The sequence below is a fragment of the Ruegeria sp. CE9 genome (assembly GCF_056537425.1).
The window spans coordinates 338,473-395,841 of the sequence record NZ_JBQFRO010000003.1 but is presented as its reverse complement, the minus strand read 5'-3'; the positions used below and the strand labels follow the sequence as shown (position 1 = coordinate 395,841).

Sequence of the window (57,369 nt, the reverse complement as noted above, 5' to 3'; positions counted from 1 at the left end):
TGTGGTTGGCGAAGGTCGAGCAGCCCATGTAGTGGTAGATCGGGGTGCCGTCGAGCATCGAGAACCGGGTGGTTCCGTCCGGCATCAGGCCCTGGCCTTGGGTGTTGCGGATCGCAGTGCACAGGTTTGTTTTGCCTGACAGGCAGGCGTGGCATTCGCGGCATTCGGGGGTATAAAGCGGGATCACGTGATCGCCGGGCTTCAGGGTGGTGACGCCTTCGCCCACCTCAACCACAACACCTGCGCCCTCGTGGCCCAGAATGCAGGGAAAGATCCCTTCGGGGTCGGCGCCCGAGCGGGTGAACTCGTCGGTGTGACACAAGCCCGTCGCCTTGATCTCGACCAGCACCTCACCGGCCTTTGGCCCCTCGAGGTTTACTTCCATTATTTCCAGGGGTTTGCCTGCCTCAAGAGCAACGGCGGCGCGCGTGCGCATCATGGTTCATCCTTTCAAGAAAAAATGCCCGGGTGTTAGGGAGCTGCCCGGGCAAGTCGGAGGAGGTATGTGCCGCTGTTACACAGGCAAGGGGCTATTTGGGGAGTTTTTGAATTCGACAGTGGTAAAGATCAGCTCGGTATCGCCGATGTTGGTCAGGTCGTGCAGCATGAATTCACCTTCGGCGAAATTGAAATGCATGACGTCGCCGGCCGCGTAATCGGCATCTTTTGTTACGCCGGTCGCATAGTGCGACCGAGATTTTCCCGCGTTAATCGCGACCCAAAAGTAGTTCAGCACATGGCGGTGAAAGCCCGCGCGCTCGCCCGGTTTCAGGGCCAGGCGCCACACGCGCACGTCGTCTGTTTCCGAAATCAGATCCTGACCCACGCGACCATTCATCTTGTTTTCATGGATTTCGGTTTGCAGAGATTGATCCCAATCGACCCCGGGTGTGATCTGATCGTTGCTGGTAAGAGTTGTCATGCCACTTTACTCCTCAATCAAGTTTGCAGGGACGGGACCACACCGCCGTCCACGCCCAAAACGATGCCGCTGACAAAGTCGGAGATGTCCGAGGAAAGATAGAGAACGGCCTTGGCCACATCCTCGGGTGTGCCAAGACGACCCGCAGGCAACTGGCTGTCTTCCAGGAACGCAGTAACTGCCCCGTCGCGGTCTTCGCGCGGCACACCATAGTGATCGGCCAACGTATCCAGGAAGCCGCCCGGCACGTCCCAAAGTTCAGTCCGAATATGGGCAGGCGCCACGATGTTTGAGCGGATGCCTTTGCGGGTATAATCCCGTGCCAGGATCTTCGAGATCATGTTGATCGCAGCCTTCGACACCGAATAATCCGGCAGCAGCGGATGCGGCTTGATCCCGGCCTCGGACCCGCAGTGAACCAAAACGCCCTTGCCTTGCTTTTCCATCACCGGAAGAACGGCGCGCGCCATCCGGATGTATCCCATCACGTTCAGATCAAAGGTCTGCTGCCACTGCTCATCCGTGACCGAAAGAAAATCGTCCCGCCCGGGAGCGGCACCCGCATTGTTGAACAGGATGTCGATCCGGCCGAACGTTTCGAGGGCTGTTTTAACAACCTGCTCAGCCGAGCCCGGCTGCATCAGATCGACATCGACGCCGACGACCTGGCTGAGATCGCCCAGTTCGGCCAGATTGGCCGTGTTGCGCGCGGCACCGACAACTTTTGTGCCCGCGTCAAGATAGTGTTTTACGGTCTCCAGCCCGATGCCGGAGCTGGCGCCGGTGACGATCGCCACTTTGCCATTCAGATCCTGTGTCATGAAGGAACCTCTGGTGATTTGATTTCGTGTACTTGATGTGTTCAGGGGATGATGCGTTCAGCGCGCAGTCGATCGAACACGTCGATGAAGCTTTGGGCTGTGTCCTGGAACTGATCGAACCCGAGCGCCCGGCATTTCGCCATCGAGTGTACGCATTCCATCGGGCGGCCCAGATCCAGGTCGCTGTGCCAGGCTGATGCCAACTTGCTCAGGGGGTTGCGCTGAAGGTTGTGCTCTTCGACCAGGGCGTCCCATGCAGGCCCGCTGTCTTTCATCTGTTCTTCCAACGAGTTGTATTCGCCGGGGTACTCCGCCACCTCAATGTCAAAATAATCCGCGATAGTCTGCCAAAGCTGTTCCCAACGGAAGACATCGCCATTGACCGCATTGAACGCTTCGTTGCGGGCATTGGGTTCGGTCGAGGCCCAGACGATCTGTTTCGCCAGAATGCGCGCATCGGTGATGTCGTTCAGGCCGCGATAGGCCGTCGAGGAACCGGGGAAGCGGAACGGCTGCCCTGTCGCCTTGCAGATGGATGCATGGGTGGCCAGTGTCGCGCCAATGTTCATCAGATTTCCAACGGCGTAACCGATGATAGTGTGCGAGCGGTGCACGGACCAGCCAAAGCCAAACTTGTCGCTGTACTCCATCACAACGTCTTCCAGTTCGTAATAGAAGTTCTTCTTTTCCAGCCGGGGTGCGCATTCGCGGAACGGTGTGATCGGGGTGACTTTGCCATAGTCCTCGAACGGACCAAGGTAGTGTTTGGTGCCGGTCACCACAGCAACATGCTCCACGCATCCCTTGTCCTTGAAAGCATCCAAGACGGTTCGCAGCATATTGCTGTTCAGGCGGATGTTGTCGTCTTCGTCTTTGCCCAATGTCCATGAGCAGTAGTATATGTGCGTCGGCGAAAGCTCGGACAGGGCCGCAACAGCGTTGTCATGATCCATCAGATCAACCGCGTGGCTGTTGATGTAGGACACACCCTGCGGCGGACGGCGCGAGACACCGTGGATTTCCCAACCCCCTTGTGCGTGCAAGTGTTCGGACACATTCAGCCCGACAATGCCGGTCGCCCCGACAATGAGTGCGCGTTTTGCGTACATGCCATTCCTCCTCCGTTATCCGTCGCTGGACGGCCTCAGCAGGACGGTGACATGCCGCATTACCTTCTCCCAGAGCCGTTATGGCAAACTTAATTTGAATTTTTTTCACAGGTGGATCGGTTATGATGATATTAGGAAAGCAAAGCCGAATTCAGAGGACCAAAGGCAATGATCAACCGTGGTGGCGAGATGGAAATCTTTGTTCGCGTAGTCGAACATGGCAGCTTCTCGGCAACTGCACGTGCGTTGCGTTTGACTCCATCGGCGATCTCGAAACTGATCTCTCGGCTTGAGCAACGGTTGGGCGTGTCGCTTATTCTGCGCTCGACCCGTGGATTGCAGCTTACACCTGAAGGAGAAGTGTTCTTTGATCGCGCCCAACGGATTGTCAGCGAGATCGAGCAATCCGAACGCGCGGTGTCCTCAGCGTCTGAAGAGGCGCGCGGTACCTTGCGGGTCAATTCCAACATCCCCTTTGCACAGCACTATCTGCTGCCAATCGTTCCGGGGTTTCTTGAGGCTTATCCCGGCATCACGCTGGATCTGGTGCAGACCGACATGCCGGTTGACCTGATTTACGAACGCGCCGACGTTGCTATTCGCACCGGCCATCTTTCAGACAGCGCGTTGAAGGCGCGCAAGCTTCTGGAAACACCGCGACATGTCGTTGTTTCGCAAAGCTATCTGGACCGGTTCGGCAAACCCAGGCATCCCACCGATCTGGAACGGCACAATTGTTTGAACTTCAACATCAAGCGCAGCCTGGATATCTGGCCCTTTGATGGGCAGAAACACGGTGAATCCGAACGTTTGGATCAAGCAGTTAAGGGTAACTTACGCGTCAGCGACGGTGAAACCATGCGCCGGATGGCATTAGAGGGTGTCGGCATCGCCCGCCTGTCTGAGTTTCACATCGGAGCAGATATTGCCAGCGGCGCGTTGATCCCCATCCTTGACGATTTCAACCCTGGCGACACCGAACCGGTGCAGGCGTTGTTTGTGGACCACGCGCATATGGCGAACCGTATCCGCGTGTTCATTGATTACGTGACCACGGCACTTGCCGAAGGCTCCCAGTGAACGTCATCAATATGGCGCGGTTTGACCCGGATGTGATCCGGGATCGGTAATGGCGCATTTTCGCAATGCAAGTGCTCGCAGATCATCATGGAAAAAGGGGTGTTTCCAATGTTTTTCATGTCGTGCAGCAGATAGTCTCCCTCTTGGAACTGCACATGACGCACCTCACCGGCCTCAAAACTGAATTCAGCCTCATTGCCCAGATGGTCACATGATGAAGCAAGCCCCGAGGTCAAAGCGACGCGAAAGTAGTCCAGAACGTGACAGTGAAACCCCAGTCGCTCACCCGGGTCGAGATCGAGACGCCAGACACGCACACGCGCGTTCTCGGACAGGACAAATCGACCAACGCAGCCATTGCGGATGTTGCGTAGCAGTTCGGCCTGGCGCTCCTCCGGCAAATCGGCCGGAGGGGTGAGTCTGACGGTGTTGGATGTTCTAACCTGCATTATGGACCTATCCTTTTGCCGCGTTCTTGCGGCTATAGAGTCCGACCATCACGATGATCACGACGCCGTATGCGATCTGCTTGGCGGCCTCGGGGGCCTGCATAATCGACAGCATCGATGACATCAGCGTGATCAGCAACACACCGGCAACAGTCCCGGCATAGCGTCCAACACCGCCGAACAGGCTGGTACCGCCCAGAACGACCGCTGCAATGCCCGGCAGCAGGTAGGGATCCCCAATCCGCTGATACGACTGACCAGCATACCCTGCTAACATCATGCCAGCCAGGGCGCTCATCAAACCGGCAAAGACAAAGGCTAATATGGTGACACGCTTGGTATTGATCGCAGACAGATAGGCCGCAGGCTCGGAGGTGCCAACCAGATAGATGTTGCGGCCAAACACCGTGCGTTTAAGCAAAAAGATGGTCAGGACAGATACCGCAATCCAGACCAGAACCACCACGGGCAACCCGGCAATCCGCCCCTGTCCAAGCGCGCTCATGATCGGGGACGGCTGGCTTGCCAGCGCATAAAATCCGCTGAAATAGACCAACAACCCAAGCAGGATGTTATTGGTAGCCAGTGTCCAGATCATGGATGGAATGCGCATAACCGCAACACCAAACCCGTTCACAAGGCCCACCAAGGCACCAACACCCAGACCCGCCAACAGCCCCAGCTCACTAATTCCGGCCTCAGGGTTTGCACCCACAACGGCCGTCGAGATTGTCGCTGCCGCGGTCATGATCCAGGGCACCGACAGGTCAATCTGCCCCAGCAGGATTACCATCATTGCACCCGCAGCCACGATCCCCAAAAAGGCGCCGTTCTGCATCTGCTGAGCCAGGTAATAGGGCGACAGGAACTGTGGGAAGAACAGGCCTCCGACCACGATCAAGAGGATGATGGCCGCAAAAACCGAACGCGTTGGCCCATCAAACGGAAGTTTTCGCGCAATAAAGGGTTTGTCTTGTGCCACGCTGTTCATTGGAACACCTCCATGCGGTTGGTGATTTTCAGAAGGCGCGTGGCGCCGAACGAAACGGCAATCAACAAAACGGTACCTTCGAACAAGGGCTGCGCAAGGGGCTGCAAGCCGATGAAAAAGATCAGGCTGCCGATGGTGCGCAGAACCAAAGCACCGGCGATTGAACCCACGACGCTGCCAACACCGCCTGTCAGCATGGTGCCACCGATGACAACAGCGGCGATTGAGTTCAGCGTATAAGTAAGCCCGATCGAGGGGTCGCCCGACAAGGTCTGAAAGCCGATAAACAGACCACCCAACGCGGCGAAAACCCCGCCCAACGTGTAGGCCGCGATCTTGGCTCGAGCCACGTTCAACCCCGAGGCTTCGGCCGCCGCCTAAGATGAACCGACCGCGATGATCGAGCGTCCGATGGGGTGACGCCGGATCGGATACCAGATCGCCACGGCACCCGTCATGACCAGTACGGCCGAGGGCACGATGCCGAACGCATCCATGGTGAACGCGTCGCTCAACCCGATTGAGATATCGCCACCGGGAATCGGACGCACCAACAAGGCCAGCCCAGTAAAGATCGCACCGGTTGCTAGTGTCGCGATGATTGCCTGCAACTTGCCGATGAACACTACCAGACCATTCATCAGGCCGCATAAGGCGCCCGCCAGAATGACAATAACCACTCCAAAGGCCACTTCGGTTGGCGAGCCGTTGACGAGGTGCGAAGCGATGCAGTTGGTCAGCGCCATTATAGGACCGATGGACAGGTCGATACCCTTGGACAGAACCACGATGGTCTGCCCGACCGCGAGCAATGCCAATGCGGCACATTGGTTTGACCAGGTAGTGAATACACCCAATGTCGCGCCGCGGGGGTGCACGCTAAGAAAGATTGCCATTAGCACGGCAAATACGCCCCACGCAAACAGAGTTCGCCCATGCGTCTTCAAGAATGCGGAATTCATGACGCTGCCCTTTCTTGCTGCCGGTCACCCATGTTGAGCGCACTGGACAGGATATTTTGTTCGGTAAGTTGATCGCCGCTTAGTTCTGAATTGATCCGACCGTCGTACATGATCAGTGCGCGGTCACAGAGGCCGATCAACTCGTCATAGTCGGTGGTGTACAGAAGGATCGACAAGCCATCGTTGGCCAGATCACGCAGCAGGCGATAGATTTCTTGCTTGGTGCCCACGTCGATCCCGCGTGTGGGGTCGATCAGCAGCAACAGCTTGGGCCGGGTGGCCAGCCATTTGGCGATGACTACTTTTTGCTGATTGCCACCGGACAAAGTGGAAACCGCCAGATCAGCACTGCTCACTTTGATTTGCAGCGTTTCGATCATCTCCTCGATCTTGGCCTGTTCCGCCTTGCCGCTGACAATGCCGAGTGGGCTGAAACGGTCGAGAATAGGTGCAGTCAAGTTATTCGCGATGGACTGCGGCAGGAATAGACCGCCGGTCTTGCGATCTTCGGGCACCAAGGCGACGCGGAACGCATCGTCAAGACCATCACGGGGGGCCAATGGCACCTCTGTATTGTCGCCGATCCGGATGTCACCATCCACGCCGCGTAGCACCCCGGCCAACGCCTGAAGCACCTCTTGCTGGCCCTGACCGTCCAGCCCGCCCAGACCCACGATCTCACCGGGGCTAACCGCCAGATCAACACCTTTGAGCTTGCCGTTCCAAGTCAGGCTGCGCGTTTCAAGGTAAGGGGGATGAGCTTGCCCGGCGGGTGCCTTTTCGGGGAAGACCTGTGACAACGGTTTGCCAATCATCATCTGAACGATCTCTTCGTCGGTCCGACTGCCCGTTGCAAAAGTGTCTACATGCTCACCGTTGCGAAACACCGAGCAGGTGTCGGCCAGCGCCTCAACCTCGTGCATGCGGTGTGAAATGAACAGGATCAGCGTTCCTTCATCGCGCAGCCTGCGCAGCAGCTCCATCACCGGCTCAACGTCAGCGGCGGTCAAGGCGGATGTCGCCTCGTCCAGAATAAGAACCTTGGGTTTGCGTATCACCGCCTTGGCGATTTCCACGATCTGACGTTTTGACAACGGCAGATCAGCAACTTTGCTACGCACGTCGATATCCAGACCGACGCCCATCTCTTGCAAAACATCCCGCGCCATCTGGGCTTGCTTGGGACGGTCAATCAGGCCGAAACGATTGGTTGGTGGTTCCGCGAGACAAATATTGGCTGCGACATTCAGGTCAGGAACAATCGACAACTCCTGAAAGATGCAGACCATACCATGACGGGCGGCTTCGGCCGACCCATTCATGCTCAGAGGCTGGCCTTCGAGCATGATCTGCCCCTCGGTGGGTTGCACAACACCGACCAGAGATTTCATCAGCGTAGACTTGCCCGCGCCGTTCTCGCCCAAAATGGCGTGGATCGAGCCTTTGGAGGCTTCAAAATGTACGTTTTTCAGGGCGAAAATTCCCCCATAGCGCTTGCTGATGCCATCAAGCGTCAAAAATGCGGGTGTTTCACGCATTACCTTCCCTCCCGTTCAGCCAGCCCCGAGATCATATCTCGGCGCTGAACCGAAATTAGCTGTCGTTCTCGAACGACTGCGATCGCAGCTCGTCCGGGGTAAAGACCATGTCCTCCCCACAAGTTGCGTAGCCTGTGACAGTTTCGAACGTATCGGGTTCATCAGGGTAATAGTGCGTGCCAGCGACCATATCCGCTGTTTCGACGTTCGGGATCGGCAGGTTTGCCATAGACGGGAACGACTCGCCTTGCAGCAGCGCCACTGCAGCGCGTACAGCCAACGGCCCCATGCCCGGAGAAACTGAAACGGAGATGCCAGGGATTTCATTCCCGGCCATTGCTTTCACGTATCCGTTCTCAGCGTCTCCACCAACGGGCACTGCTGGATGATCAGCGGCGGCCATCGCATTGGTCACACCGCGGCAGCCGTGCTGACAAATGACGCCATCAAACTGCCCATGCACAGCAAAGGCATCCGCAGTTACACGCTGAACGGTCCCCGTATCCCAGTTGCCGACAACTTCGACCACTTCGATATCAGGATAGTCCGCCAGAACCTGCTCAACACCGGTATGACGGTCGCGGTCGGTCGAGTTGCCCTGGATGCCCCGAATTTCCAAGATGCGGCCAGATTTCTCGGGCATTTGGTTCAGCACAGACTTGGCTTTGATTATCTCGAAATCCACCCAGTCTGGTGTAATGCGCAGGATCGAGTCGTTGTCGACCGGGTTGTCGAACGAGACCAGAACGGTGCCCGCGCGGTTTGCGCGGCGTACAACGGCATCAAAAGCAGTTGGGTTCACGGCAATAAAGACGATTGCATCATAGCCAGCCTGGATAAAGTTATCGACAGCGGCAATCTGGGTCGCCACGTCAGGGCCAGTGGAGACAACGCGCAGTTCGCTGATCGTTTCCTTGTTTTCCGGACGTTCGGACCAGGCTCGAACGCTCTGGATCATCTGTTCGCGCCACGGAATACCCGTATGGCCATTAACCAGGGCAACACGGTATGGACCGTCCTTGGCCTCGTACTGAATGATCTTTTCGTTGCTGGGCGCCGGGATGTAGCAGTTGGGCATAAAGGTCTCTGCCCCGGCGGATGAAAGGGTCAGGCCCGCTACCAATGCGGTTGCGCTGGCCTGCTTGAGTAGTTTTCCGATTTTGGACACTTGGATCCTCCCAGTTTGTCGAACGCGGACGTTAGCTCCTCAACCAACTGAACCGCGATGAGGACTACCCTGTTTCGAAAGACCTTGATCCAGTAGGGAGTAAAATGGCGTTTCGGCTGTGAAAAATTTTCACATATTGCAAGTTCACTAACAGTCTCAGTAGTGACCAAAGAAAATCGGGCCGCCAAAGTTGGCAGCCCGCATTTCTAAGGTCAGGATGTATCTAAACGTATCGGTGATTTAGCTTAGCTGACCATTTCCGGTCGGCTTTTCTCTCCAGCGCTTTGTTTAGGTGCGTATGGTGGATAGTCACTGTACCCCTCTGCACTGCCCCCATAAAGCGTCAGCCGGGCATCAGCGTCAAACTCGGCCAACGGCCAACCGTTCTTGAACCGCTGCACAAGATCCGGGTTTGTGACATAGGGCGTGCCAAAGGCAACCATGTCTACATGTCCTTTTTCCAGCAGTTCTTCGGCGCTTTCCAGGCTCAGTTTACCCGCCACCATGATCGGGCGTGGATATCGGGCACGCACTTCAATGCGGAAGCTCTCGGGCACAGTTTCATAGCGCGAGATGTGCTCGGAGAAGTGTACGTAGGCCAGGCCCATTGGGGCCAGTTTCTCAAGCAGCTTCAGCGTGATCTCGACGATTTCCGGGTCGGGATCGGCAAAGCCTTCGATCACATAAGGCGACAGGCGAACCGCTACACGATGGGCGCCAATTGCGTCGCTCACGGCAGTCAGAACCTCCAGCACAAACCGCATGCGGTTATCTTGGCTACCACCATATATGTCGTCACGCTGGTTGCTCGCCAAGCGCAGGAAGCCGTCAAGCAGATACCCATGCGCCGCGTGGATTTCGACCCCGTCAAAACCTGCTTCAATCGCGTTATGCGCAGTCTGGACATAATCGGCAATTGTCGCCTTGATATCTTCAACAGTCATTTCGCGGGGTGTTTCGGTTTCGATCATGTCAAACGTGCCTTCGGGCGTGGGTCCGAAAACCTTGTCGGGGTCTTTTATTGCCGATGCCGAAACGGGTGTTTCGCCCGAGATGACCGAATGGCTGCGACGCCCGACATGCCACAGCTGCACAAAGATCGAACTACCCGCGTCGTGCACAGCTTTGGTCGTCTTTTTCCAGCCCTCAATATGCTCGGGAGTATAGATCCCTGGGGTCATCGAATAGCCGCGACCAACAGCTGAGATTGGAGTGCCTTCAGTGACAATTAGACCAGCATTCGCTCTCTGGCTGTAATAAGCTGCCATCGTGTCGTTGGGCACGTCCCCCGGTTGGGACGTGCGCGAACGTGTCATAGGTGCCATCGCAATTCGGTTGTCCAGCTCAAGCTCTCCCAACGTATAGGGAGAGAAAATCTTGCGTGTCATCAGAGTTTTCCTCAGCATTTGAATACTGAGACAGGTAGGAAGTCCCAACTTTGTCATCTACAGCAAAAGCAGCAAAGCAGTCTTGAAATTTTGGCACAGGTAGGCTGATAGATAAGCGGGATCGGTTTTAGGGAGCGGGTCAGATCATAGTCAAAATAGCGTCGACAAAGAAATTCTAAATGCGGTGCTGCTGTCTATTCCCTGGCCCTTCCTGTGGCTCTCGAACAAACCTTAGGGAAGGCTTAAGTGTCCACGAAATACCTGGCGCCAACACCCGCTTTCAGATCGCGAACATCGACATTCGCGCAACCTGCGGAATAAGTTGGTTTGGGTTTGGAGCGAGCGCGGCATCGAACCACTTATTTAGTGACTGGGCGTCATCCTCGGTCCAAACCGGTCATTGGCGAACTTGACGAGATGCTGCTGATGCAGCCCGTATTGCGGACACTTGCTGTCTGTACAAAGCAATTGAGCGCGTTGTGATTGGCAGTGCGGACGCATGTGACGTTGAGATCGGGATTTATTTGTGGAGTTCCCGTTTTTCTGCAAAACCGTCGCAATGCAAATCGGCTCTCTATCGCCTGACGTGCATTGAGTACAAAACAAAATGTTACCCTGTGACTTCTATCTTTTGCGGTTCGCAAGCATGTTAAATTCGTCCATCATACGCTCCCCGGTCGATCACGGCAGCGATGACAGTGAAACTATCAGCATCCCGCGCGGCAGCAAGAGCGGCCCTCAGCTCCGCGTCGGACCGAACAGTATGGCCCACACCGCCAAAGGCCTCTGCTAAGCACGCGAAGTCGTGCTTCGCGAAATCCACGCCTGCGTTTTCCAGCTGCCGCCCGCGCTGTTTAATCTCAATAAGGGCAAGGCTCGCGTCCACAAAGACCACGAAAATCGTTTTCAGACCAAGTTCTGCCGCCGTCGACAACTCCCCTGCCACCATTAGCATTCCGGCATCACCGGAGAATGAAACAACCTTGCGATCTGGTTCGATCAGCGAAGCGCCCATAGCAAGCGGGACAGCACAACCCATTGTGCAGAAGGCAGACGATTGCAGCAGGCTTTTCGGGGCGTAGCAGCTCCACTTCTGCGAAAGAAGAATGCGGTGCGCACCGGAATCGACTGTGGCTACGGTTTCCTTTGGCAGCACTTCGCGGCAAGTCTCGATTACCGTTCCCGGCCCCCAAACCTCCGTCTCGGCAAATGTTGAGATCAAGCTCTCACGAACCGAGTGGACCTTGCCGTCCGACCAACGGGATTTTGCCGCGACCCCAATCGAGAGAGCGTCCAACGTGTGCCCGACATGCGAGACGAACTGAAGGCTCGATTGGTGCATATAGTGAGTATTCGGCTCCGCCGAAATATCGATAACATTGACTGTCTCTGTGTCCCAGACATCGCGCCAAGCGACCCGCATTTCAATCGGGTCGTAGCCAGCACAGATGATCAGATCGGCCTCCTGCACGAACGGTAGCAGGACTGCATCGTTCTTGGGTGACAGGCCCGCACCACCCATGCAAAGGGAATGATCTTCAGGGACAATCCCTTTCGCTTTGTAGGTCGTGATGAGCGGCACGTTCTGCGTTTCGCAAAAACGCAGGATAGCGGCACTTGCGTTGTCTTTGAGCGCGTCCAGACCCGCGATCATGACTGGTCGCTTGGAAATCGACAGCCAGGATCGGGCCAGAGTCAGATCGTCATTCGCAGGAACAACGGCACTCACTTTCGTGCGGCGGCGCTTCTCAACGGGGCCAGGACGCGCGTCGGCTACAGAAATCGGTATATCGATATGGACAGGGCCATCGCGGCCATCAGTTGCGATAGCAACCGCTTTGTCCGCAATCGTATCTGCCCCTTCTGTGTTCAGCATAATGCTGGCCTTGGTGATCGGGCGGAATACCGCTTGGTGGTCAAGAACCTGATGTGTGTAGGTGAGGGCCTCAGTCGCATCGACACACCCTGTCAGGACGATAAGTGGCACACGATCTTGCTGTGCGTTGGCGACGACATTCACACCATTTAACGCGCCCGGGCCAACCGTTGCCACGAGAATACCTGGTGCCCCGTTCATGTGATGCGCCCCTTCAGCCATAAAGCCGGCGCTATTTTCATGTTTGCAGAGAACGAATTCGATACCAGCTTTTTCAAGCGCATCGACAATCGTCAGCACCTCTCCACCGGGCATGCCGAAAGCGTGCCGGCAGCCAGCATCATAGAGCCGCCGCGCGAGAAGGTCGGCGGCCCGCAGATCCTTGTCAGTTTTCATGGGGGCTCCTATTCTGCCGCGTAACGCGGCATGTCGGCAAGGCGCGAATACCCGTCCCGCGTCTGTGGTGTTTTGATACCAAGAATGCTCCCGGCAACTTGGGTTCGAAGGATCTGTGCGGTCCCGCCACCGATGGTGAACATGCGCACATCGCGATACATCCGTTCCAGAGGTTCACGATCACTGTAGCCACGTGCGCCGAACATCTGCAGCGCGTCGTTGACCACCTTAATAGCCATCTCGGACGCAAAGAGCTTGGCGCGGGCGGCCATCATCATGTCAGGATACCGACTGCCGTTTGGACCACGTGATCGCGCCGCTTCGTGGAGAAGCAGCCGGGCTGCATGAACTTGCGTGTCCATATCGGCGAGCATCCATTGAAGTCCCTGGAATTCTGCGAGTGGGCGCCCGAACTGTTCGCGTTGGAGGAGATAGCGTTTGGCCCGTTCGAGCGCCCCTGCCGCGACACCCATGGCAATGGTACCGGCACCGACGCGCTGCGAATTGTAGGCATTCATCAGCTCGGCAAAACCGTGCTTGAGGCCCGAAGGTGGTTTGACCAGCCATTTCTCGTCGATCTCGACATTCTCGAACCGCAATTCTGCTTCGGGCATACCGCAAAGGCCCATCGTGTATTCGTGGCCAACCACGGTAAATCCGTTTGGCATATTGCCCGAGATTGGATCGGCAAACAGAATGAAACCGCCAATCCCCTGTTCGTAGCCCGCTTCACTAAGCACGCGCGCAAATACCAAGTGGAGCTTCGAGACCCCGCCTCCCGTGATCCAGTGCTTAGTCCCGTTGAGGATGTATGTGTTACCTTGTTTCCGGGCGGTGGTTTGCATGTCAGTCGCGGCACTTCCTGCGTGAGGTTCTGTGATGCAGATCGCGGGCTTGTCCCCTGCCAACACATATTGGGCACAAAAAGCCTTTTGATCGTCGTTGCCGTACCCCATTACCGCGCTGATGCCGCCCATGTTGCCTTCGACAACGATGCGGGCCGTCAGGGTGCAGGCTTTCGCGATTTCTTCCACCACCAAGGCAACATCCAGAAAACTCCCGCCATGCCCGCCATACTTCTTTGGAATGGTCATACCCATGATACCAGCATCGGCCAGCTCACCAACGTTCTGCCAGCAATATGCACGCGACTTGTCCCATTCCGCGGCGCGTTTCTCAAATCCTGGGGCCAGTTCTTTTGCAACGTTCACAAGCGGATGCGTCATGGCGTGTCCCTCGTTTCTGTTTTCACCAGAATACGCTTGCAGAAATACAGCTCAATCTAATAAGATTTTATATCAAATACAGTTTTTCTTAAGTTATGCAGACGCGCTCTCTCAGAACTCTCATGCGGATCTCCAAGATCGGCTCCTTTGCAAAGGCGGCCGAGCAATTAAACATGACATTGTCCGCAGTTTCGATGCAGATGAAGGCACTCGAGACGGAGCTTGGCGTTGACCTTTTTGACCGCACCGTGCGACCGCCGCGACTTACGCTAATCGGTCGAACCATCGTCGAGGCCTCAATCCCGATCCTGCAGCATGAAGATGACCTTCTTGAAATCTGCCGACCGACAGACACGCTGGTCGGACACTTCCGACTTGGATTTGTCACAACTGCTGCCGTTCGCCTGCTGCCGGATTTCCTGAACAACGCAAAACATGAAGCACCGCAAGCGACCTTCTCGTTTGAAACCGGTCTGTCCAAGGCGCTACAGGAGAAGGTCGTTAGTGGACAGCTTGATGCCGCACTTGTCACGGATGCCGAAGGTGTTCCCGACGCGCTCACGGAACTGGTCCTTCGAGAAGAGCCCTTTGTTTTCGCGGCCAATGAGAGATTGCTGAAAGACGGGCTCGCAGGTTTGTTGAGTGCGCGGCCCTTCTTTCACTTTATGCCTGATACCGGGATCGGAAAGCTCATTGCTGGCGAGATGCTTAAGCACAAAAGGCCAAGGGGTTCCGAAACGATTGTCCTCGATAATCTTGAAGCGATCATGGAATGTGTCTCAGCGGGTTTGGGTTTTACGCTCCTGCCTGCCCCCGACGTGATGCGATATCGATCTGCTGACGTCAAAAGCATCCATCTTCCTCAAACGTCAGCGAGAAAACTCGTTCTTGCAACCGCGCGCGAGGGCGCGCTGTCTGGCAGGGAGACGGTACTCGCGGGGCTGTTCTCAGCCGGCAAGGCTCATGCTTAGCGTGTAAGTATAAACTTTTCCAACGCTCGAGGCATCGCGCAATCTATGCGATTGTGACTGTGCGACACTAAAAAATATACCTTAGCACCATAGCTGCAACGGGCCATTTTGAGATTCAGGAGATCAATTCCCATCAGCGCTTTGAGACAGTTCAACACTACGGCTATGAGTAGCCCACACAGTCCTTTGCAGTAGAGGGAACACCCCATTCTCAAGGGACATCAACTCCTGCAGTCCCGCTTCCGTAGTCCCGTTTGGGGACGTAACCTCCTTTCGAAGGTCGGCGGGAGAAAGCGGACTGGATCGCAGAAGATCGCCACTCCCGGAGATCATTCCACTTGCCAATTTTGCTGCAACTTCTGGTGCCAAACCCAATTCTCTTCCTGCTTCTGTCAACGCTTCTGTCATCGCGAACACATAGGCCGGACCGCTTCCGGAAATCGCTGTCACAGCGTGAAGCAAGTCTTCATCATCGAGGACCAGGGTTTCTCCAACTGCCTGCATCAGTTGTATTGCAAGTTCCATATGACTGGCCGTCGTGCAGACATTGCCGACAAGAGCGGTGATGCCAGAACCAACCGATGCAGGTGTATTTGGCATTGTGCGTACAATTGGCGTCTGCGGACCCAGCAACTCTTCATAGGTCGAAATCAAAGTGCCAGCAGCGACCGATACGAAAAGAGTTTGCCCGGACCCAAATGAATTCAGATCCGACAAAGCAGAGGTCATGACCTGGGGCTTTGTCGCAATTACCGCAACAGCAGGCGGCTCATCTGGTTGTTGGTTGAGTCGCAGGCCGCGCCGCGTAAGGCGCTGCAGCCAGTCTGATGGACGCGGGTCCAGGACGATGATCTGTTCGGGCTCCAACCCGGCATTGAGCCAGCCGTTCAACAATGCGGAGCCCATCTTACCGCATCCCAATAGCAACAAGCCACGATCACCGACCTCTAATCGGCTCTGACCTTCTGGGCCCACGACATGTTCCATACAATCAGCTCGCAACCTTAAGGGTGCTTCGTTGCACAAGTTCTTTGTAGAGCTCGCGCAATCGGCGGGTCATCGGACCAGCACCTTCATGCTCCCCGATCTGTTTTCCATCTATGGACGCAACGGGCGTTTGCGCTCCGAAAGTGCCCGTCAGAAAGGCCTCGTCAGCTCCGTATGCTTCATAAAGCGAATAGTTCTTCTCGAATACCGAGATGTCGTTTGCTCGGCACAGGTCTATGACCTTCTGACGGGTCACCCCGTTCATGCAGTAGTCACCAGTAGAGGTCCAAACTTCACCACGGCGAACGATGAAGAAATTGCACGCATTCGTCGTGTTCACAAATCCATGTGGGTCCAGCATCAGGGCTTCATCAGCGCCAGCCTGTTCCGCCTGCAAACATGCGATGACGCAGTTCAGCTTTGAATGACTGTTGTACTTGGCGTCCTGACTCATCGGCAGACCGCGCACCTGAGGCACTGTGGCCAGGCGAATACCCTGGCTCATCAGGCTGTCCACTGGCTTCGAGTGTTCCAAAATCGCAACCACAGTGGGCCCAGATCGAGACAACCTCGGGTGCTGAAACGGCTTGTCCTTTGGCCCGCGAGTCACCATGAACCGGCAATGCGCGTCCGTTGTCATGCCATTGGCTTTGGCCGTGTCATTCAGTGCTTGCAGGACTTCGTCCTTCGTCATGCCAACGTCAATGGAGACGGCTTTGCAGCTATTGAAGAACCGATCCATGTGTTCGTCAAAAAACGCCCAAGTACCGTTGTAGAGGCGCAACCCCTCCCACATACCATCGCCCACCATGAAACCGGAGTCGTAGACAGACACCATCGCTTCGCTACGCGGGACGATCTTGCCGTTAAGAAAGATCTTGATGTCTCGATTGCGCGCGTCTTCCTGCGCGTCATGTGTGGAATGGCTTAGAGTTTGCTCGCTCATGTCATGACTCTTGCGTGGGCGTTGCGTTTAAGAGGCGCAGAGGAGACGACGACCGCCGCCTCCGTTGTGTGTTTAGTTGATTAACCCGGCTTCACGGAAATAGCGCTCTGCGCCCGGATGCATTGGTGCGGACAAACCGTTCACCACCATTTCCTCTTTCTTGAGGTTGGCAAAGGCCGGGTGGAACGATTTGAAGGCATCAAAGTTGTCAAAGACTGCCTTCACCATCACATAGACGGTTTCTTCCGGTACGTTCGAGGATGTCACGAATGTGGACGGAAGGCCAAAGGATTGAACGTCACCATCCACACCGCGATACAGACCGCCCGGGATGGTCACATTGCCGTAGTAGGGCTTGCTTTCGACCAGCGCCTGAACGGCATCACCCTCGACAGGAATGATGTTGATGTCGCACGTTGTGGCTGCTTCCAGCACATTGGCAACTGGATTGCCAGCAACCATCAGAAAGGCCTCGATGGTATTATCGCATAGCGCTGCTGATTGTTCGGCCGACTTGAGCTCGGTCACTAAACCAAAGTGATCCATGTCCCAGCCCATCGCGTCTACAAGGACTTCAGCTGTGCCACGCGTGCCAGAGCCAGGATTACCCAAGTTGATGGTCCGACCGCCTAGGTCGTCCAGAGACTCAATGCCGGTGTCTTTGCGTGCGGCGATGATGACCGTATCGGGGTGCAGCGAGAAAAGACTGCGGAGCTCGCCATCCGGGCCATCCTCTTCGAAAAGGCTCGTCCCGTTCAGTGCGTGGAACTGCCAGTCGGACTGAACAATACCCATTTCCAACTCGCCCTCGCGCATGGTGCGCAGGTTGTAAACTGAACCGCCCGTACTTTCGACCGAGCATCGAATGCCATGTTCCTTGCGTTTCTGATTGACCAACCGACAGATACCACCGCCGACGGCGTAGTAAATGCCGGTTACACCGCCAGTGCCGATCGTCAGAAACTCTTCCGCTTTAGCCGGTGCACCAGCCAACAGCGCGGCTGCACTGAATGCTGCGAACCCGTTTTGGATTCTCTTTTTCAGGATGTCGTTCGACAACATGAATAACTCCCTTTTCACCTGTTGCGTCACCGCGGTTGCAAACCGAGTGATCATCTTTTGCCGATGGAGTGGGCAATCGCAGCCAAGGTTCGGAGCTTTTCGAATCCCCACCTGCCACAACGGTACAGCATGATTTCCAAATTGTCGACAATATATAATATTGTCGACAATTTAGATGTAGCCGGCTACCTTGAGACTGGTCTGCAGCAGTCAATCATTGAACCGAAATTGGAAGTTTAGCTGCAATCATTTTTCTGGCTATCCTGGCCTAACGACGTAATCTCGCCTTCCATCAATTGGGAGTTCCATCAACAGGATCGAAATGACACAGCAAGAATCCTCATCAGAGAAATCCGGCGACACATTGAAAGACAGAACGCTGGAGCGACTCCAGAAACTTATCTTGACCGGAGATCTGGAGCCTGGGGCAAAACTGCTTGAAACTCAGGTTGCTGCTCAGCTGGATGTCAGCCGCGCCACATTGCGCGAAGCGATGGTTCAATTGAGCGAGATCGGCCTTCTTGTTTACATCCCGTTCCGGGGAACTTTCCTTCGCACGTTGGATCCAATTGATCTGGACGAAATCTATTCGTTTCGAACGGGGCTTGAGAAGATGGCGTTTCAGTTCTGCTGGGACAAACGAGATCTGATTAACCTCGCCGACCTGCAAATGCGTAACAATAGGCTATGCGATTGCATCTCGGATAATGATCCCTACGGCGCAATCATGGCAGAAATGCACCTTCACTCATGGTGCTATGAACTTTCGGGACACACCCTTCTGCTGCAAAGCTGGGAGCGCCTGAAACCCAACCTCCAATTCTACTTCGCCATGCATCAGAAGGCGCATGGGCGGGGCGGGCCACTTCGGGAGTCCCATGACAAATACATTGAGCTCGCCAATGGTGAGAGTTTGGATGACATGCTCGCTCACCTTGAAGATCACATGCGGCAAGGCTTGAAAAACACAATGAAGTTTCTGAATGAGCGAAATGCTGCATAGGTCGCATCTGCGCTTGCGCTTCTAAAATTGACTCCAGTCGCGAACAGGTTAGGCAAATATGAACGCTTGGATCGAGCCCTTTTCACTTGATGGGCAACATGTTGCAGTTGAACCGCTTGAAAGAAAGCACAGTGATGACCTCACCCGGCCGCGGCCGATGGGGATCTTCATCGTCTCTGGTATACAATGGTCCCCACACCAGAGGGTGTACCGGAAGAGATCAAGCGCCGCCTGAGCTTGCGCGAAGCGGGTACAATGTTCCCATTCGCGGTCATACAGAAATCGACTGGTCATGCTGTTGGCATGACCACCTATATGAACATCAGCGCCCCAAATCCCCGCACTTCGTTGGCCCGATCAATGGTCTTACTCAACAATGCCTTGCGCGTGCTCAGGAGGGCCCGAACCCCATGTGCCTCCCGGCTCTTCATGTGAACAGGACTAAACCAACCTGTCCGCAAGATTTGGGCAATGCCACGTGCGTCGTTGCGATCCGTCTTGTTACGCATCGCTGACAGCGCGGCACTTACCTGGCGCGCCTCCATGCAAACGACGTCGAAACCTTCTGCCTTCAATCCGTAGAACAAGTGCTGGCTCAAAGTGCCAGACTCAAACCCGATGCGCTCGATTGAAACGGGAAGCGCGGCCAGATAGCCCGCGATCTCCTCTATTTCGCAAGGCAGGTCTCGCTCGTGCATAACCGCACCCTTGCCATCAACGACACAAATCGCGCACGACCGCAGTGACACATCCAAACCTGCAAAATACTCCATTCGAAATCTCCCATTTTCACAGTTTCCCTGTGAGCCTATCGGGAGCTCGATCTCAGTTCACGGTCAGCCCAATTACGCATGCTTTGGGCCGTTCCCAAACTTTTCGATTTAGATGTAGAATTTTGAGATATTCCCTGCCAAGTCGACGTTAAGTCGTCGAAGCACGCAATCAGCACGCCGCCCTACATAGCCTCCAACGTGTGGGTGAGGCCGTTTCGGATGTGATCTTCCAACAGTTTCTTGGCCGTGTCGGCGTCTCTGGCTAGCGCAGCATCGAACATGCCCTTGTGCTCCTTGACCGCCTCTTCGCCGCGATATGTCAGCACGAGCATCTGATACCGCAGATACTTGTCGTAGATGATCGAGTGTAGAGACAGAAGATTCCTGGAGTTGCAGGCCGCGATCATCGCTTGGTGAAACTCCCAATCATATCGCTTCCAGGTTTCTTTTTCAGACTCGTCGCCCTTAAGAAGCTGCTGTTCCATCAGGTGCAGTTTGTGATGTGCGGCAACCAGGTTACCTTCCCAATCGGTGTCGCCGTTCGCGATGGACAACTCCAACGCGTGGCATTCCAACAGGACGCGCAGCTCTGATATCTCGGTCAGGTCTTCTCGGGAAACTGGCGTAACCAGGAATCCCCGTTGCTCGGGGGCTTCGACAAATCCGTCGCTGGCAAGCCTGTTCAGAGTTTCACGAAGTGTCGAAAGGCTTGCCGAATAGCGTTCCTTCAAGGCGTCCAGCTTCAGTTTGGCACCGGGCTGCAACTCACCGAAGATGATATCCCGCTTGATGCGCTGATAGGTGCTAGCGCCTATTGTAGACGGCTGCTTCGCCATGCATTTCACCCGATATTTTTGGTTTCCTCGTTCAATTAGCATTTTCCAGAGACATCAGCAATCCAAACCGATGTATGGTAAAAATAAAAATATCATACATTATTGCGGAATCGCGAAAAGCCCAATACGGTCGTAACCAAGCGGAGCAGTTTCGCTCGATTGAAAAAAAAATGGGTCCCGGAGAGCACCGGAACCACCGGAAGGAAGCAAAGTGTCAAAGAACTTTCGCGTTGCCATCGTTGGCATTGGTCTTGTTGGACGCCGCCACGCAGATGCAATCCGAGCGTTGCGTCATGTCGACCTGGTCGCAGTTGTTGACCCCAGTGACGAAGGCCGTGCCTATGCCGTTGAGCATGGTGTGGCGTTTTACGAAACGCTCGATGATATGTTCGCCCATCAGTCACCGGACGGGGCGGTGCTTGCGACCCCAACGACACTGCATGTCGAGCAAGGCCTTGCCTGTATTCGCAACGGTTGCCCTGTTCTTGTTGAAAAACCAATCGCCGTCGGGGCCATTGCGGCGTTGGAACTTGTCCAAGAGGCCGAGAAAGCAAACGTGCCGCTCATGGTTGGGCACCATCGGCGGCACAACCCTCTGATCAAGTCGGCGAAAGAAGCCATTGCAGAAGGCAGGATCGGGGATGTCCGTGCAGTCCATGCGAATTGCTGGTTCTACAAACCCGACGGGTATTTTGATGCTGCGCCCTGGCGAAAGAAACCGGGTGCAGGCCCTATTTCAGTTAATCTGGTCCATGACGTTGATCTGCTGCGGCATCTGGCTGGCGAGGTTGTAACCGTCCAAGCTCAGTCGGCGGAATCGCAACGCGGATTTGATAATGAAGATGTTGCCGGGGCGTTATTGACGTTCGAGGGTGGGGCGATCGGGACCATAAGCGTATCCGACAGTATCGTCGCCCCCTGGAGCTGGGAGATGACGTCTCAGGAATATCCGATCTATCCGTCAACAACGGAAAGCAGCTATATGATCGGTGGTTCGCATGGGTCATTGTCCGTCCCCGATCTTCGACTGTGGAGCTATCAGGGACAGCAAAGGGATTGGTGGACCCCGATCTCGTCGACAGCGTTGAAGAAGGGGGCGTCGGACCCATTGGTCAACCAACTCCGGCACTTTGTCGAAGTGGCTCGGCACGAAGCAGACCCGATAGTGTCCGGTTGGGAGGGTTTGAGGGCGCTGCAAGTTATTGAAGCCATTCAAAATTCCTGCCGAACCGGAGAGACGGTCAGGATAAATAGCCTGCAACGAACTCTACCGGCAAAAGCCACAGTTGTATGAAATATCAGATATTTTGCAAAAAATCTTGCAAAATGTCCAAAATAGGTCAAAACTTGGAATCGTCAAAAAGAAGCATCAATGATGTCTCAGGGAGGAAAAAAGTGACTTTCAAACTTACACGCCGGGCTGCTGTATCAGCCCTGGTTGCAACCGGTGTTCTGTTCAGCGCAACAAGTGGTGCGCTTGCAGACGACAAAGTGCAACTTCGCCTCGCAACGTCGGGGTCGGAAACTGATCAACGTTCGGTCGCAATGGCTGAGGTTTTCGCGCCGATGGTCGCTGATTTCGCAAGCTACGAGCCCAGCTATAATGGAACCATCTTCGCCCAAGGCACCGAGTTGGACGCCATCAGCCGGGGTAACCTGGAAATGTCGATCACCTCGGCGCAGGAACTGGCACAGTTCTTCCCCGAGTTTTCGATCTTTACCGCAGGCTATGTCCATCAGGACGCCGCGCATCAGGTGGCGGTCTTCAACGATCCCTTGATGGATGCCTTCAAGCAAAAGGCCGAAGAAGAATTGGGCGTCAAACTGCTGTCGGTCATGTATCTGGGCCGTCGTCAGGTGAACCTGCGCCAGCCCAAGGATGAACTGACCGTCAGCACTCCGGCTGATCTGGAGGGTGTGAACCTGCGGATGCCGGGCACAGATGCGTGGCAATTCCTTGGCAAAGCGCTGGGTGCCGCTCCGACACCAATGGCGTTCTCAGAGGTTTACACAGCTCTGTCGACCGGTGCCGTTGACGGTCAGGACAACCCGTTGCCGACTGTGGTCGATGCCAAATTCTACGAAGTGACCAATCAGATCGTCCTGACATCGCATCTTGTTGACCTGAACTATATCGCCATCGGCAAAGAGGTTTGGGACGGTCTGACACCGGAACAGCAAGCCAAGGTTCAGGAAGCTGCCGACGCAGCGGCTGAAGCTGGTCGTCAGAAGCAGCTTCAGAAAGAAGAGGACCTTGTCAGCTTCCTGAAAGAGCAGGGCATGGAGGTCTACGAGCCCGACCTCGCGGCGTTCCGCGATCAGGTACAGTCGATGTATCTGGAAAGCGAGTTCGCCGGGTCATGGCCGGACGGTGTTCTGGAGCAGATCAACGCTCTGGGCAACTAAGCTCATCTACACAAGGGAGGGAGAACCACAATGAAAGGCTTCATAAAGGGGTTCTCCCGGCTGACCGAAGCGATTGCCGGTGGTATGCTGGCGGCAATCTTCCTAATCTTCCTTCTGCAAATTCTTCTGCGGTACTTTTTTACCCCCGCCGGTTGGACGCTTGAACTGATCGGCATCCTCTGGGTCTGGGTGATCTTTTTTAGCTGCGCGTTCATCGTGCGCGAGAGAGATCACGTAAAGTTCGACATCATCTACCTTTCGGTGCCGGTGCGCGTTCGCCAGGTCTTTGCGATGCTGGCAGCCGCGGCAATTGTGGTCGGGATGCTCTACAGTTTCCTGCCAACGTGGGACTACATCGACTGGATGAAAATCCGCAAAACATCGACCGTGCGCAATCCGTTCTCGGGTGAGAAGATACCGCTGCGCACTGTGTTCTCAATTTATGCGGTGTTCATGCTGGTCGTGGCCGCACGGTATGGCTGGCTGTTCTTCGACATCATGCGGAACGGCCCGCCCAAAACCGAACTTGAAATGGTCGTGGGATTTAACGTGGTCGACGATCACCCCCGGGTCGACGGTGAAGACGACGAGGACGCAGACAAATGAGTTTTGAACTTCTTTCCTGCCTGCTCGCTCTTTTTCTTCTGGCAGGCATAGGGACACCTATCGGCTATTCCATCCTCTTGGCCTCATTGGTGTACCTTGGTACCGCCGGATTGGACGTCGCTCTCGCAGGCGAGAAGATCCTGCAAGGGTTCTACAAAAGCACGATCCTGCTTGCGGTTCCTTTGTTCATCGTCGCCGCGAACATCATGAATGCGGGGTCGATCACCGACCGCTTGCTGAACTTCTGCGTCGCTGCTGTCGGTCGTTTCAAAGGCGGCCTCGGGCACGTCAATGTGGTGGCGTCGCTGATCTTTTCCGGTATGTCCGGCTCGGCTGTCGCGGATGCGGCAGGGATCGGCAAGATCATCATTGAGATGATGACCAAGGATGGCCGCTATAGCCGAGGCTATGCGGCGGCGATCACGGCGGCCTCGGCGACGATCGGCCCGATCATTCCGCCCTCGATCCCGATGGTTCTGTATGCGCTGGTTTCAAAGGCGTCTATCGGGTCGCTGTTTTTGGCAGGCATTTTGCCGGGTCTGATCATGGGTGTCGTCCTGATGGCGATGAACTATTATCTGGCCGGAAAGCGGAACTTTGCCTTGGAAGAACCAGTTCCGCTGCGCGAGTTGCCTGCTAAAACCGCCAACGCGTTCCCAGCACTGCTGATGCCCGCAATCCTTCTGTACGGCATATATGGTGGCGTCACTACTCCGACTGAGGCTGCAGCCGTGGCTGCATTCTACGCCCTGCTTCTGGCAGCGTTGTTCTACCGCGCACTGACCTTCCGTGGCCTTTATCAAGTGTTCGTCGACAGCGCGCGCTCTTCCGCCGCCGTCGGGGTTGTCATTGGCGGCGCGTTCATTCTGAACTTCATCGTCATTCAGGAGCAAATTCCTCAGTCGATCTCGGCACTGCTGGAGGGTTCTGATGTAAGCCCGATTGTGTTTCTGATCCTCGTAAACCTGCTGATCCTCGCCTTGGGATGCGTGTTGGACGCGACAACGATCATTTTGGTGATTGTGCCCCTGTTCATTCCAACCTGCGAGGCGCTTGGGATTGATCTGGTGCATTTCGGAGTGCTGGTCGTGGTGAACTCGATGATCGGTTTGATCACGCCACCCTATGGGATCCTTCTCTTTGTGATCAACGCCGTGACGGACATTCCGCTGCGCGAAATCATCTCGGAAATCTGGGCTTTCCTCGCGGTGCTCATATTCGCTTTGGTGATCATGATGCTGATGCCGGATCTGGTCCTGTGGTTGCCGCGTATGTTTGGATATCAGGGATAATGTGCCTCTCGGTTTCGACAACGTCGATCCCCGGTGATCTGGCCGAAAAACTGAGTGCAATCGCCGACGCGGGGTTCGGAGGTGTCGAGTTACACGAACCGGATTTGACCGCTTTTGATGGGCCGCCATCGCAAATTCGGAACATTGCATCAGATCTCGGCCTTAAGATTTGCCTGCTGCAGCCCTTCCATAACCTTGAAGGCCAGTCCGGCGGTGGACGGGAGCGCGCCTTTGATCGGCTGAAACGCAAACTCGACCTGATGAACGAGTTGGAAACGGAGTTGCTGCTCATTGGGTCCGCGTTCGAGGTCGATGCTGCTGCGACCGAAGAACGGGTAATCGCAGATCTTGGCGAAGCGGCCCAGATCGCGAAAGAGATGGGGTTGCGTCTGGCCTATATGGGCTTGCCATGGTCGGATCTTATTCACTCGGATGAACAGGCGTTAGGCGTCGTTGAAGCCATCGACAGCCCTCATTTGGGGCTGGCCTTGAATTCCTTCTTCTCGCTTGCCGACGGGTCCAAACCCGCCCGCCTTCGGGATATTCCCGGAGAGCGGCTGTTCCATGTGCAACTGTCCGATGCACCCCGGCTTGAGATGGATATACGTCGGCTCAAACGGCACTTTGGGCTTCTGCCAGGGCTTGGGTCGCTGAACCTTGAGGGCTTCGTGCGGGTGTTGTCCCGCGCCGGATACAAGGGGCCTTGGTCCATTGCGCGCGTCAACGAAGCAGCTCCTCAACCCGGTGGCCGCACACTGGCCCGAGACAGCTACAGGTCGCTGGTGAACCTTTTGGACGAAGTGTCGCGGACCGAGCCGGGAGCGGATTTCGGCATCCCGGACCTGCCGGAACGCGTCTATGCGTCAGGCTTCGAATTCGTCGAATTTACAGCTGATGAGGAAAGCGGCGCGCAGCTGGCAGACATGCTTTCAGCAATGTGCTTTCGAATGGAGCGAAAGCACGTCACCAAGTCCGTCGAGCTGTGGCGGCAGGGCGCGATCAACATCGTTGTGAACACTGAAAAGGAAGGTTTTGCCCATTCGGCGTTCCTGGGTCACGGCCCCTCGGTTTGTGACATGGGGTTGCGTGTCAAAGATGCGGATCAGACGGTTCAGCGAGCGACCGCGTTGGGCGCGCCGAATTTCTCACAGCCGGTGGGGACAGGGGAATTGGATATCCCGGCCATTCGGGGCGTTGGTGGCAACGTCGTTCATTTTATCGATGAAAAATCCGATCTGCATCGGGTGTGGGACATCGAGTTCGAGCCGGTCGTGAAAACCAAAGCGACCCAGCCTTCCGGTTTGCGCCGTATCGACCATCTGGCACAGACGATGCGCCATGATGAGATGCAAAGCTGGCTGCTTTATTACATTTCGACCTTTGAGATGGCAAAATCCCCTATCGTGAACGTCGCCGACCCGTCCGGCGTCGTGCAAAGCCAAGCCATCGAAAGCCCCGAAGGCGAAGTGCGTCTGAACCTGAACGGGGCTGTTGGGCGCCGAACACTGGCGGCGTCATTCCTTGAAGATGGTTTCGGAGCGGGCGTTCAGCACATCGCCTTTCAGTCAGACGACATATTTGAAACCTCAGCCCAGTTGCGCAAGTTCGGCTTTCCCAGCCTGACGATCCCGGAAAACTACTACGCTGATCTGCAAGCGACTTTCGGATTGGATGACGATCTGATCGCCAAAATGCGCCGTGGCAACATCCTTTACGACCGGGCAGCGGGTGCCGAGTATTTTCAGATATACAGCCGCCCGATCTTTAACGGCTTCTTCTTCGAAATTGTTGAACGCCGCATGGGCTATGCCGGTTACGGTGCGCGTAACGCGCCCATTCGCCTTGCTGCGCAAAGCAAAACACAGTCGGTGAAAGAGGTGCGAACGCAATGACCGCGCAGATGACGAGCGATGAGCGCGCGGTTCGCCAATGGTGGCGTACCTCCATCATCGACATGAAACCCGGACAGATCGCTTTTCGCGGCAACGCCATAGAGGACCTGATCGGGAACGTTTCTTTCCCGCAGATGATATGGCTGATGGTGCGGGGCGATCTGCCCAGCGACGCGCAAGCGCGCCTGTTCGAGGCCGCCTTGGTCGCAGGCGTGGATCACGGCCCACAGGCCCCTTCGATCGCGGCCGCGCGTATGGCCGCCACCTGCGGGGTCGGTCTCAATAATGCGATGGCGACTGCGGTGAACATGCTGGGCGATGTGCATGGCGGGGCAGGAGAGCAGTGTGCAGAGCTATACTATGATATCGCGGTTCGCATGGATTGCGGAGCATCGTTGACCGACGCTGTGAGGGACGGTCTGGATAGCTGGCGCGAGACCTATGGCAAGATCGTCTCGGGCTTTGGTCACAGGTTCCACAAGCCCGTCGACCCACGCGCACCCCGGCTGATGCAACTTGTTCGAGATGCGGCGGCAGAAGGCACAGTTTCTGGCCGGTTTGCCGATATCGGAGAAGAGGTGCAGGCTGAACTCGGCCGCCAACGCGGCGGTCGTCCAATTGCCATGAATATCGACGGCGCGACGGCTGTGATCTTCTGCGAACTTGGCTTTCCTGCGCCCTTGTCGCGAGGGCTGTTCTGCCTGTCCCGCTCAGTCGGAATACTCGCCCACGCCTGGGAGCAGATGGGGCAGGGCGGTCGGAACAAAGGGCCCATGCCCCCGAATTATTTACCCCTCTACAAAGACAGGAATGATGACACGTGAGACATCGAAATCCTTCCGGGTCGGCCTTATCGGCTGTGGTCGTATCAGCGATATCTATCTAAAAACACTATCCAAATTTTCGAGCGTCGAGGTCGTGGCTTGTGCAAGTCTTGATCCTTCGGAAAGCCGCGCCAAAGCGGATCAATACGGTGTCGCCAAGGCCTGCACTCCAGATGAAGTGTTTGACGATCCGACGATTGACTGCATTCTGAACCTGACAATTCCGGCGGCGCATGCGGAAATCAGTTTGCGCGCGTTAGAGGCGGGCAAGCACGTCTATTCCGAGAAGCCGCTGGTTATGAATCGAACGGATGGTAAGGCGATCCTGCACATGGCCTCTGAAAAGGGGCTACTGGTCGGTTGCGCTCCTGACACATTTCTGGGCGGTCGCTGGCAGACCGTTCGGCGCTTGATCGACGAGGGTGCCATTGGCAAACCGACAGGGGTTTTTGCCCATGTCGGGACCCACGGGACGGAGCGCCACCATCCCAACCCGGATTTCTACTACCAGGCCGGTGGCGGGCCCTTGCTGGATCTTGGCCCCTATTACCTGACCGCCATGATTTTTTGCCTTGGGCAAATTGACCGGGTCGCCGGAATGGCTCGGCGCACGTTCGACAAAAGGATGATCGAAAACGGTCCTCGCAACGGCGAATGGATGGATGTCGAGGTCGACACGCACTCCCTAAGCCTGTTGCAGTTCTCATCCGGTGCCATCGGGTCGATGACCATGAGCTTTGATGTCTGGGATAGCGAAACTCCGCGGTTCGAGATCTACGGTGAGAACGGAACCATCAGCATCCCTGACCCTGACCCGGTTCATGGGGCCAATATCTTTCAGGGGGATGTCTGGCTGAAAACGCGAGATACCTCGCGCTGGTCTCATCAGCCTCGTCCAACCGGTCGTGAAGGCTGGCAGGTGGTCGAAAACAAACACGGGTTCAATGAGGACAGCCGCGGGCTCGGCCTTTTGGATTTGGCTCTGGCGGCACAAGAAGGACGCCAACCCCGTGCAAGTGGAGCGCTTGCCTACCATGTTTTCGAGGTCATGGACGCAATCGAGCGGGCGCCGAAATTCGGTGCCTACCAGACGATAGAAAGCCGTTGCGAGGCGCCGGTGCCTCTGCCGTTCAATTTCTTACAGGATGAGAGGAAGGAGTTGGTCCATGCCGATTGAGACACTCGACTTTGCCCAGCCATTCTTTCGTGTCCAGCACATCGCCAATGAAGACAGAATATCTGTCGAGGGTCGCGCCATCGTCCTTAACCTTGGGGGGCGAAATCTCTCTGTCGAGGATCAGACCGTTGCACCGCTTTCTTCCGTGATCGTGCAAGACAGCACGGTTGGCGGCGTGGAACGCGCAGTTATTGTCTACGGTTTCGATGCGCATGCCGATGAAAACGAGCTGTTCGCATGGGTGAAAGATACTTGGCCATCTGCTTTTGATGTTCGCCAAGAGGAGCGTCTGCGCGGTGTAAGCCACTACATGTCGCCAAAGGTCTTCGTGGGCAATGTTGGGCTGACCATGTACCACTCGGGCTTGGTTCCGCTGAATGTCGGATTGCATAAGGATCATCCGTTCTGCCCGGTGCCGGGGTTTCGCGAGGTGCATACGCAAATCGTTGGCTTTGGCAAAATGCAGCAATGTCGAGAACGGGACGTTGAGACGCTTTATCTCGAAGAATTCATGGCGCCGGGCACGACACACAAACCGATGTATGACGCTGAAGGCAACTATCCCTGGCATCAGTACGAGACGATTACCCCCAGCATTTTCATGGCGGTGGAAATGCTGCCGGAAGGCGCACGGGTCCCGGATATGGAGGTTCAGAATGGCTGAGAGACTTTTACCCGAAGACCTGAACTTTGACGGACCTTTCCCCCGGTTGTCTCGCCGTTTGCGGCTGGGCGTTGTTGGCGGCGGACGTATCTCTGTCACGCAGGCAACGGCCGCGCGGATGACCGACCGGTTGGAGGTCGTCGCAGGAGCGCTCAGTTCTGACGCCGCGCGAAGCAAGGCGCGGGGGGCCGAGTGGTATCTGCCAGCAGACAGATGCTATGCGTCATTCGACGAGATGGCACAGGCCGAGGCGGCGCGCCCGGACGGCGTAGATGCCGTAATGATCACCACCCCGAACCACGTTCATTTCGATGCGGCCAAAGCGTTTCTAGAAGCAGGCATTGATGTGCTGTGTGACAAGCCCCTGACCAACGAAGTCGCCGAAGCCGAGAGGCTTGAGGAGATTACCGCACGCACGGGTCAGGTCTTTGTTGTCGGCTATGCGATGTCGTGTTTTCCAGTAATCCGTCAGGCCAAACAAATCGTGGCGGAAGGCGGCATCGGTAAAATCAACCAAATCCACGTCGAGTTCATGCAAGACTGGATGACGCCCGATGATGTTGCTGATGCGCCCCATGTCAAATGGCGGCTGGACCCAAAGATTTCTGGTCCGACCAGCTGTGTCGGCGATATCGGAACCCATGCAGCGCATCTCACCAGTTTTGTCTCGGGCCTGCCCTTGACCAACCTACGGGCCGAGTTTCATGTCTGCGGCGCGCCAAAGCCTTTGGAAGACACAGCATTCATGTTCACCCGCTATCAAAATGAGGTTCCGGGCACCCTCATGGCGACGCGCCTTGCCCCCGGAAATCGGGGAGGGTTGCGGTTACGTATATTCGGGAGCGAAGGAGGCCTCGAGTGGGACCTAGAGAATTCGGAACAGCTGAAGTTCAATCGGTTTGGTGAGCCAGATCGTATCATCAGCCGAGGTCACGGGCACGGTATTGGCCCCGGCGCGGAACGTCTGATCCGGACCGCGCGGGGCTTCCCCGAAGGGATTATCGAAGCCTGGGCCAATCTCTATGCGGAATTTGCCATGGCCATCGCCGCTCGTCGGGATGGCGTTACCGTTCCGGCCGATTGGCTGACCTATCCCAGTGTCAATCAAGGCGCAGACGGTGTCCGATTCATTGATGCCTCCGTGCGCTCTCACCAGTCTGGAGGTGACTGGGTCACTCTCTAAGGCTCCGCCATCACGATTGAAAAACACGCCCGGGCCGTTGCCTGGGCGCTTTCATTTCCGGCTAACTATTAAAAGTTGATATTTTTAAAAATATCAGATATTTTTATCTACGTGTGATGAAATAGAGATTCGCAGACACGTGGAGCTGTCGTTCATGGTGAAACCCGAAGAGGCTGGCGCAAGCCCCTCTCTCTATTCCTTGGCGCATCTGACGCTGATCGGCTGTACGCCGCCCGAGCTGGTCTATATCGCCGCGCGGGCCGGTTACGATGCCGTCAGCCCCCGCTTCATTCCGATGCATGTGCCCGGTGAATTCACTCAATCCCCAATCGATAAGGCTCAGGTGCAGGCCACCAAAACGGCTCTCACTACCACCGGCTTGAAAGTCCTCGATGTCGAGCTTGCGCGCATCACCGAAGATGTCGATCCGCGCAGTTTTGAGCCTTCTCTTGAGATCGGTGGGGAATTGGGCGCTAAACGCATGATCATGAGCGCGTGGACCAACACCCGCGACGATCGTGACTTTCTGATCGACGTCTATTCTGAGACCTGCGAACTGGCCGCGCCCTACGGGCTAACAGTGGACTTGGAATTCCCAAGCTTCTCTCGCTTGCGCACTCTGGATGAGGCCCTGGATATTGTCCGCGCCTCTGATCAACCGAATGGCGGTATTCTGGTCGATACGCTTTATCTGCACCTCAGTCGCGTTGATCTCGGAGAGCTTTTGCACGTCCCCTCTGACCTGTTCCACTTCCTGCATATCTCTGATTGCCTGCCCGGCATCGCCGATACGCGTGAAGGCATGATCCAACTGGCCCGCGATGCGCGGCTCTATCCCGGCGAAGGCTGGATTGACTTCACCGGCATCATCGAACGGATGCCGCCCGTCGACTATTCCATCGAACTGCCCAACCAAAGTCGCGTTGCCGAGTTGGGGTATGAAGAACACGCGCGTCGCTGTCTCAGCCACGCCAAGCGAACATTCGGCGAGGCGCGGTCACAGCGCCGTATGCCCGATGCAGCAATTCCAAAACACCAAGAGGATTATCATGGGCAAAGAGCTCACTGAAAACGACCGCAATATGGCGGCCGATATGCTGGCACGCGCCCGCGCTGCCATGGCCGAGATCGAAGATTGGGATCAGGACAGACTGGACCGCCTGTCTCAGGCCATTGCGTGGTACGCAGGAAACGAGAAAACCTTCACGCGTCTGGCCCAGCAAGGCGTGGACGAAAGCGGTATCGGAGATCGTGCGGGACGTCCGGCAAAGCGGTTCAAGATTCACATGGTGCTGCGTGATGTCTTGCGCATGCCATCGACCGGTATCGTCGAGGTGGATGAGGAAAAAGGACTGGTGAAATATGCCAAGCCTGCTGGCGTCATCGCATCCCTGATCCCGATGACCAATCCTGCGATGACACCACCGGTGACCGGTGTTTCCGCCGCAAACGCCCGGAATGCAGTCATCTTCAGCCCGCATCCACGCACCGCTCACACGACTTATGAAATGGTCGAGGTCATGCGTGCAGCCTGCCGTGCCGCCGGTGCGCCCGAAGATCTGTTTCAATCAATTCGCAAACCGTCGATCCCGCTCACCCAGCATCTCATGGAAATCTGTGATCTGACGCTGGCGACGGGTGGCAAGCCCATGGTCAAAGCGGCCTACAGTTCGGGTCGTCCGGCTTACGGCGTTGGCGCGGGTAATTCTTCCATCGTCATTGATGAGACCGCAGATCTGGACATCGCCGCGCAGAATACGCGTATTTCAAAGACTTCTGATTTTGGGTCCGGTTGCTCCGCCGACGGCAACATTATCATCCAGCGCTCGGTTTACGACGATATGGTCAATGCTCTTGAAGCCGAAGGCGGGTACCTGTGCTCGGACGATGAGAAGGCCATGCTCGAAGCGGCCATGTGGGACGAAAAGGGCATCCGCACCTTCCCGACCATTGCCTGTCCGCCGCAGCAAACGGCCAAGGTCGCCGGATTTAGCATCCCCGAAGATCGCAAGTTTCTGATGGTTGAAAACCAGGGACAAATCGGGCCGCAGCACAAGTTCTCCAAGGAGAAACTGACCACGCTGATGGCGCTTTATCACTTCGACACGTTCGATGACGCGCTGGAAACGGTCAGCCAGATCTACAGCACCGGAGGCAAGGGTCATTCCTGTGGGATCTATAGCCATAACGACGATCATATCGATCGGCTTGCGCGTCTGGCTCCGGTCAGCCGCATGATGGTTCGACAGCCTCAATCCAAGGCCAACGCGGGTGCCTGGACCAATGGCATGCCAATGACCAGCAGCCTGGGCTGCGGCATCTGGGGCGGCAACATCACCAACGAAAACGTCACCATGAAACATATGATGAATTACACTTGGGTCAGCCGTCCGATCCCCGAGGATCGTCCCTCGGAACCGGAGCTGTTCGGTGAATTCTACGGGCAGGAGGTCGCGTGATGGACGGAGCGAAACTGGACGGCAAAACCGTTGCCGAACATATCGTTGACTTTCTCGAACGCCGTGAGGTCAAGCACGTTTTCGGCCTGTGCGGGCACACGAACATTGCGGTTCTGGCTGCGCTGGCGGAAAGTCCCATCGATTTCGTCACAGTACGACACGAACAAATCGCCAGCCACGCGGCGGATGCATATGCCCGCGTGACTGGCAAGGCCTCGGTGGTCTTGTCTCACCTCTCCCCAGGTTTGACAAACTGCGCCACTGGGGTCGCCAACGCGGCGCTGGACTGTATCCCCATGGTCGTGATCGCAGGTGACATTCCCACGCATTACTACGGCAAGCATCCGCATCAGGAGGTGAACCTGCACGCTGACGCTGCCCAGTGGGAGATCTATCGCCCCTTTGTCAAACGTGCATGGCGGGTGGACCGGGCAGACTTGATGGCCGAAATCCTGGAGAAAGCATTCCATCTTGCCGAAAGCGGCCAGCCCGGACCGGTGTTGGTCAACGTGCCCATGGATATCTTCTCTGAGGTGATCCCCTCGGACAGTTTCGACCGTATCCGCGACAACACGCGCGCGCTCAAGAAACCGTCGATTGACGACGAGACCGCGCGTGAAATCATTGAAGCACTGGCGCAGGCCGTAAACCCGGTTGCTTATGTCGGCGGGGGTATCCTTCTGGCCCAAGCTAGTGAGGAATTGCGCGAATTCGTCGAACATATGGGGCTGCCCGTTGCGCATTCACTGATGGGCAAAGGCGCTCTGCGGGATGACCACCCGCTTGTGCTGGGAATGACCGGGTTCTGGGGCACCGAATTGGTCAACCAATCTTGCCTGAACGCGGACTATATCTTTGCTGTCGGTACAAGGTTCAAAGAGGCCGATTGCTCCAGTTGGTATCCCGGCTACACGTTCAATATTCCCGGTTCCAAGGTCATTCATATCGACATCGAACCGCAGGAGATCGGCCGGAATTATCCCACCGAGATCGGGGTCGTTGCGGATGCCAAGGCCGCGTTGCGCGTCCTCAACCGGGTTGCCCGTGAGATGTATCCGGGCGGTTTCAAACGCCCCGCGCTTGAACAGAAAATTGCTGAATTCCGGACCAACTTTAAAGAGCGCAACGTGGAAATGGCGACTTCATCGGCCTTTCCGATGATGCCCGAGCGTATCCTGGCAGATACCCGCAAGGCACTGCCTGAGGATGCCATCATCACCACGGACGTTGGGTGGAACAAGAATGGTGTCGGACAGCAATTCGATATCCTGACACCCGGTTCAATACTGACGCCGGGCGGGTTCGCGACGATGGGTTTTGGCCCTCCGGGCGCGATCGGCGCGAAACTGGCAGCCCCGGATCGCGTGGTGCTTAGCCTCGTTGGCGATGGCGGGTTTGGTCAAAACCCGTCAATGCTGGCGACAGCGGTCGAGCTTAATCTGGGCATCATCTGGCTGGTTATGAACAACAACGCCTTCGGAACGATCGCCGGCCTTCAAAAAGCGCACTATGGTCTGACCTATGGAACCACGTTCCCCGGATCAGCCGCAGCACCCGCAAACGGACCGGGCTATGCCGACATAGCGCGAGCCTACGGCGCGGAAGGGCACAGACTCAGCGCTGCCGACGAACTGTTGCCCGCATTGGAAGCGGCAATCGCCAGTGGCAAGCCAACCGTGCTCGATGTGCCAATGATCAACAACCCAACACCAACGACCGGACACTGGAACATCTTGGACATATACTCGCCGGACAAAGAGGCATCTCACGTCGCGACTTGACGAAACTGGGCGCGTTCAGACGCGCCCAGTTTATTGTGTCAATGCACATCCATGCTCGAGCAAATACCCGTCTTAGTGTTGCAAAGGTTGCCATGGCAAACCGAAGGTTAGTCACGGTCCGACATCAATTGGCTTTGGCTGAAAGAAAGACAGAAAGAAAACCTGAGGCAAACCTCTTCATTGAACATGTCTATCCAAATTCTGCGGAAAACCATCGTATTTTTTTGCTTATCCGGCGCACATGCTCTGGATCACGACATGTAATGTTATGCCAGTTGGGCAAGGTTGCGTGACCGGCAGGCAAAGGTTCTGGGCGCGATTGACGGAGCATGATCCAAGTACTGCGATCTAATTGGCGACAAACTGGGACTCGAACTCGAGATTTTCGTGCCGTAAAAAGACAGATGGGAGGTGTTTCCTCGCCACCGGTCAAAAACAAAAAATTGCTGGATTTTAGTTCATGGTGCCAAATCAATAAGCTTAAATAGCGAGCGCCACGTCAAATCGGCATTCACCAGTGCTTTGGCACAGTATGTTGCAGGAGGTGGTAAGTGTCAGCCTGGTTGTTTATTCCTTGTTCGATAAAAGATCTTCGAGAATGTCATATGGCGCGGTGTCCCTAAACTGTTTCACGAGTTCAGCGTCGTTTGAATGATCCCGCTCGCAAGTTTTTAGTAGCTGCCATAGATGAAGAAGAAGAACGCTTGTCGCTCCCACGGCCGCAATATTGAAGGCGATTTCCCACACTGTCATTTCGATATTCCCACAATTGATAAGTTACCTTTCCGCAACCTTAGATCCAACCATAACACTTGACGAAAACCGGAACCTGTGGCTCCGAGCCCAAACTGCAACTGAAAGATCATGTCTCAGGATGACCTGGAAGACCTGTTGAACTCAATCAGCCGGCCGACGCTGGAAGAAGAAGCATTTTTTCGGCAAACATCGCGCTCTTGGTATCGGTGTCGGGCTCGATGAGCATGGGAAAATAGTCTATGCGAATAAGCTCGTATTCATCGACTTCGATGCATCCTCGTTGAGCCCTGAAAGGTCTTGTCAGAAGAACTTTGGTTGAGCGGGGCAGGGGTGTCGCGTAGCTTTTGTCCAGGACCAGCTCTGCCTCATTCAAGTACTTCAAAACCAGCCTAGAGATCATCCGCCTTGCGGTGATGCTTTACATCCGTTTCCCACTCTCGCTTCGGAATGTTGAAGATATGCTGCACGAGTTAGGCAACGACGTGAGCTGCGAAACTGTCCGATATTGGTGGAACAGGTTTACCCCGGTGTTTGCTGCTGAGATCAGACGCAAGCGTGTTCAGCAATTGAGAGCATACTCCAAATGGAAGTGGCACGTGGACGAGGTTTTCGTGAAGGTCAATGGCAAACGGCATTATCTTTGGCGGGCCGCTGATCACGAAGGTGAGGTGCTGGAAGCCGTTGTCACCAAACGCCGAAACAAAGCTGCAGCACTGAAATTCCTCAAGAAATTGATGAAGCGGCGCGGTTGCGCCGAAGAGATCGTCACAGATCACTTCGCTTCTTACAAGTCTGCGATCAGAGAAATTAGCGCGCTCGAAAAACAAAGGACGAGAAGGTGGCTAAACAACTGCGTCGAGAATACGCACCTACCGTTTCGACGACGCGAACGCGCGATGCAGCGTTTCAGGCGCATGCGAAGTTTGCAGAAATTCGCATGCGTCCATTCCTCTGTCTACAACCAGTTCAATCAGGAAAGATCGCTAGCCAGTCGTGACACCTTTAAGTTGACCCGCGCCGTCGTTTTTAGCGAGTGGCGTCAACTTTGTTCGGGATAGGTTCGCGGTTTCCGCAGCAAACCGAGACGTGTTCGAATTAGTCTGACAGCACTCTCTGTCAGGTGCTTGTCGACGTATTCCGTTTCTTTTCCGGCCAGAACTCATCCACCACGACATAAGCAACGATCACGAAAATCGCAGCACTGGCGACTTGCAGAACGCGCGTGATGCTTTTGACGTCGGCCTCATCCGAAAACGGAGAAATCGATCCACCATAGACAATCAGCATCGTCGTCAGGGCCGAGCCGGCCGCCGCAGCGAGCGAAGCCTGAGATTTTCCGAGTGCTCCAAGCGTTATGCAAAAGAAAAAGCACAGCAGAATTGGCGTCAGAATAATCGGGGCAATGACGTTGATTTCGTAGCAAACGATCGACACTGCCGCACCCAGTAGGTTTGCCGTCAGCATAGCCTTGGCCACGGTTTTGCCCGCTGCAGGCATCGCCGCCAGCTGCTGGCTGAGAAGTGCCACAAAGAACAGAACCAGCAACGCCGATGCGCCGGACACGAAAAACGCCAAAGCAAAGGGAACCGTGACAAGTGACATTCTGACAATCCGGCGGTGCGGGTCAAAGTCTGGTGGCGATGCTGCTTTTTTCTCGGCAGCTGTCAGGGGTGCGGCTGGTATCACCACAAACATCAGTGTCGAAACGAACCCTGCAAACAGCAGGTTCAGTGGTATCCAGAATACTAGCACCAAGGCCAAATCCTGCGATTGCAGCGCAAGGTTCGGGATCATCAATGCCCCCATCAGGGCGATGACTCCGGGCAGAACACCTGCGCCGGATACCGACCAAATGAACGACAGGATAATCCCAATGGCCACCAGAATGAGGAAAACCACAGGATAGGGCGCGAAGGTAGATGACAGCAGGAAGGAAATGAACATCAACCCAATCGAGAACACAAACAGCTTCGCGAAGGCTGCCAGTGGTAATGCGGCTGGGGCCTGAAGAAACAGGGCCGTGAACACTGCTCCGACAACGGCCAGAGGCCACCCCAGAAACAGCCCTAGCCCGAAAACGCCAGTTACACCCAGCGCAAGCCTGTGTACTGCGCGCCGATCCTCAGTACGCATAGGACAGAATCGAAACCACGCGAATGTAGGCGCGGCCTACCGCGTTCAGCAGAGAACTGTCGCTGAGGTACATGATCACGTCGGCTTGCCCGTTGAGCTGAAAGCGCAGATCATCCTCGGTGCTTCCGGCCTCGTAACCCGGCAGCACGATACGGACCGGGAAACGCTCGGGTTCGCGCAGAAATCCTTTGGTGCTTGGTGGGCTGGCCAATTGGCCGGGTGTGTCGCCGCCGCTTAGGGAAACAGCTGCGCTAAAGCTTTCGATGACGCCAGGAACAATTTTGCCGGGATGCATGTCCAGCACCACATCCACAGGAGACCCAACCGACGCCCGGCCCAGGTTGTTTTCGGTGAAATACGCCTCGATCCAGACATCCGTCGCATCCAAGAAGGTCAGCAGGTCCTGCCCGGACCGGGCATAAGTTCCGGGTGCGATCAGCAGGTTAGAGATCACGCCCGTTGCCGGGGCGCGCAGTTCCGTCCATTCAAGGTTAAGCTCTGCATCCGCCAATGCTGCCAACGCGCGTTGAATCTTCGGGTTTTCAATTCCCTCGTCGCCCAGCCTCTGCTTGGCTTTTTCCAGATCTGCTTTGGCGTTTTCAAAATTTGCCTCGGATTCCGCCAGTTGACCCCGCGCGTCATCTGCTTTTGAGACGGCAATCAGCCCTTTCTTTTCAAGCGCAAAAACGCGTTCTGTCTGTATGCGCATGGTGTCCAGATCACTCTGCGCCCGTGCCAGTTTGGCCTGTGCCGCGCTGACCTCTGCTGACGAAGCGCCAACCTCTTGTGTTGCTGCTTCCAGGTCCGCTTCGGCTTTGTCGCGGTCAATTTCGTATGGCCTGGGGTCGATCCGAACCAGTACATCACCGGCCGAGACGACCTGACCATTTTCGACCAAAACCTCGATCACCGTTCCGGTGACTTGCGGGACGATCTGGGTTGCCACGGCCTTGACCCTGGCATTTCCCGTAAATGGTGTTTTTCGATCAGCAACCAGATACCAGACGAGAAGAACCAAAATGACTGCCAGAGTAGTCCATATTGTTTTCCTCATTGCGCCGCTCCGTCCTCAGCGTCATTGCCTCCCGGCGTGGCATCGATCCAAACCTTGAACAGTTCGTAGAAAACGGCAAACAGAACCGGTCCCATGAAAATGCCGATCAATCCATAGGCCATCATACCGCCGAGAACGCCGATCAAGATCACCAGCATTGGCGTTTCGAGGCCTTTTGAGATGAAGACGGGCCGCAGGAAGCTGTCCATTATCGTTGTGGGAATGGCTAGAATGGTGAATGCCAGGGCCGCACCGCCTGACATCGAACTCCATGCGTAGATAATGACCGGTAACAGAACCAATCCCGGCCCGATCTGGATGATCGAGAGGATCAGGCAGATGAATGCCAGTGTCGCAGCAGATGAAATCCCGAACAGTGCCAGCAATATCCAGACAACCACGGCTTGAATGGCCGCTACACCGATGACACCTTTGGTCACATTCCGGATCGTCGCACCTGCCAGCATCACGAATTCGCCGCCTCGCGGCGCGAATACACGGTTGGCAAAGCGCTGAAGACCTTGCACTAGCGTCGGGCCGGGGCTGAACAAGCCCCCCATGATCAACACCGAAAGGGCAAGACCCAATAACCCGATTCCGATGCCCAGAACCTTTCCGAATAACGACTTGGTGATCTCAAGAATCTGCGCCCCGTATTTTGCAAGCGCACCATCCAGATTCCTTTCAAACAATCCCCATACTTCGGCAATTCTTTCTCCGACCAAGGGCAAGTCCTTGATGCGGTCCGGGGCAGGTGGAATTTCCAATTCGCCGCTGTCAGCCTGTTCGGCAAACTCGGACCCAAGTTCAGCAGCCCCCGACACTGCAGTGGCAATTGGCCCCAAGGTCAGCACAAGGCCCAGCAAAACTAAGATCGTTGCGGCAAGCGACTTTCGCCCGCCCAGCTTGGATTGAAGCCAATCGAATACCGGATAAAGCGCCACACAAAGGATTGTGGCCCAGATCACCACACTTGCCAGGGGGGCGACCATTACCAATGCGCTGTAAAGGAATAACCCGAGAAAGAGCAAACGTATTGCGAGGTCGACGATCTTGGCGTCCTGTGTCTTTTCCATTCCATCCCTCCGTTACTTTATTAACAATACACTCAAAAATCCTAATATGAATATATTTTGTGTATTCCGGGCTTTGGTCTTCGTTTGGACCCTTGCGTCGTCTTGGACGGTGATCAGCCTAGTCATTTAGAACTCAACCTTATGGCGATCTCGCTGCACGTGAGTGCTTTGGTGTTTTCGTCGGTGACTATTCGTCGCCCTGAGACAGGATCGTGTTTGCGATTGTGGTCGCTGCGGCCACAAAGATACCCAGACCCACGATGATGTAGACCATCGTAAAGATCTTCCCCGCTGCAGTCTGAGGGGAAAAATCACCAAACCCTACGGTCGAGATTGTCACGACAGAAAAATAGATGGAATCCAGCCAGCTCCAGCCTTCAACATAGTGGTAGAAAACGGATGCCCAGAGGATCATTCCGAGCGTGAAAGCGAGCAGGCTTTTGACCCGGCCGTCCCGAAAGGCGACACCCATGCCCCGTGTAATTCTTTTCAGTGAGTTCATTGATTCCTCATATATATTAGAAATCGTATATATCATTAGTTTGATGATATGAGAAACCGGGACGGGTTGGCCGTCAGAACCGTCAGAAAGATCACGGTAAAATGACTGTTCGTTTTCAAAAATCCCAAAAGGACGGGTGTTTCCGGTTTTTGGTACTGTGCTGCCCGGCATCACGACAGGGCAACTGTTCACACCGGCCGAAGTTGATTACTGTTTGATTAAGTCACTGGAAATTGGCAGCTTATCTTTCAGGCGCACCCAGTGCTCAGGACATCCGCAGAGCCGCGTATTCAAGTGTCGCAATTGGAATTGGCCTGGCCACACAGTGTTTCGAAACCAAAGGAGTAGAACGTGCGTTTGATTTTCAAAGGCGTTTTGACTTGCTGCGCGATCGCGTTTGTTGCTGTTTTGGCGGCTTGGCTGTTCCTGTCCTCGGCTTTGTTTTCTTCGCTTAGGACCGGTTTCGTTGAAAACCTGATCTCTGAAAAAATTGGTCAGGATGTCTTGATTGAGGGCGAGGTGCGTTTGGGTCTTGGTCGGAAACTGCAGGTCTCGGCGGCGGGGCTGGTGCTTCCCGGTTCGTCTGGGACTGACATGAATTTGGCGGCCATCGACGCGATTGAGTTCGAAATCTCTGCCCGCGATCTTTGGAACAGCAAGCTGTCGCTCAGCAACCTTGCCATATCGGGTTTTCACCTGAACCTGATCACCGACAAAGACGGAAATGAGAACTGGCAGTCGCTTTCTACGGTGGAAACCGAAAAGCCTGAGAATTCTAAGAATCCCTCTTTCGGCGGAATTCTGGCGGATCGTCGAGTTGACCTGACCGACGTCACCATTCTGTACCAGAACGGCCTGAACGGACTTGATCTGGATCTTCAGCTTAAGGATCTGGTTCTGGCGCGTGATGAGGAAACGAACACCGCGTCTGCCGTTGGGACCGGTTCGCTAAATGGCGAGCCTTTTGATCTGAACGGGACATTCCCCGCGGAAGACCCGTTTCAGATGATGATGGACTTCGAACAGATATCGATTACGGCTGAACAGATCCCCCAAGAGAACGGGTTGCAGGCCAAGGTGACTGTAGAGATTGCAGAACTTGGACAGCTTCTGGACGTACTGAAACTTGATCGCGTTTTGGAAGGGTCGGGCAATGTGGCGGCAACCTTCAAATCGGCTGATGGTATAGCCCGGATCGAAGATCTGAGTGTATGGGCTGAATTGGATGGCGGGCAAAGCCTTTCGCTGACGGGCCAAATCGGAGAGTTGGGGAACCCCGCAGATGTGTCGCTGACAACCCGTATTCGAGTTTACCCCGAAGATGCGGAACCGGCCCCTGCGGCATCTCGCTATGACCTCAAGCTAATTGCGGTTGATATGGTTATGGACAGCGTGCCGGGGCAGGTGCCTCAACGGCAAATGGTCATAAAAACCAACGGGTTCACACTGGACACTGCTGGTGAAGGGCCACCGCCGGTCAAGTTTTCGGAACTTTCCAGAACGGCGGACGGTGCTTTGCGGGTCGGAAACATTAATCTGCGGATCGGGAACCCGGCTGATCCATTTGTCATTCTGAATGGATCAGTTGATGACGCGCTGCAATTGCAAGGCGTATCAGCTGAAGGTCTGATGGATATTCCAGCTAGCAGCTTGATCTCCCCCGAACTCATGGGGCCAGACGATCAGCTTGGTCGGTTTTCGGGCGACTTTCATTTGAACGGGGACATCAATCAACTTTCACTGACCAACCTTGATGGCAAGACGAGCGAAACGGATGTCTGGTCCCTTGAGGTGCACGGCACGGTCGAGAATGTCCTCAATTTCGAAAACCTGAATCTGGCAATAGATGTTGACGTTCCGTCCGGTGCAGAACTGATGGCCGCATTGTCGCTGGACCCAGTTGAAACGGGGCGGGCGCGCTTTGGGATCAATTTGGAGAGTGAAGGCACCGATTGGAATGCAAACGCCAATGTCGAACTCGCCGAGTCCGTACTGCTCATAAAGGCCGATCTTGATGATGCGACAAGCGATCCTGTGCTGCGGGGCACGATTGAAAGTGACCTGATTAAGATCAATCAACTTCGTGATATCGTTCAGGCCGCAGCGCAATTGAGAAAGCTTGGCGGCTTAGAGGACAATGTCGAAGACGCCAGTGGCGAGGCCGATGAACCCGGCGCATTGAGGGATGTGACGCTGAAACCCATTGGGCGTTCCATTCTTCTGTCGGGTATTGATGTCGATGTTGATATTGACCTTCGGCATATCGAAGGCGCCAAAGGTATCAGCAGCTTACACAGTGAACTGACACTCAACGACGATGAGTTGCGTGCAGGTCCGCTGGCATTTGAATATGGTGGGGCCCAGTTTGAATTGAGCGGGCAGATGGATCTCTCTGATGAGGAGCATCTGCTGACTCTTTCCGGCAAGGCCGGTGGTTGGCAGTTGGACGACATCCTTCACAACCTGAACTTCAAAAAGAGTGCAAGTGGAACGATCTATGCGGATTTTTCGGTGACCGGAGGAACCGATTCCGCCAAACACTTTGCCAGTACCATGAGTGGCAGTGCCACGGTTTCTATGCGTGACGGGTCAATCGAAACGCAGTTGTTGGATCTGGCGGGGCTGGGCGTTTTGCCCTGGGTTTTTTCCAAGGAAAAGCAGAAGGTGGCGCCAATCGTATGTATGCGGGCACCCCTTAGCATTTCCAACGGCAACATTACGACCAAGCAAACCACGTTGGAAACGGATCAGGTGCAGGTTGTCGTCTTTGGCGGTGTTAACATAGCCGACAAGGCCTTGGACCTGAACCTGCAACCGCGCAAGATCGGTAAGCCGCTTTCGCGCAGCCCGTGGCCGGTCACGTTAAAAGGCCCTATGACTAAGCCGAACGTCAAAGTAAAGGAAGGGCCAAAACGGCTCAAGCGTTCGGACGGTGCGGATCAAATGCCGGCACAGCGAAAGCTGTGCATTCCGGATATCCTGCAATTAAAGTAGCATTGCGGTCGCAACGTCAGCTGGGAGAGGACGCGGTCGAAATCACACGATTTCCACAAATTGCCTAAGGTTTTGTACCCAAAAAATTTGTTGCCGCTGTCCCGGTCGCATACTGCGAAACTCTGAGATTCAGAGGTGTATCACAAACAATCTATTCTGGTAGATTTACGAACAGATGAAGCTCTCCAGCCTTACTTTCCGAAGAGCCATGGCAAGCCCAGGGTCGACAACCGACGTGTTCTGAGTGAGATTATTTTATCAATTGCAATGGGTTGCGGTGGTCCGACGACCATCGTGAATGTGGGCACCCAAAGACGCTTGCAACCGTTGTAAGCGGTGGAGCAATAAGGGTGTGTTTGCGGCCATGAAGGATGGTGCCGACAGCATCTACACGGCAAGAGGGCCGCACATTGTTGAACTTTTGGCGCGCGAAGATATCCCCGTGATGTGTCATCTTGGCCTACTTCCTCGCAAATCCACTTGGCGGGGCGGCCTGCGTGCCGCTGGTGAAACAGCAGACGAGGCTATCGCGCTTTGGAATGCGTTCCGCACAATGGAAGATGCCGGAACCTTTTCGGTAGAGGCTGAAGTTATCTGTGACCGAGTAATGGCTGAGATTTCCGCCCGCACATCTCTGATTACACCCTCGCTCGGATCGGGCCCCAGTGCAGACATTATCTATCTTTTTCAAAATGACATATGCTGAGAGCAACCCGAAAGCCCGCGCCATGCACGCGCCTTTGGCGATCTCGATTCACTATATGAACAGATAAAACACCACCGCCGAGTTGCACTTTCGGCGTTCAGGAAATCTGCTGAAGAGGAACAATTTCCAGGCCCAGCGAATGCGCAAACATCTCAGACGCGGAGTTTGCAAGTTTGATTGCACGACTAAAACACCTATTTGAATAAGGAAAGTTGCACCCAGAACCACATTTTAAGAACCGGAATTCTCACCCAACGATGACCGATGTACGTTAGTCTCCATTCGCGACGGGTAGCAAAGCATCTTGTAATCGCAGTGCAAGTACCTTTCCCGCCCGACCAGCAGGGCGTTGTCGTCGCAACCCGCCAGCAGCTGTCGTTCGAGCAACCGCAGCGAACTCGGACTTTGTCCGCTCCTCGATGTTCAGACCCGTTTGCGGCAAAAGTGAGGTTTGAACTTTGCGGGATTTTGCGCCGATGAATGACCGCAAACGAGGAATCCTCTGCGATGCTACAAATGGCGTGCCGCACCTGCGAGAGGTTTCTGCGTCAGCAAGGGCGGCGTGTGCAAAAGTCGGCTCCGTCCCGCAAAGTAGACGTTCAAGCAAGTCGCAACAAACGACCGCAATTCGGACACCGCTGCTGCCAAAGTTGTCCAGCAGAACGTCCGTTTTGTGCACTTTGTGACCGAGGCAACAAACACGGCGGACCTAAATCTGTTATTCGCTAGTGATGCCAAAAGTAATTGGCAAGGGAGTGATGTGAACGTTCACGGGAAGATGACTCTATGAAATGAAAGCTCCCGGCTGCCAAGACCAAATCGGACTTTCGCCGCGACCGCGCCAATGGCTCTAGTCATTTCCCTAATATTGGCCTTAGATTGGTCTGCTGTTGTCTCGGTGTTCATGCCGCCAATAATAAGGAGCTCCGACGGTTTTCCGCAAAGCTCGACGTCCTTGGCAAAGCAGAAAGATTCTCCTTGAGTTCTTATTTCTCGAAATGCCGCAGTACCGCCAAGAGGTAAATCAGTTGGGACAGGTCGTTCCTGCCCAGTCAAGTTGGCAATCCATCAAAGGATCGATTGCCCAGTCGATTTCCAGTCATTGAGAAACTTCCCGATGCCGATATCGGTCAATGGATGCATGACCAATCTCCGGATAACGGATGGGGGGATTGTGGCTATATCTGATCCAGCCAAGGCCGCTTTTGTAATATGATTGGGGCTTCTGATGGATGCCGCAATGATCTCAGTTTCAATGCCATAGTTATCGTAAATGCTACGGATATCACGGATCAGATCAGCTCCGTCCAGATTTATGTCATCTAATCTGCCAATGAAAGGAGATACATAGGTAGCGCCGGCCTTTGCCGCCAATATAGCCTGATTGGGTGAAAAGCAGAGTGTGACATTTGTTCTGATACCTTCTCTTTTGAAATGAGCACAGGCCCTGAGGCCATCCAATGTCAGCGGCAGTTTGACAACGACGTTGTCTGCGATTGCCGCCAGGTGCTCGCCCTCTGCGATCATCCCCGTGGTATCCAGGGCTGCAACCTCTGCCGACACGGGTGTATCTGTCAGGGTGCAAATTTCGGCGATAACTTCTTTGAAATCGCGGCCAGACTTGGCAATCAGGCTTGGATTGGTGGTGACACCATCTAGCAATCCAAAGCCTATGAGGTCTTTGATTTCGTCTACTTCTGCGGTGTCCACGAAGAATTTCATGAGCTTTCCTCATCGATTATGGGGTGGATTTGGTTGCACCTGAACCCGCCCGGAGTAGCTGCTTTGGCGGATGGGTGTATCCAAAGCACGGCTTCAGAACGCGTAGCGCATCCCGAATTCGGTGTAGTTCTGGCTCAGTGTGAGATCCGCTTTCCTGCTATCACGGATGATGCGTTCCGCGTTGGGCAGATCGTTCGTTCTCGCACGTTGCAGCGCGGTTTGCGGGTCAAAGCTATGCTTGATCCAGCGATGCTGTAGCCGGTTTTCGAGTTCTTCCAATGTGGGGCAGACAAAAACCGTTGCGGCGTAAACATCTGCCAGCGTCCTCCACGGGTCGCTATTCATCAAAAGGTAGTTCCCTTCTACGACCAAAGTCTGAGTTTCCGGGTGAACGGCAATCGCATTCGCTATGGCCAAGTCCATTTGGCGGTCGAATTTAGGATGAAAGGACTCATACTGCGCGGATTGCAGCCCTCTGATTGCAGCGCAGAACCCAACTGCATCGAAGGTTTCCGGCGCGCCCTTTCGGGACAGCAAGCCTCGCGTTTCCAACACGCGATTGTCCAAATGATAACCGTCCATGGGTACTAACGTGGCTAAAGGAATCGCAGAGCTTTGTTGCGCATTCAGCGATTGCACGACGGTTTCTGCCAAAGTCGACTTTCCGGATGCAGGGGGGCCGGCGATTGCGACAATCGCCCGAACCCCAACCTGCCTCCGAGAGAAGATCAGCTCGCAAACCCGTTCCGCATCCTGTTTGATCACGCTGCGTCCTCTTTTGGGGGTTCTTTGGCGCCGGTCATGAAGGCCACCGCGTCGGACATCGTATAGTCCTTTGGATCAATCGTACAAAGACGTTTGCCCAGCCGATGCACATGGATGCGATCAGCGACTTCGAAGACATGCGGCATGTTGTGGCTGATCAGAATGATCGGAATACCACGCGCCCGCACGTCCTGGATCAGCTCAAGTACCTTGCGGCTTTCCTTTACGCCCAAAGCAGCCGTCGGTTCGTCCATGATGATAAACTTGGTTGCAAACGCAGCAGCACGAGCGACCGCAACACCTTGGCGTTGGCCACCAGAGAGAGTTTCAACCGCCTGATTGATCGACTGCACAGTCATCAGCCCAAGCTCGGTCAGTTTTTCACGGGCGAACTTCTCCATCGCTGGACGATCAAGTTTACGCATGTATTTGCCCATGAAACCCTGTTTGCGGATCTCGCGCCCCATGAACATGTTGTCTGCAATTGATAAGGCAGGAGACATGGCGAGCTGCTGATAGACGATCTCGATACCCATGTTCCGGGCGTCGATTGGAGAGGTGAAATTGACCTTTTTTCCTTCGATCAGGATCTCGCCCTCATCCGGGATTGTTGCCCCGCAGATCGCCTTGACGATGGACGATTTGCCTGCGCCGTTGTCTCCGATCACCGCCAGGATTTCCCCCTGGCGCAGTTCAAAGTCGGAATGGTCGATGGCGGTAACGTGGCCATAGCGCTTTACGATCCCGCGACCCTGGACGACTGGAGTTGTGTCTGACATTAGCCCGATACCTTTCTGATCCACTGGTCGACTGCGACCGCTGCGATGATGAGAAGCCCGATAAGCAGGAAGGTCCACTGTGCGTCCGCTCCCAGAAGCCTGAGACCCAGAGTAAAGACGCCGACGATCAGTGCCCCAAATAGGGACCCCAGAATGGAGCCACGCCCACCGAACAGTGAGATACCGCCAATCACGACCGCAGTGATGCTTTCGATATTGGCCAATTGACCGGATGTAGGTGAAACCGACCCGATGCGCCCGATCAGGGCCCAGCCTGCAAAGGCACAGATTAGTCCAGACAACATGTAAACCGACATCAGCGTTCTGTGGACGTTCACACCGGATAGTTCGGCGGCCTCGGGGTCATCCCCCACCGCATAGACATGACGGCCCCAGGCCGTGTGTTTGAGCGCGTAAGCCAGCACGAAAATCAGAACGAGCATGAATATCACGCCGACCGTAAAGGTCGCGCCACCAACGCTGAATTTCGTGCCAAAGAACTGCAGGAACGGGGCGTTGGCCTCGATATCCTGACTGCGGATTGTTTCGTTGGCGGAATACAGGAAGTTTGTCGCCAGAACGATCTGCCACATGCCGAGCGTTACAATAAAGGGCGGCAGCTTGACGCGGCTGACCAGCCAGCCGTTGAGAGCCCCGATCAGCGTTCCCATCGCCAGTCCACACATGACCGCAACAGGTACGGGGATGCCGTATCGAAAGGTGAATTGACCCATGATAACGGATGAAAACACCATGATCGCTCCGACGCTTAAGTCGATGCCGGCGGTCAGAATGACAAGGCTTTGCGCTGCGGCCACGATGCCCACGATCTGAACCTGCTGCAGGATCAGCGTCATCGCAAAGGGGGAGAAGAATTTGGACCCCAGCAGCAAGCCGAAAATTACGATCGCGCCAACCAAAACGATCAGTGGCACAAAGGATGGATTGACGTGGAGAAGATGCTGCAACTTCCCCAGAACACCACGCCGGTGATCTTCAAACTCCGCAACGGTTTCTGACGCGTTGGCGGCAGCTTCGAATTCCTGGGCGTTTTGGTTTGCTTCAGACATATCTCCCCCTTTTCGTGGCTGGCATCGCGTCCACGAATTTAGTTTACAGGAAGTTTCGGTTTGTTGGTGAAAGGATTGATGAGGCGCTGCGGCGCGCCTCACCTAAATGGGCTGCATTTAGCCCCAGCAGAGATTCAGGCCTTCTGCGACCGAAAGCGATTCAACCCCATCAACCGGTTGGTCGGTGATGAGCGCGACGCCTGTGTCATAGAAGTCTTTACCGGGTGTGTTTTCAGGCTTCACGCCCTCTTCGGCCCATTTCTTCACGGCCTCAACACCAAGCGAGGCCATCAACAGCGGATACTGCTGGCTTGTTGCACCGATCACACCGGCCTCGACGTTTTGGACACCGGGGCACCCGCCGTCGACCGAAACGATTAGTACGTCGTTTTCACGCCCGATGGATTTCAACGCCTCATATGCGCCAGCAGCGGCCGGTTCATTGATCGTGTGAACAACGTTGATGGATGAATCCTTGGCTAGAAGGTTTTCCATGGCGCGGCGGCCGCCTTCTTCGTTGCCGTCGGTCACGTCACTGCCGACCAGACGCGCATCAGTTTCGTCACCGATGACGTTCGGGTCCGCCAGGTCCACGCCGAACCCGTCGAGGAAACCCTGATTGCGCAGGACGTCGACTGTCGGCTGGCTGACGTTCAGATCCAGAGTCGCGATCTTGGCATCGGCTGCGGCATCGCCCATTTTGGCTTTGGCCCATTGACCGATCAGCAGACCCGCCTTGTAATTGTCTGTCGCGAATGTCGCATCCGCCGAGTCAATCGGGCTAAGTGGCGTGTCCAGCGCAATGACCAAAAGCCCCGCATCCCGCGCCTGTTTGACCGCAGGAACGATCGAACTGGTATCGGATGCTGTCAGCAGAATGCCTTTTGCGCCATCAAGAATGCAGGTTTCAATGGCCTGGACCTGAGTTTCATGATCTCCATCAACCTTGCCAGCAAACGCCTTGAGCGTCATGCCCAGCTCTTCTGCCTTGGCGGTCGCGCCCTCCTTCATCTTGACAAAGAAGGGGTTGGTGTCGGTCTTGGTGATCAGGCAGACGGTTTCACCAGCCGCTTGTGCGGATGCGGCGGCCAAAGTCAGCGCAGTCGCGGATGCGGCGAGCTTGAGTAGATTTCTCATATTGTCCTCCCAGAAAAATGTTGTTGCCCTGCGCGGAATAACGCCAGGACGCACCTCCATCCTCCAATGAAGGTCCTATTCAAGAAACTGTGATTCTAGCCTCTGTGTCAATAAATAAATAAAGTTTATTTATTAATTTACCCACACATCTTTTCATAAGAAAACAAGGTGTTTATGTTTGGTGTCATGGAAAGAGAGGCGTTGAAAATACTAACCGGCGGGGTAAGCCAAAGCGGTGTTCGCGACCACAACGAACGCCTGATTTTGACAGTTTTACAACGGCATGGGCCTGCTGCAGGGGCTGATGTTGCACGGCTGACAGGCCTGTCACCACAGACCGTGTCGATCATTCTGCGTAAGCTCGAAAAGGACGAGATTCTCAAACGTGGGACGCCTTTAAGAGGCAAGGTAGGGAAACCTTCGATCCCCATGCAACTCAATCCCGAAGGCATCCTGTCGGTGGGAATGAAGATCGGTCGCCGCAGCGCCGATCTTCTTTTGATCGACTTCACCGGTAAGCCGCGCCATCAGCTCTCGACGACTTATGACTACCCGCTGCCCGAAGCAGTATTCGGGTTTTTGGAGGAAGGATTGGAAGAGCTTCTGGCCAATGAACCCCAGAAGCTTCGCGACCGTGTATGCGGGATCGGAATCGGAACACCGTTCGAGCTGTGGAAGTGGCACGACCTGTCTGGGCTTGCGGCCCAAAAATTCAGATCCTGGAGAAACGTGAACTTTTTTTCCGAAGTCGCCAAATTCAGTGACCTTCCGGTTTTTGTCGTCAATGACGCGACAGCCGCGTGTCACGCCGAACATCTTTATGGCCGCGGGTCCGAGTATCGAGACTATTTCTATTTCTTCATCGGCTCAATGATTGGCGGAGGCGTCGCGTTGAACGGTACCGTATTTGAGGGCAACCAAGGCAATGCCGGTGCATTAGGTGCGATGCGAACAACGGGCCCTTTGGGTGAAAGTCAGCAACTGATCGACACTGCCTCGCTGTTTCTGCTGGAGGACCGGCTGATCGAAGCGGGCGTCGAACCAGGTATACTGTGGAAGAAGCCGCAAGATTGGAGCAGTATTTCTCGCTACGTCGAACCATGGATCGGTACCACAGCACAGGAATTGGCCAAGGCCGCACTATCCATTTGCGCGGTTATCGACTTTGAGGCGATTTTCATTGATGGTGCATTCCCGCCTGAAATACGGGAAGAGTTGGTCTCACGGGTTCGGCGTTACCTCCTCAACCAAGACAAACGCGGTTTGATTCCCCCAGTTGTAGAAGCTGCAGATGTCGGGGAAAACGCCCGAGGTATTGGTGCGGCGAGCAGCCCAATTTTCCGCCAGTTTCTATTGAACACCAATGCTGGGCTTTCTGGAATGTAGCCTAAGCTCATAGGGTCCAAGTCTTAATCAATCAAGAACCGCTATTACTCAAATTGGAGGCCTTACAACAGCCACTCTGACGCAGCTGCAGGTAGCATCAAAATTGGTAACTGTGGACTGCTTTAGGCCACCTCGAAAGCGGCCAACGTCGACTTTCTGTGCATTGGTGACATTGGGGCATCGCGCAGCATAGGTTAAATTGGGCCCGGCGCTGCCATTTTCTGCGATGAGCATGATTGACTGCTCGCAGCCCAAACCGGACATTTCAAACTAGACTTTGCAAATCCCCAGATGCGGACAAAGCAACCGCTAATCAAATGGCAACCAGCTTGGTCGAATGCTCGCTGGCACAGCTATACAAGCTCCGTCAGGAAAATGGCGATTTCCGCGGTGGGCCTGCACGCTCTTTCATCCTTGGTCTGGGTTAGCAGTACCGTTGGCTGGCCATTGTTTATGCGGAAGTGAACCCCGATTACACCCGCCGTCCAGAACCTGCGGACCTGTTTCCTGTTCTCGACAGTCTGGCAGCAACAACCACCGCCTAAATTGGTCGCACGTCTGGCGCTCTACGGTGCCATCACCATGCAATGGTACATCCACATCTTTTCGAACTATGGCCGCAAGCCAAGCGCCGCCATCGTTAAAGGTGAAGCGCTGCCCGAACTGCCGCTGCAACGTTTGGATGATACCAACACGACATCCGCGACCTACGCGGGGTAAAAGACGCTGCTGGTGTTCTTCCGAGCCTATTGGTGGCCATTCTGCATGAACCAGCTCAAAGAGGTTAAAGCAAAGGCTGATCAACTGGCGAAGACAGGTGTGAAGATTAAGTTCATCTCAAATCAGGGTATCAAGAATTCTACGAAGCTCGCCAAGGACTTGGACCTGCCTACGCATTTCGAGATTTTCCAAGACAACGATCTGGCCGCAGCTAAGATCTTGGGTATTGAGGACTTTGGTGGCGCTCCTTCCGGTATGCCGGGCTACCCCATCGATACTGTCAAAGCGACTGTTATTGCACTTGATGAAGACGGCAATGTGATCTTCGGTGATCAGACGGACAACTACCGCATTCGCCCTCATCCCGATACTTTCCTACATGTCTTTGAACCGCGAGGCAGCGTTCGGGCCTTTTCAGCAGCGTAATTGTCACAATGTGTCGAAACCAAGTACCGCGCGCTCGTGCGGTACTTCAATCGTCCTCGACGACCCGAAGAAATGGTCCGTATTGGCAGAGGTTCCCCCAACTTGCAGCATTGGTCAAAGAGGGTTTTATACTGACGGTGGCGCGATCGAGGCGTCTCTTTGACTGCCCCACTTCGCTCAGTTGTGGTCGGCCAATGCGGACATTGGCCATCGGGTGGTATTGCTTCGGTCGCAGCCCGGATAGCCGCTATTCGCTGCACCCGTTTGGTTTCGTTAGTGACCAATATCTCAAGTGCGGAAAAAAATCTTCGAATTGCTACCGAGCGGCATTGCTGCAGAAAAACGTCACAAAATACAGGACGCAAAAACTGCAAAAAAGCGTTTTAGACGAATCTGTCCCGCCATTAGCGGAAGCTCGCGGATTTGCCAGCCTTTGAAGTTTAACCTCACCGAACCAACCATGCGCTACGCCGACCATATTGATATCACGTCCTAGGTGCAGACTGCAGAACTGGCCGGACCTTTTCTCTCGCTCAACGCTTTAGACAAATTTATTTTCTTTATCGCCTGAGCGCTGAGTTGTGCGCTCGATCAGGTCAGATACCTGTTTCGGCGTTTCGATCGATGAAGAATGACCCGCACCTTTGAAAATGGCCAACTCTGAGGTCTCGATAGCACGGTGTATGCGTTCAGCCTTCTCTGGAATCGTAGCAACGTCTTCGTCCCCAACTCCTACGCCAACGGGAATCGTGATCTTGTCAAGAAGATCCATACAGTCTTTGCGTTCAATCACCCCTTTGACCGCGCGCGTAATCCCGATCCGATCATTGCTCACAATGGCTCTGGACCATCTCTCCTTTTCGTTCATTCGTGCTGGATCATGTAGGAACGTGTTTCCGAACAGGATCGGCATAACCCTTCCTATCACGGCCCACAGTCCGATCCAGCGCGCCACAAAGTTGAGCATACGATACTTCGGGGCATTTTGGGGATCTTCCGGGTCAGCGCTGGTCTCAAGCAGTGTAAGCGATTTCAATAGGCCTGGCTCCTCGGCCGCCAACCTCATTCCAACAAATCCGCCCATGCTCAGGCCCACAAAATGACAGGGTACGGTGTTAAGTCTCTTAATAAGAGCCGCGGTATCTGCGGTCAGTGTGTCAATGTCATAGCCATGACCGGTCACACCGCTTTGTCCTTGCCCCCTGTGATCACGCGTGATGCAGCGAAACCATTTCTAAAGTGTTTAACCTGACTCTCGAACATGGCCCCGCTGAACAATAAGCCGTGGGAGAATATGATCGGTTCGCCATCACCTCCTGTGTCTTCGAAGTGGATTGTTGCTCCATTCAGCTCGACCTTCGGCATGTGGTTCCCCCCAAATTCAGATGGTCTCAATCTAGCACGGGTCTGTTGCGAATGAACTTAGCGCTTCCATGCAGCAGCAAGAGCACTTGCGGTTTTTCAATCTGTTGACCACAGGCAGCACTAAGTTAGCTATCAATGACGGCCCTGCCGGGTGACAAGCCGGTTGCTAGAATCAGCAATCTGGCCAAAATTAAATCATTAAACTGAGCGTTTCCGAACCGCGAACTTACAGTTCTTTGCCTTTAATCAACCTGAGAAGACGCAATGCCGACACGTCGAATTTTTCTAAGCCAAGTTGGAGCTGCCGGAGCGTTTACGCTGGCGTCTCCTGCACTTCGTGCGCAGACGGGAACAACCGATCTGGACGTCGCAATCGTGGGCGGAGGCGTGGCCGGACTGTTTTGTTCGATGCGGTTAAGCGAGACGCACGGATCACGCGTGGGTGTTTTTGAAGCGACGGACAGGGTCGGAGGGCGCCTTCTTTCTCTACATTTCCCGAACCTAGAAACCCAGACTGCCGAAATCGGCGGAATGCGGTTGCGCCACACCGACAAACACGCGATCAAAGTCGTCGATGAAATGGTTGGGCGCGAGAAATTGCAGGATTTTGCGTACCCGATCACGGGCTATTACCTTCGTGGTCAGCATTTCTCGGAACTTTCTGAAGCCACGGGCCTTCCTTACAGGTTGAATGAACGGGAACGAGCGGTCATCGCAGGTGGAGATGACCTTCTGACGCACGTGATTAACGATCTAAATAAGATGGTTGCAGAAGGCGCTCTGTCTTTGAGAGACTCCGGGTTGTGGGAGCTCTTGCTTCAACAGCGAAGCCGCGAGACCTATAATTTCATGCGCGATGTGCTGGGCTATAACTCTCCCTTATCCAATTGGGACAGCAAAACCGCGATCAGTTGGTTCGAACGTGATTTTGCTTACAAAACCAAATACCTCAAACTGGATGGTGGTCTTGAACAAATCCCCAAAGCGGTTGCCACAGCCTGCATGTTGAACGGTGGGAAGGTTCATCTAAAACACAAACTGATCGATCTCAGGCGTCGACCGGATTCAGGCTTTGATCTGATCTTCCAGACAGATACCGGACAGACAATAGTGTCGGCTGCGCGTGTGATCCTGGCGATTCCTCCGAGTGCTTTTCCCACACTGATCAACACCCAGTTGTTCTCAGGCAATGCCCGTTTTGCACGCGCAGTGAATAGTGTTCACAAGGTGCCATTAGCCAAAGTGCATCTCGCATTTGATCAGGATTGGTGGACGCCCCGAAACCTGTCTGTTGGTCGCGTCATAACAGACCTACCGGCACGGCAGATTTATCGCTGGGGCGTAGACGATATGTCAGGCCACGCTTTGTTGATGGCGAGCTACCATGACGGAGAAATGATCGAGTATTGGGAGGCTCTATCCGAAGGGTCGACTTTTGGTGCGCTTGACTGGATAGAACAGGCGACCGGACCCGACGGAGACCCTATCGCCCCATCAATGCGCAAGCTTCTGCCAGCTTCCGACCGACTTGTGAAAGAAGTTTGGAGCCAAGTCCGCAAGTCCCACAATCTGAGTGACGACTTGCCCGAACCCGTCGCGGCAACCTACCAGAATTGGGGCCGCGAACCTTGGGGCGCTGCCTATCATTTGTGGGGAATTGGGGCGAACCCAAAAGACATCATCGCCTACATGCAAGAGCCGGTCCCAGGCGTTCACATTTGCAATGAAGCGTGGTCGGTATCCCAGGGCTGGACGAATGGAGCCATGCAGTCGGCAGACAGCTTGCTAGTCGCGAAATTCGAAAAAGAGCCCTTTGTGTGAAGCAACTCATGCGGCTTTTATGCAGCTCATTTGCAACTCAGATTGAGCAGCCTAGTGCCCCGGCTCCCGCGTATCAATCGCGAAGTAGGAGTAGATGAGAACCATCAGAGACACGAAGGTAGCCAGCCAAAATACCGCTGCATGTGACGACGTCATCGCTAGTATAGTGCTGCACAACGCCATGCCGACGGTTCCCCCAATCAATTGGCTTGTAAGCACAATCCCGCCCGCCTGTCCCTGCATTTGGGGAGTGACCGACATCGTGACAGCGCGCTGAGACGGAACAAACATCAGCGAGACGGCAACGCCGAACAAAGTAAAGCCAATAAATACAATGGCCGTTGTTTTGATCATCATTCCCGCCCCAACTAGGCTGAGACCAATGGTGATGAGCACCAATCCGACAAGTGCAGGCCAACGGGTTCCGCGCTCATCAGAAAGTTTGCCGGCAATTGGCGCAACGAAGGTTGTTGGAACGACAGCGGGCAGCAAAGCCATCCCGGCCCAGAACGGCCCCCAGCCCTCGACCGTTTGCAGGTACATCGACCCAAATACGAAGGTTGCAATCTTGGCATATTGGGCGACTCCGACGATCAGGTTGGAGGCCGTGAAGGTCGGATTTCTAAAGAGAGCGACCGCGACAAGCGGGTCCTTTCGCCGGTTCTCAGCAAATACGAAAACCGCAAGCGCAAGAACGCCAATGACCAGGGAGGCGAGTACGTTGCCTTTTTGCCAACCAACGTCAGGTCCCTGCATTATTCCATAGACCAAAAGCGAGAGCCCGAACACCAACAGCACCATACCTGTCAAATCGAAACGCTCTTTGATGTGTCTTGGAGGATCGCGCCAAAACCGCCAGACAACAAAAGCGACGCAAGTGACGACCACGGGATTGATCCAAAAGATCCACCGCCAGGAGAGACCAGAAGTCAGTGCACCGCCGACCAATGGTCCGGCAGCCAAGAAACATGTACCGATCGCACCGTAGATACCCAGAGCTTTGCCGCGCTCAGCGCCATCAAATGACAAGGCTATCAACGTCAGAGACAATGGGAAAATTGCGGCGGCGCCAACGCCCTGAATACCGCGCGCTATAAGCAGCGTAAGCCCGTTTGAAGCAAATCCTGAAGCAACTGATGCCACTCCGAAAACGAAGAGTCCTGCGGTCAGAAGAACCCGAATTCCGACTATGTCCCCTATTCGACCCGTTGCGGCCGCCAAACAAGCCAATGTCAGAAGATAAATATTGACCACCCAATGTGCAGATATCTCTGAAAGCCTTAGTTCTTCGCGTATTGTTGGAAGCGCGACGCCAACCGCTGTTTCGTCCAACAATATGACTCCAAGGATTGCGCCCATCGCACTCAGAAGCCACCAGCGATCATTGTTGGTAGTACTCAAAACAAATCGCTCCTACAAAACTCTGCGATACGCACCGGTCGGTCTAGAGTAATCATAATACATGATCGAAGGGATTGCGTCGCAAACCTTTTGGCAACTCATAGATTGCTTTCGTCTGGTACAAGTTCCTTTCGGGAAAACGTTTGGAAGCAAGAACGCCTGGCAACGTAGACCTTTGTTTTCGAGATTTGATCAAGAACTTCGGTCGGCCTTTAGCCGACATTCAGCACGGCATGGAAATTCTGCAGTCGCAGCACGCATAGCCGCCATGCGCCGCTAACCCGCAATACACTGAAAGATAGCTTAATCAGCATCATAGAAAAAGCCGAGTTCACACAGGGTATTTTAAGCCCAGAGTACGTTTGGAAGCTCGACCAATGATACCAAACGGGTGCAAATAAATAATAATCTTAAGCTAGCACTGTCATGAGGTAAGGAAGTATGGTCGCTTTTGCGTGGACCATCTACTTGAGCTTCTGGCCAGATCTTCGCTAAAATCGGATATCTGTTGTGACGGTAAAGCTCTACCGGTAACGCTGGATAACTTTTAAGGCGGGGTATCCGTTTTTTGGCGATTTTGGATTTTGATAGGTCAGTTTGGGAAAATGCGCTGGGACGTTCACTTGGTAATGTTCCGCATGTATTGATCCTTGAAGGGACATGGTGGCGGGCGCAAGCATGTGAGAACCGGCTGGGGCGGCTCAATGACGTTGAAGAGTTGCCTTTTCCCGATATATTCACGGGTACTTTTGGGGGCGCGCGAGTAGC

The 57,369-nt window shown here is 54.8% G+C and carries 52 protein-coding genes and 2 pseudogenes (2 of these 54 cut by a window edge); 25 read left to right on the top strand and 29 right to left on the bottom strand.

Annotation, left to right across the window (positions count from 1 at the left end):
* The 4 genes from ACR0B3_RS09040 to ACR0B3_RS09025 form a co-directional block, all read right to left on the bottom strand.
* A protein-coding gene (locus tag ACR0B3_RS09040) for an S-(hydroxymethyl)glutathione dehydrogenase/class III alcohol dehydrogenase (protein WP_480808820.1) crosses the window boundary here: on the bottom strand, window positions 1-436 show its beginning. Its footprint begins 701 nt before the window's first position; 436 of the gene's 1,137 nt are visible here — the first part of the coding sequence; its start codon is at window positions 434-436; the stop codon falls past the left edge of the window.
* Between the two features lie 78 nt (window positions 437-514).
* Window positions 515-922, bottom strand: a complete 408-nt coding sequence (locus ACR0B3_RS09035; protein ID WP_480808766.1) for a cupin domain-containing protein — start codon at window positions 920-922, stop codon at window positions 515-517.
* 17 nt (window positions 923-939) lie between these two features.
* Entirely contained in the window at window positions 940-1,743 is an 804-nt protein-coding gene (locus tag ACR0B3_RS09030; RefSeq protein ID WP_480808765.1) for an SDR family NAD(P)-dependent oxidoreductase, read from the bottom strand.
* A 41-nt stretch (window positions 1,744-1,784) separates the two neighbouring features.
* Entirely contained in the window at window positions 1,785-2,852 is a 1,068-nt protein-coding gene (locus ACR0B3_RS09025; protein WP_480808764.1) for an SDR family oxidoreductase, read from the bottom strand.
* Window positions 2,853-3,020: 168 nt separating this feature from the next.
* Between ACR0B3_RS09025 and ACR0B3_RS09020 the strand changes: the two genes are divergently transcribed.
* Complete coding sequence (locus tag ACR0B3_RS09020; RefSeq protein WP_480808763.1) at window positions 3,021-3,932, top strand: LysR family transcriptional regulator; 912 nt, start codon at window positions 3,021-3,023, stop codon at window positions 3,930-3,932.
* Here ACR0B3_RS09020 and ACR0B3_RS09015 read toward each other — a convergent pair.
* The 8 genes and pseudogenes from ACR0B3_RS09015 to acdA form a co-directional block, all read right to left on the bottom strand.
* Window positions 3,896-4,381, bottom strand: coding sequence for a cupin domain-containing protein (locus tag ACR0B3_RS09015; RefSeq protein WP_480808762.1), 486 nt, complete (start codon window positions 4,379-4,381; stop codon window positions 3,896-3,898). The two genes, ACR0B3_RS09020 and ACR0B3_RS09015, sit on opposite strands and share 37 nt — an antisense overlap.
* Before the next feature lie 7 nt (window positions 4,382-4,388).
* Window positions 4,389-5,372: an ABC transporter permease gene (locus ACR0B3_RS09010; protein WP_480808761.1), complete on the bottom strand. Its 984-nt coding sequence runs from the start codon at window positions 5,370-5,372 to the stop codon at window positions 4,389-4,391.
* A pseudogene (locus tag ACR0B3_RS09005) lies at window positions 5,369-6,268 on the bottom strand (ABC transporter permease). Before ACR0B3_RS09005 ends, ACR0B3_RS09010 begins: the two are co-directional and overlap by 4 nt.
* A gap of 62 nt (window positions 6,269-6,330) precedes the next feature.
* On the bottom strand, window positions 6,331-7,872 hold the full coding sequence (locus tag ACR0B3_RS09000) for a sugar ABC transporter ATP-binding protein (RefSeq protein ID WP_480808760.1): 1,542 nt from the start codon (window positions 7,870-7,872) through the stop codon (window positions 6,331-6,333).
* Window positions 7,873-7,927: 55 nt separating this feature from the next.
* Entirely contained in the window at window positions 7,928-9,040 is a 1,113-nt protein-coding gene (locus tag ACR0B3_RS08995) for a sugar ABC transporter substrate-binding protein (RefSeq protein ID WP_480808759.1), read from the bottom strand.
* A 245-nt stretch (window positions 9,041-9,285) separates the two neighbouring features.
* Complete coding sequence (locus ACR0B3_RS08990; protein WP_480808758.1) at window positions 9,286-10,428, bottom strand: alkene reductase; 1,143 nt, start codon at window positions 10,426-10,428, stop codon at window positions 9,286-9,288.
* A gap of 649 nt (window positions 10,429-11,077) precedes the next feature.
* The gene (locus ACR0B3_RS08985) at window positions 11,078-12,700 is read right to left on the bottom strand and encodes a thiamine pyrophosphate-binding protein (protein WP_480808757.1); all 1,623 of its coding nucleotides are present in this window, start codon (window positions 12,698-12,700) and stop codon (window positions 11,078-11,080) included.
* 8 nt (window positions 12,701-12,708) lie between these two features.
* On the bottom strand, window positions 12,709-13,926 hold the full coding sequence (acdA, locus tag ACR0B3_RS08980) for a 3-sulfinopropanoyl-CoA desulfinase (RefSeq protein ID WP_480808756.1): 1,218 nt from the start codon (window positions 13,924-13,926) through the stop codon (window positions 12,709-12,711).
* A gap of 95 nt (window positions 13,927-14,021) precedes the next feature.
* Between acdA and ACR0B3_RS08975 the strand changes: the two genes are divergently transcribed.
* Entirely contained in the window at window positions 14,022-14,897 is an 876-nt protein-coding gene (locus ACR0B3_RS08975) for a LysR family transcriptional regulator (RefSeq protein WP_480808755.1), read from the top strand.
* Between the two features lie 123 nt (window positions 14,898-15,020).
* On the opposite strand, the gene proC is transcribed toward ACR0B3_RS08975, so the two are convergent.
* The 3 genes from proC to ACR0B3_RS08960 form a co-directional block, all read right to left on the bottom strand.
* Window positions 15,021-15,827: a pyrroline-5-carboxylate reductase gene (proC, locus tag ACR0B3_RS08970; protein WP_480808754.1), complete on the bottom strand. Its 807-nt coding sequence runs from the start codon at window positions 15,825-15,827 to the stop codon at window positions 15,021-15,023.
* 61 nt (window positions 15,828-15,888) lie between these two features.
* Window positions 15,889-16,830 carry an aminotransferase class IV gene (locus tag ACR0B3_RS08965; protein WP_480808753.1) on the bottom strand — a complete coding sequence of 314 codons (942 nt, stop codon included), beginning with the start codon at window positions 16,828-16,830 and terminating at the stop codon, window positions 15,889-15,891.
* A 72-nt stretch (window positions 16,831-16,902) separates the two neighbouring features.
* Window positions 16,903-17,892, bottom strand: coding sequence for a TAXI family TRAP transporter solute-binding subunit (locus tag ACR0B3_RS08960; RefSeq protein WP_480808752.1), 990 nt, complete (start codon window positions 17,890-17,892; stop codon window positions 16,903-16,905).
* A gap of 322 nt (window positions 17,893-18,214) precedes the next feature.
* Between ACR0B3_RS08960 and ACR0B3_RS08955 the strand changes: the two genes are divergently transcribed.
* Window positions 18,215-18,895 (top strand): GntR family transcriptional regulator, encoded by a 681-nt coding sequence (locus ACR0B3_RS08955; RefSeq protein ID WP_480808751.1) that lies wholly within the window; start codon window positions 18,215-18,217, stop codon window positions 18,893-18,895.
* A gap of 311 nt (window positions 18,896-19,206) precedes the next feature.
* Here ACR0B3_RS08955 and ACR0B3_RS08950 read toward each other — a convergent pair whose 3' ends face one another.
* Together ACR0B3_RS08950 and ACR0B3_RS08945 are read right to left on the bottom strand one after the other, a co-directional pair.
* Entirely contained in the window at window positions 19,207-19,668 is a 462-nt protein-coding gene (locus ACR0B3_RS08950; protein ID WP_480808750.1) for an IS110 family transposase, read from the bottom strand.
* A gap of 182 nt (window positions 19,669-19,850) precedes the next feature.
* On the bottom strand, window positions 19,851-20,504 hold the full coding sequence (locus ACR0B3_RS08945; RefSeq protein ID WP_480808749.1) for a GntR family transcriptional regulator: 654 nt from the start codon (window positions 20,502-20,504) through the stop codon (window positions 19,851-19,853).
* 211 nt (window positions 20,505-20,715) lie between these two features.
* Here ACR0B3_RS08945 and ACR0B3_RS08940 point away from each other — a divergent pair, with 211 nt between their 5' ends.
* The 13 genes from ACR0B3_RS08940 (at window position 20,716) to ACR0B3_RS08880 (ending at window position 36,602) form a co-directional block, all read left to right on the top strand.
* Complete coding sequence (locus tag ACR0B3_RS08940; protein ID WP_480808748.1) at window positions 20,716-21,798, top strand: Gfo/Idh/MocA family protein; 1,083 nt, start codon at window positions 20,716-20,718, stop codon at window positions 21,796-21,798.
* Between the two features lie 101 nt (window positions 21,799-21,899).
* Window positions 21,900-22,910: a TRAP transporter substrate-binding protein DctP gene (gene dctP, locus ACR0B3_RS08935; protein ID WP_480808747.1), complete on the top strand. Its 1,011-nt coding sequence runs from the start codon at window positions 21,900-21,902 to the stop codon at window positions 22,908-22,910.
* 30 nt (window positions 22,911-22,940) lie between these two features.
* Window positions 22,941-23,516, top strand: coding sequence for a TRAP transporter small permease (locus ACR0B3_RS08930; RefSeq protein WP_480470784.1), 576 nt, complete (start codon window positions 22,941-22,943; stop codon window positions 23,514-23,516).
* Entirely contained in the window at window positions 23,513-24,808 is a 1,296-nt protein-coding gene (locus tag ACR0B3_RS08925; protein ID WP_170328647.1) for a TRAP transporter large permease, read from the top strand. The genes ACR0B3_RS08930 and ACR0B3_RS08925 overlap by 4 nt, the downstream gene beginning before the upstream one ends.
* Entirely contained in the window at window positions 24,808-26,700 is a 1,893-nt protein-coding gene (locus tag ACR0B3_RS08920) for a bifunctional sugar phosphate isomerase/epimerase/4-hydroxyphenylpyruvate dioxygenase family protein (protein ID WP_480808746.1), read from the top strand. Before ACR0B3_RS08925 ends, ACR0B3_RS08920 begins: the two co-directional genes overlap by 1 nt.
* The gene (locus tag ACR0B3_RS08915) at window positions 26,697-27,524 is read left to right on the top strand and encodes a citryl-CoA lyase (protein WP_480808745.1); all 828 of its coding nucleotides are present in this window, start codon (window positions 26,697-26,699) and stop codon (window positions 27,522-27,524) included. The genes ACR0B3_RS08920 and ACR0B3_RS08915 overlap by 4 nt, the downstream gene beginning before the upstream one ends.
* Complete coding sequence (locus tag ACR0B3_RS08910) at window positions 27,514-28,701, top strand: Gfo/Idh/MocA family protein (RefSeq protein ID WP_480808744.1); 1,188 nt, start codon at window positions 27,514-27,516, stop codon at window positions 28,699-28,701. Before ACR0B3_RS08915 ends, ACR0B3_RS08910 begins: the two co-directional genes overlap by 11 nt.
* The gene (locus ACR0B3_RS08905; protein ID WP_480808743.1) at window positions 28,691-29,365 is read left to right on the top strand and encodes a hypothetical protein; all 675 of its coding nucleotides are present in this window, start codon (window positions 28,691-28,693) and stop codon (window positions 29,363-29,365) included. Before ACR0B3_RS08910 ends, ACR0B3_RS08905 begins: the two co-directional genes overlap by 11 nt.
* Entirely contained in the window at window positions 29,358-30,548 is a 1,191-nt protein-coding gene (locus tag ACR0B3_RS08900; protein ID WP_480808742.1) for a Gfo/Idh/MocA family protein, read from the top strand. The genes ACR0B3_RS08905 and ACR0B3_RS08900 overlap by 8 nt, the downstream gene beginning before the upstream one ends.
* A 154-nt stretch (window positions 30,549-30,702) precedes the next feature.
* On the top strand, window positions 30,703-31,617 hold the full coding sequence (locus ACR0B3_RS08895) for a sugar phosphate isomerase/epimerase family protein (RefSeq protein ID WP_480808741.1): 915 nt from the start codon (window positions 30,703-30,705) through the stop codon (window positions 31,615-31,617).
* On the top strand, window positions 31,598-33,007 hold the full coding sequence (locus tag ACR0B3_RS08890) for an aldehyde dehydrogenase family protein (RefSeq protein ID WP_480808740.1): 1,410 nt from the start codon (window positions 31,598-31,600) through the stop codon (window positions 33,005-33,007). Before ACR0B3_RS08895 ends, ACR0B3_RS08890 begins: the two co-directional genes overlap by 20 nt.
* Window positions 33,007-34,788, top strand: coding sequence for a thiamine pyrophosphate-binding protein (locus ACR0B3_RS08885; protein ID WP_480808739.1), 1,782 nt, complete (start codon window positions 33,007-33,009; stop codon window positions 34,786-34,788). The genes ACR0B3_RS08890 and ACR0B3_RS08885 overlap by 1 nt, the downstream gene beginning before the upstream one ends.
* 1,100 nt (window positions 34,789-35,888) lie before the next feature.
* A complete protein-coding gene (locus tag ACR0B3_RS08880) occupies window positions 35,889-36,602 on the top strand; it encodes an IS6 family transposase (protein ID WP_480808738.1) in 714 nt (237 codons plus the stop codon).
* A 58-nt stretch (window positions 36,603-36,660) separates the two neighbouring features.
* On the opposite strand, the gene ACR0B3_RS08875 is transcribed toward ACR0B3_RS08880, so the two are convergent.
* The 4 genes from ACR0B3_RS08875 to ACR0B3_RS08860 all read right to left on the bottom strand — a co-directional run bounded on the left by ACR0B3_RS08875 (window position 36,661) and on the right by ACR0B3_RS08860 (window position 40,309).
* Window positions 36,661-37,677 carry a DUF2955 domain-containing protein gene (locus tag ACR0B3_RS08875; protein WP_480808737.1) on the bottom strand — a complete coding sequence of 339 codons (1,017 nt, stop codon included), beginning with the start codon at window positions 37,675-37,677 and terminating at the stop codon, window positions 36,661-36,663.
* Entirely contained in the window at window positions 37,667-38,731 is a 1,065-nt protein-coding gene (locus ACR0B3_RS08870) for an HlyD family secretion protein (RefSeq protein ID WP_170623642.1), read from the bottom strand. Before ACR0B3_RS08870 ends, ACR0B3_RS08875 begins: the two co-directional genes overlap by 11 nt.
* A complete protein-coding gene (locus ACR0B3_RS08865) occupies window positions 38,728-39,807 on the bottom strand; it encodes an AI-2E family transporter (RefSeq protein WP_480808736.1) in 1,080 nt (359 codons plus the stop codon). Before ACR0B3_RS08865 ends, ACR0B3_RS08870 begins: the two co-directional genes overlap by 4 nt.
* A 187-nt stretch (window positions 39,808-39,994) precedes the next feature.
* Window positions 39,995-40,309, bottom strand: a complete 315-nt coding sequence (locus tag ACR0B3_RS08860) for a potassium channel family protein (protein ID WP_480808735.1) — start codon at window positions 40,307-40,309, stop codon at window positions 39,995-39,997.
* Between the two features lie 351 nt (window positions 40,310-40,660).
* On the opposite strand from ACR0B3_RS08860, the gene ACR0B3_RS08855 reads away from it, so the two are divergent.
* The 3 genes and pseudogenes from ACR0B3_RS08855 (at window position 40,661) to ACR0B3_RS08845 (ending at window position 44,009) form a co-directional block, all read left to right on the top strand.
* A complete protein-coding gene (locus ACR0B3_RS08855) occupies window positions 40,661-43,303 on the top strand; it encodes an AsmA family protein (protein ID WP_480808734.1) in 2,643 nt (880 codons plus the stop codon).
* Between the two features lie 153 nt (window positions 43,304-43,456).
* A pseudogene (locus ACR0B3_RS08850) lies at window positions 43,457-43,679 on the top strand (transposase); the annotation flags it as partial.
* Complete coding sequence (locus ACR0B3_RS08845) at window positions 43,668-44,009, top strand: 3-methyl-2-oxobutanoate hydroxymethyltransferase (RefSeq protein ID WP_480808819.1); 342 nt, start codon at window positions 43,668-43,670, stop codon at window positions 44,007-44,009. The pseudogene ACR0B3_RS08850 and the gene ACR0B3_RS08845, both read left to right, overlap by 12 nt.
* A 1,068-nt stretch (window positions 44,010-45,077) precedes the next feature.
* Here the strand turns inward: ACR0B3_RS08845 and fsa are convergent.
* From fsa to ACR0B3_RS08820, 5 genes are all read right to left on the bottom strand, one after another.
* Window positions 45,078-45,731 (bottom strand): fructose-6-phosphate aldolase, encoded by a 654-nt coding sequence (gene fsa, locus ACR0B3_RS08840; RefSeq protein WP_480808733.1) that lies wholly within the window; start codon window positions 45,729-45,731, stop codon window positions 45,078-45,080.
* Window positions 45,732-45,824: 93 nt separating this feature from the next.
* A complete protein-coding gene (locus ACR0B3_RS08835) occupies window positions 45,825-46,496 on the bottom strand; it encodes a nucleoside/nucleotide kinase family protein (RefSeq protein ID WP_480808732.1) in 672 nt (223 codons plus the stop codon).
* On the bottom strand, window positions 46,493-47,275 hold the full coding sequence (locus tag ACR0B3_RS08830) for an ATP-binding cassette domain-containing protein (protein WP_480808731.1): 783 nt from the start codon (window positions 47,273-47,275) through the stop codon (window positions 46,493-46,495). The genes ACR0B3_RS08835 and ACR0B3_RS08830 overlap by 4 nt, the downstream gene beginning before the upstream one ends.
* On the bottom strand, window positions 47,275-48,345 hold the full coding sequence (locus ACR0B3_RS08825; protein WP_480808730.1) for an ABC transporter permease: 1,071 nt from the start codon (window positions 48,343-48,345) through the stop codon (window positions 47,275-47,277). Before ACR0B3_RS08825 ends, ACR0B3_RS08830 begins: the two co-directional genes overlap by 1 nt.
* 117 nt (window positions 48,346-48,462) lie before the next feature.
* Entirely contained in the window at window positions 48,463-49,482 is a 1,020-nt protein-coding gene (locus ACR0B3_RS08820; RefSeq protein ID WP_170710128.1) for a sugar ABC transporter substrate-binding protein, read from the bottom strand.
* A 186-nt stretch (window positions 49,483-49,668) separates the two neighbouring features.
* Between ACR0B3_RS08820 and ACR0B3_RS08815 the strand changes: the two genes are divergently transcribed.
* The 4 genes from ACR0B3_RS08815 to ACR0B3_RS08800 all read left to right on the top strand — a co-directional run bounded on the left by ACR0B3_RS08815 (window position 49,669) and on the right by ACR0B3_RS08800 (window position 52,014).
* Window positions 49,669-50,868: an ROK family transcriptional regulator gene (locus tag ACR0B3_RS08815; protein ID WP_480808818.1), complete on the top strand. Its 1,200-nt coding sequence runs from the start codon at window positions 49,669-49,671 to the stop codon at window positions 50,866-50,868.
* A 317-nt stretch (window positions 50,869-51,185) separates the two neighbouring features.
* A complete protein-coding gene (locus ACR0B3_RS08810; RefSeq protein ID WP_480808729.1) occupies window positions 51,186-51,296 on the top strand; it encodes an alanine:cation symporter family protein in 111 nt (36 codons plus the stop codon).
* Window positions 51,297-51,450: 154 nt separating this feature from the next.
* Window positions 51,451-51,588: a hypothetical protein gene (locus ACR0B3_RS08805; protein ID WP_480808728.1), complete on the top strand. Its 138-nt coding sequence runs from the start codon at window positions 51,451-51,453 to the stop codon at window positions 51,586-51,588.
* Between the two features lie 12 nt (window positions 51,589-51,600).
* The gene (locus tag ACR0B3_RS08800; RefSeq protein ID WP_480808727.1) at window positions 51,601-52,014 is read left to right on the top strand and encodes a peroxiredoxin family protein; all 414 of its coding nucleotides are present in this window, start codon (window positions 51,601-51,603) and stop codon (window positions 52,012-52,014) included.
* 541 nt (window positions 52,015-52,555) lie between these two features.
* Here the strand turns inward: ACR0B3_RS08800 and ACR0B3_RS08795 are convergent.
* Complete coding sequence (locus ACR0B3_RS08795; RefSeq protein ID WP_480808726.1) at window positions 52,556-53,197, bottom strand: alpha/beta fold hydrolase; 642 nt, start codon at window positions 53,195-53,197, stop codon at window positions 52,556-52,558.
* On the bottom strand, window positions 53,194-53,379 hold the full coding sequence (locus ACR0B3_RS08790; RefSeq protein ID WP_480808725.1) for an alpha/beta fold hydrolase: 186 nt from the start codon (window positions 53,377-53,379) through the stop codon (window positions 53,194-53,196). Before ACR0B3_RS08790 ends, ACR0B3_RS08795 begins: the two co-directional genes overlap by 4 nt.
* Before the next feature lie 264 nt (window positions 53,380-53,643).
* Here ACR0B3_RS08790 and ACR0B3_RS08785 point away from each other — a divergent pair, with 264 nt between their 5' ends.
* Window positions 53,644-55,200, top strand: a complete 1,557-nt coding sequence (locus ACR0B3_RS08785) for a flavin monoamine oxidase family protein (protein WP_480808724.1) — start codon at window positions 53,644-53,646, stop codon at window positions 55,198-55,200.
* 51 nt (window positions 55,201-55,251) lie between these two features.
* Here ACR0B3_RS08785 and ACR0B3_RS08780 read toward each other — a convergent pair whose 3' ends face one another.
* On the bottom strand, window positions 55,252-56,601 hold the full coding sequence (locus ACR0B3_RS08780; protein WP_480808723.1) for an MFS transporter: 1,350 nt from the start codon (window positions 56,599-56,601) through the stop codon (window positions 55,252-55,254).
* 568 nt (window positions 56,602-57,169) lie between these two features.
* Between ACR0B3_RS08780 and ACR0B3_RS08775 the strand changes: the two genes are divergently transcribed.
* Window positions 57,170-57,369, top strand: partial view of a phosphorylase family protein gene (locus ACR0B3_RS08775; protein WP_480808722.1) — the start only. It continues 562 nt past the right edge of the window; the window shows 200 of its 762 coding nt (coding positions 1-200); the start codon lies at window positions 57,170-57,172; its stop codon lies beyond the right edge, outside the window.

What these genes read in the sequence shown, in the direction of transcription:
- ACR0B3_RS09035 (WP_480808766.1), bottom strand. Translation starts at nt 922, where the DNA reads ATGACAACTCTTACCAGCAACGATCAGATCACACCCGGGGTCGATTGG.
- ACR0B3_RS09030 (WP_480808765.1), bottom strand. Translation starts at nt 1,743, where the DNA reads ATGACACAGGATCTGAATGGCAAAGTGGCGATCGTCACCGGCGCCAGC.
- ACR0B3_RS09025 (WP_480808764.1), bottom strand. Translation starts at nt 2,852, where the DNA reads ATGTACGCAAAACGCGCACTCATTGTCGGGGCGACCGGCATTGTCGGG.
- ACR0B3_RS09020 (WP_480808763.1), top strand. Translation starts at nt 3,021, where the DNA reads ATGATCAACCGTGGTGGCGAGATGGAAATCTTTGTTCGCGTAGTCGAA.
- ACR0B3_RS09015 (WP_480808762.1), bottom strand. Translation starts at nt 4,381, where the DNA reads ATGCAGGTTAGAACATCCAACACCGTCAGACTCACCCCTCCGGCCGAT.
- ACR0B3_RS09010 (WP_480808761.1), bottom strand. Translation starts at nt 5,372, where the DNA reads ATGAACAGCGTGGCACAAGACAAACCCTTTATTGCGCGAAAACTTCCG.
- ACR0B3_RS09000 (WP_480808760.1), bottom strand. Translation starts at nt 7,872, where the DNA reads ATGCGTGAAACACCCGCATTTTTGACGCTTGATGGCATCAGCAAGCGC.
- ACR0B3_RS08990 (WP_480808758.1), bottom strand. Translation starts at nt 10,428, where the DNA reads ATGACACGCAAGATTTTCTCTCCCTATACGTTGGGAGAGCTTGAGCTG.
- ACR0B3_RS08985 (WP_480808757.1), bottom strand. Translation starts at nt 12,700, where the DNA reads ATGAAAACTGACAAGGATCTGCGGGCCGCCGACCTTCTCGCGCGGCGG.
- acdA (WP_480808756.1), bottom strand. Translation starts at nt 13,926, where the DNA reads ATGACGCATCCGCTTGTGAACGTTGCAAAAGAACTGGCCCCAGGATTT.
- ACR0B3_RS08975 (WP_480808755.1), top strand. Translation starts at nt 14,022, where the DNA reads ATGCAGACGCGCTCTCTCAGAACTCTCATGCGGATCTCCAAGATCGGC.
- ACR0B3_RS08965 (WP_480808753.1), bottom strand. Translation starts at nt 16,830, where the DNA reads ATGAGCGAGCAAACTCTAAGCCATTCCACACATGACGCGCAGGAAGAC.
- ACR0B3_RS08960 (WP_480808752.1), bottom strand. Translation starts at nt 17,892, where the DNA reads ATGTTGTCGAACGACATCCTGAAAAAGAGAATCCAAAACGGGTTCGCA.
- ACR0B3_RS08955 (WP_480808751.1), top strand. Translation starts at nt 18,215, where the DNA reads ATGACACAGCAAGAATCCTCATCAGAGAAATCCGGCGACACATTGAAA.
- ACR0B3_RS08950 (WP_480808750.1), bottom strand. Translation starts at nt 19,668, where the DNA reads ATGGAGTATTTTGCAGGTTTGGATGTGTCACTGCGGTCGTGCGCGATT.
- ACR0B3_RS08945 (WP_480808749.1), bottom strand. Translation starts at nt 20,504, where the DNA reads ATGGCGAAGCAGCCGTCTACAATAGGCGCTAGCACCTATCAGCGCATC.
- ACR0B3_RS08930 (WP_480470784.1), top strand. Translation starts at nt 22,941, where the DNA reads ATGAAAGGCTTCATAAAGGGGTTCTCCCGGCTGACCGAAGCGATTGCC.
- ACR0B3_RS08925 (WP_170328647.1), top strand. Translation starts at nt 23,513, where the DNA reads ATGAGTTTTGAACTTCTTTCCTGCCTGCTCGCTCTTTTTCTTCTGGCA.
- ACR0B3_RS08920 (WP_480808746.1), top strand. Translation starts at nt 24,808, where the DNA reads ATGTGCCTCTCGGTTTCGACAACGTCGATCCCCGGTGATCTGGCCGAA.
- ACR0B3_RS08915 (WP_480808745.1), top strand. Translation starts at nt 26,697, where the DNA reads ATGACCGCGCAGATGACGAGCGATGAGCGCGCGGTTCGCCAATGGTGG.
- ACR0B3_RS08910 (WP_480808744.1), top strand. Translation starts at nt 27,514, where the DNA reads ATGACACGTGAGACATCGAAATCCTTCCGGGTCGGCCTTATCGGCTGT.
- ACR0B3_RS08905 (WP_480808743.1), top strand. Translation starts at nt 28,691, where the DNA reads ATGCCGATTGAGACACTCGACTTTGCCCAGCCATTCTTTCGTGTCCAG.
- ACR0B3_RS08900 (WP_480808742.1), top strand. Translation starts at nt 29,358, where the DNA reads ATGGCTGAGAGACTTTTACCCGAAGACCTGAACTTTGACGGACCTTTC.
- ACR0B3_RS08895 (WP_480808741.1), top strand. Translation starts at nt 30,703, where the DNA reads ATGGTGAAACCCGAAGAGGCTGGCGCAAGCCCCTCTCTCTATTCCTTG.
- ACR0B3_RS08890 (WP_480808740.1), top strand. Translation starts at nt 31,598, where the DNA reads ATGGGCAAAGAGCTCACTGAAAACGACCGCAATATGGCGGCCGATATG.
- ACR0B3_RS08885 (WP_480808739.1), top strand. Translation starts at nt 33,007, where the DNA reads ATGGACGGAGCGAAACTGGACGGCAAAACCGTTGCCGAACATATCGTT.
- ACR0B3_RS08875 (WP_480808737.1), bottom strand. Translation starts at nt 37,677, where the DNA reads ATGCGTACTGAGGATCGGCGCGCAGTACACAGGCTTGCGCTGGGTGTA.
- ACR0B3_RS08870 (WP_170623642.1), bottom strand. Translation starts at nt 38,731, where the DNA reads ATGAGGAAAACAATATGGACTACTCTGGCAGTCATTTTGGTTCTTCTC.
- ACR0B3_RS08865 (WP_480808736.1), bottom strand. Translation starts at nt 39,807, where the DNA reads ATGGAAAAGACACAGGACGCCAAGATCGTCGACCTCGCAATACGTTTG.
- ACR0B3_RS08860 (WP_480808735.1), bottom strand. Translation starts at nt 40,309, where the DNA reads ATGAACTCACTGAAAAGAATTACACGGGGCATGGGTGTCGCCTTTCGG.
- ACR0B3_RS08845 (WP_480808819.1), top strand. Translation starts at nt 43,668, where the DNA reads ATGAAGGATGGTGCCGACAGCATCTACACGGCAAGAGGGCCGCACATT.
- fsa (WP_480808733.1), bottom strand. Translation starts at nt 45,731, where the DNA reads ATGAAATTCTTCGTGGACACCGCAGAAGTAGACGAAATCAAAGACCTC.
- ACR0B3_RS08830 (WP_480808731.1), bottom strand. Translation starts at nt 47,275, where the DNA reads ATGTCAGACACAACTCCAGTCGTCCAGGGTCGCGGGATCGTAAAGCGC.
- ACR0B3_RS08825 (WP_480808730.1), bottom strand. Translation starts at nt 48,345, where the DNA reads ATGTCTGAAGCAAACCAAAACGCCCAGGAATTCGAAGCTGCCGCCAAC.
- ACR0B3_RS08820 (WP_170710128.1), bottom strand. Translation starts at nt 49,482, where the DNA reads ATGAGAAATCTACTCAAGCTCGCCGCATCCGCGACTGCGCTGACTTTG.
- ACR0B3_RS08815 (WP_480808818.1), top strand. Translation starts at nt 49,669, where the DNA reads ATGGAAAGAGAGGCGTTGAAAATACTAACCGGCGGGGTAAGCCAAAGC.
- ACR0B3_RS08810 (WP_480808729.1), top strand. Translation starts at nt 51,186, where the DNA reads ATGGCAACCAGCTTGGTCGAATGCTCGCTGGCACAGCTATACAAGCTC.
- ACR0B3_RS08805 (WP_480808728.1), top strand. Translation starts at nt 51,451, where the DNA reads ATGCAATGGTACATCCACATCTTTTCGAACTATGGCCGCAAGCCAAGC.
- ACR0B3_RS08790 (WP_480808725.1), bottom strand. Translation starts at nt 53,379, where the DNA reads ATGCCGAAGGTCGAGCTGAATGGAGCAACAATCCACTTCGAAGACACA.
- ACR0B3_RS08785 (WP_480808724.1), top strand. Translation starts at nt 53,644, where the DNA reads ATGCCGACACGTCGAATTTTTCTAAGCCAAGTTGGAGCTGCCGGAGCG.